The following is a 57,671-nucleotide window of genomic DNA, read 5'->3' as shown; positions in this document are numbered from 1 at the left end:
ACAATTCAATTTTTCAAAGAACTATTGGATAATAATGTGATCAGTCCCCAAAGTCTAGAATCAACATCTGCATCAGCCCAAGCCCTATTCGCCTCTGGGCAAAGCGCTTTTATCATTAACGGGAACTGGATGGGTGGCATTCTGCAAGAACAATTTCAGTTTGAAAATTGGGGTGCGGCACCACTACCGACGAAAGAAGCGGGAACTGTAGCGATGAGACCATATGGAGGAGGAGCAACAGAATCGATCATGGTCGCTAAGAACACAAAGCACTGGGAAGAAGTCAAAGCTTTTCTGACGTATTTAAGAGAACATATATATGATGAAATCGACAAATCAGGCTCCCTGGCTTCGGCAAAAATAGCTGAAGATGGAGAAGTAGGATTTCCTCAATACAAAGACATACAACAGATCATGAATGATACAAATATTCTCGTTCCAAATCCAGAGAACCGGAATCCTGCCGTGGAAGAGGTGGCATTGAAATATCAGGAGCTGGCGCCACGTACCAGTACAGGGGATATATTCCTCGGTTATTTGGCAGGGCAGGTCAAAGATTTGGAAGGTACCTTGCAAAAATTAACCGATGACGCTAATAAGGCGTTGGAACAAGCGATTGAGTCGAACGACAAAGTGACGAAGGAAGATTATAGATTCTCGAATTGGGATCCTAACCAATCATATACCGAAGAAGATTATGAGGAACTTAAGAAGAAATGATCAGGGTGATGAGTAATGGTCGAACATTTAGAGACGTTGTATGGAAACTCGATTGTACCAAAAGAATTAGCTCATTTGGGTGATTATCTTTTAGTCACAAATCATGATGCCTGGCAGTTATGCAAGGGGTATTTCCAGGATCATCCACCATATGATGTCATTATGATCAGTACACTCGACAAAGCTGAATTGGATGAAATTCATCAAAATATCTCAGACGGAGGATTGGAGTTTGTCGGATTAGGTGGAGGTACTGTTTTAGATGCAACGAAATATTTTGCCTATCTCAACAACCGGGTTCCTTTTCTAATCCCTTCCATCACATCATCCAATGCACCATTTACTGATTTTATCTCAATACAGAAAAATGGTGGACCATTCGGATTTAAAGTGGATGGATATCCGAAAAGAATCATTATTGATAACGAACTGATTGGATCAGCAGACAAACGATTGAATCGGGCTGGATTTGGAGATTTATTGTATATGCAGACCACGCTGAATGATTGGCGGATCATGCAAGAAAAGAGAGTTGGAACAAAGGTGGTTGAAGAGATTGAAGGAAAAATCCTTGAAATGATGGATTCCACCATAGAGTATGCCTCCGAAATAGGCGATCTGACAGGTAGAGGCATTAGGTTATTAATGGAAAATACCCAACTTTCCGCAGAATTATATATGGATAATGTGAGGATGCCCATCAGTGCCGGTTCAGAGCATCTATTTGCCTGGAATTTAGAACTTATAACGGGAAAACAGTTGATACACGGTGAGATCGTTTCTTTAGGTGTGGTCATTTCTTCCTTCTTACAATCTTCCTTTCTCCCTGATAGCAAATATCAGACGTTAAGGAAAGCATTAGATGACGCAAAGGTGATCTATCATCCTGATGAACTTGGCGTTTTATGGGAAGAGATAAAAACCACGTTAGTGACGATTGAAGACTATAATCGAAAAATCCGTAACTTCCATACCGTATTTGAACTGATCGAATGGGAGCCGGGTGTACTTAATAGATTGAAAGACTATATTTACAATCAAGGGTAGAAAAACCGGAGGAGTGAAATGAAACATTCTGTATATCGTAAAGGAGAATCCTTACATGAACAAATCAATCAAACAAAGGTGCCATCAGAGGCTCTTGCCATCTGGCATTTAGGTCAAGAAAGTGCAGTGATAAAAGGGACAAGTGATCGTATCCTATATTTTGATCCGTATTTCAGTAATTCGATTGAAGAATCAGGAGGGTTTTCAAGGAATTTCGAACCTCCACTCAAACCTGAAGAAGTTACGAATGCTGATTATGTGTTCATTACCCACCATCATCTCGATCATTTGGACCCTAACACGTTAGTCCCATTAAGTGAATCTTCACCGAGAGCAAAGTTTGTTATTCCAAGAGCACATTTAAAGTACGTTGAAAGGCTTGGCATCAACCGCTCACGGATCATTCCGATGAACAGTGGTGAAACAGAGGTCTTAGATGAGTTGAAAATCATTGCTTTGCCGGGAAAACATGAAGAATTTGCAATGGACTCAGAAGGGAACCATTATTATCTAGGTTATATAGTGGAGCTAGATGGTATCTGTTTTTATCATGCAGGCGATACGATCATTTATCCTGAACTGATCCAAGAAGTGAAGAAGTATAAGATTGATGCGGCGTATTTGCCGATCAACGGAAGAGACTATTTCCGTACCGAGAAAGGAATCATCGGGAACATGAATTATCGGGAGGCAATAGAATTCTCAGTAGAAATCAATGTTGATCTAATGCTTCCATGTCATTACGATTTGATGGATGAGAATTTTGAAAATCCAAGTTACTTTGTCGATTATCTCTTTAAACATTACCGCAATCAAAAATTTAAAATGATGGTTCCAGGGGAAAGGATGCTGTATCTAAAGGAGTATTAGTAGGTTAGGAAAAAACGAAATATGGAGTGATTTTCGTAATGAGGATTACAGATGAACAAATCGACACCCTGAAACAAAAAGGTTTTGTAATAATTGAAAACTTTTTGACTGAGAAAGAACGCAAGGAAACATTGAATGGATTTTATAAAGAATACGCACCACCTTATGAAGAGTATATCAAGGGTGACTATGAGGAATTGGATTTAAGTACAACCAAGCGTGTTTTTCCTTGGGATGACAGTGCCTTAAACCATGTTTGCACACATCCGGATATGATTGATGAAGCTGAGCGGATCATGGGTACACGGGAGATCCGACTTTCAGAGGCGCATTTGGGGATGAAATATTACCAGGAGAGTCCCCAACAATTGGGTACTCCCCCAGGGGCTTTTCATATGGATTATCGAAATAATACGCTGGGTCCAAAACTCCCGGAAGATGATTTTATGAATATCCTATTCTTCTATTGTTTTGATGATGTTGGTCCAGGAATGGCGCCTATTATGATGACACCGAACGGAAGACCCGATTCTGATGCGGTTCCAATGATTGTTCCAGGTGGCTCGCTCTGTATTTATACAATTTTCACACGCCATGCAGCGTCATCTTTCACAAAGTCGGGTCACAGGCCAGTTGCATGGATTGGATTTTCACGCAAGGACCGGCCCTGGGATGGAGCGCGGTATTTTTCTTACAAGACCGGCGTGTCTATGAAAGGTATGGAACGGTTCATTGTTGAAGCAAACCCTCGACAATTGGAATTGATAGGATTCCCACCGCCAGGCGATCCTAGATGGACGAAGGAAATGATAACTGGTATGGCAAAACGATATAAGGGTTTTAATCCGACTCCTTACTTACAAACTAGCATGTAGTTCAAATAATAATCACTCTTCGGTGCTATTCTTCAGTGTCAGGCACGACAATTTAACCCTTGTGCCCCAACGGTTCTCAGAAGGTGCCAGGCACCGAAAGGGAACTCTTGTGGCACAAGGGTTTTCAAAATGTACCTGGCACCATTTTCAATCCCTTGTCCCCCAACGCTTCTCAAAATGTACCAGGCACCGAATCAGAATCCGCTTGTATCAAGGCTTCTGGATCAGTGCCTAGTACATGTCTTTATGTATACATTCTAACTTTAGTATTTTGAAATAATATGGAATATTGGAAATATTTAAGATTAAAGTATCAGTTTTCCTTTGTAATGTTTACCAAAAATCCGATTAGTGATAATATGGGAGAATTGGAAATACTTTTATAACGGAGGAGATATTTTGAAAAAGGTATCTATCATTATCCCTATATATAATACTGAGGAATTTTTGGATGAATGTATTTATTCTATAATTAAGCAAAAGTACGAGAATTTTGAACTTCTTTTGATTAATGATGGTTCTGGCTTGAGTTGTACAAATAAGATTAATGAAATTGCGAAGATTGATGCTAGAATAAAAGTTTTTCATCAGGAAGAACGCAAGGGTGTCGGAGTAGCCCGGAATCTTGGGTTAGACAAAGCAACCGGTGATTACATATATTTTATGGATAGCGACGACTATCTTGGTGAGAGCACGATCCAACTCCTAATGAAGAACATCGCAGATCATAATATGGTTACTGGAAAACAAGTCAGGACAACGCTCAGTCACGAAAGTGAAGAAACGGCTGTAGCACTTGATGCTGAGGTGGATCAAGACGTTCACCTTTACCAGCAAAACATCAAAAAGGCATTTAAAAATCGATCTGCATTACATAGACTTATTTCTCGAGATTTGATCATTGAAAGGAACATCCGTTTTTCAGAGGATGTTGATTGCTATGCAGATCTTTCTTTTATACTGCCATTATTAGTAGAATCTGATGAGGTTCCTTATGTTAAAAATGCTTATTACTTTAAAAGGAAAAGAAATGATCCGATAACGAATCCAGCCCTCATGCAACTGGATGCAGAGAAAAGGATCAAGGACTTCATCACCATCTACAATCAACTGAAAGACGACTACAGAGATAATAGCGAAGCTACACAATTCTTGGACAACCATATGATTAATTTTTACAGGAAAACGATTGTGACGTTCTTGAAGGAGGAGCGGAACATCGAAGTAATCTATAATGACTTGGTTTCATTCGCAGCAAAATTAGACCAACAGTTGTTATCTAAGAAAAGCTTCATCGTCCGAAGAGAACTGAATCCTTTAGTGAGAAATGACCGGAAGAAATACGAGTCAGTCAATCGATGGCATCAGCGATTAAGAAAAGTGAAATATGCTTTAAGTGGTAGAACCAAACTCTACACGCAATTGTATCGATCCGTATATACGAAGCTTCCGTTAAAAGAGAAGACAGTCTTGTTTGAAAGCTTCTTAGGGAAAAACTATTCCGATAACCCGAAATATATCTACGAATATATGATAAAAAATCATCCGGATTATAATTTCATATGGATTTTTAAAGAGCCTGGCAAGGAAATCCCCGGGAACCCGAAGCAAATCAAGCGATTCAGCTTGAAATATTATTATTACATGGGCACCGCAAAATATTGGGTAAGCAATTCGAGGATTCCAAAGAGGTTTGACAAAAGGGAAGGGAATGTTTATCTCCAGACCTGGCATGGCACCCCGCTCAAAAAGCTAGTGTTCGATATGAAGGACATTCATTCGGCTAATCCGAATTACAAACGAGATGTGTACATCCAATCAAGACGCTGGGATTACCTGATCTCTCCGAACCAATATTCAACGGAGATTTTCGGGAGTGCTTTTAAATATGATAAAGCCATGCTTGAATATGGATACCCGAGGAACGACATCCTCTATACAGGGAATGATGAAGCGACGATCAACGAGCTTAAACGAAAGCTCAATATACCCGTTGATAAAAAGGTCGTCCTATATGCACCGACATGGCGGGATAACGATTTTTTTGAGGCAGGAAAATACAGATTTACCTTGCAATTGGACCTTCAAAAAATGAAGGAGCAGCTCGGTGATGAGTATGTTGTTCTTTTGAGAATGCACTATTTTATTGCCAACCAGCTGGATATTTTGGAATTTGAAGGATTCGCTTTTGATCTATCAAACTATGAAGATATCGCAGAGCTTTATTTGGTATCAGATATCCTGATTACGGATTACTCTTCTGTGTTCTTTGATTATGCCAACTTGCGTCGGCCGATTCTCTTTTACACGTATGATTTGGAAAGTTATCGCGATACATTACGTGGATTCTATATCGACATTGAAGAAGATGTACCAGGTCCGCTGTTAAAAACAACAGATGAGGTCATCTCAACGATTGAAAATATAGAAGAAGTCGAGAATCGATACAAAGAAAAATATGACCGTTTTTACGAGAAATTCTGTTCATGGGACGACGGCATAGCATCTGAAAAAGTCGTTAAGGAAGTCTTTAAACTTAAATGACAAAACATTAAAGACCGGTCTAACAGAGATCGGTCTTTAATTCGGCATCTTTAAGATTGCGTTGAGTGCCAGGCACAGTTCTCAATCTCTTGTGTACCAAGGATTCTTAAACGGTGCCTGACACCATTCAGGATCAAATTAGTAAATAATGTAACTTCCCTGTGTTGGAATCCGTCTAACTATAAACAGATAACTAAGGGGATGTTTGTAATGATTTATAAAAAAGTATTATCAACCATACTAATAACTGGGCTTATTCTAATAACAGGGTGTCAGTTAAATGAGCATAGGGTCCAATCGGAGGGATCTGATAAATCCAACTTGGACAATTCTACAGATAAAACAGATATAGAAATGAAAATTATAGATGGAAATAATGAACTTCCGGTTGAAGCAGTTGAATTAGAGATTACTAATCACGGGGAAAATGAATATACATATGGCTCCCAGTATACGGTTGAGAAATATGTCGACCAATCATGGTCAGAGATTCCTTTCAAAGATAACGTTGGTTTTAATATGATTTTGTATACCCTTAAACCTAACAATACAAATCAACAAACAATATATTTAAAGTTATTAGACCATCAGTTAGACAAAGGGAAATATCGAATAAAGAAAGATTTCACTAAAAATAAAACGAACACAACACTTACTGCAGAATTTGAATTAAATTAATTCTGTACTCGAGTCCATTTTCCGGAGGTTATCTTAGCAAATCCTCTTTTAACAATAGGCTTTGTTAAAGGTAAATGTTAATATTTGAAACTTTTCCGAGATAATACTCTGAAAAAGGTAAGCGTAGCATTTCGACCGCAAACCTCGAAAGCGTGGAGGCAAGTCTAAGTATTAGACATGACAACCGCTTTAAAGGTGTGGCTACAAAGTATCTCGACAACTATCTTGCGTGGTTCTTGTTTGTAGATAGTCGTAGTAACGAAAGCACAAAACACAATATAAAAGATTTTCTATTTTCATCATTTGTATTTGAAATAACCGATACTTATGATAGTTAACACTTATCTATTTTCAACACTAAATAAATGAAAGGTAAATTAAATATGCCTATATTCAAACATGATATTATTATCAATGCACCTATCAATGTTTGTTTTGACCTTGCGAGAAACGTAGACGTACACACAGAAACAACAAGTAAATCAAAGGAAAGGGCGATTGATGGTGTTACAGGTGGACTGATGGAAAATGGCGATACAGTTACTTGGGAAGCCACCCATCTTGGAGTAAAACAAAAATTAACAGCTAAGATAATGGAGATGGAAAAACCATATAAGTTTACAGATGTTATGGTAAAGGGAGCATTCCACTCATTTACACATACACACGAATTTATAGAAAGTGGAACAGGCACTATTATGAAAGATACCTTTTCTTATAAATCTCCTTTTGGCATTCTTGGAGTAATGGCTGATAGATTATTTTTAGATGAGAAATTTCATTGTAAATCGTGCAAAAGAGTTAAAAAGGATAGCTGAAAAAAAGTAATGTACCTACTTTATTATTTTTTTGAAAAAATCAACATTAAAATTTAACAGAGCCTAACAATAAGATACCCATCAATTGATCGATGACTATTATATGTGCTCAATCTTTTTACAACTTCATTTATTTTAAAACTAAACTATACCTGTCATCGTCTTATAGTAAAAGGAGGTATGCAAGCTTTCAAATAATGAATGAATCTAAAACCCGTGTACCAGGTACCATTTTCAATCCCTTCTCTGTCAAGGCTTCTCAAAAAGTGCCAGGCACCGATCGGAAACCCTTGGTACGAGCGGCTTCAAAATCGGTGCCTGGCACCGTCGTCCCTTCGCCGGCACGTCACAAAATCCTCTTTCCAAACTTGGGAAAATTGACAACATTTAATCGCAAATATCCGACTTAAATTGACTGAATTTTCCCAATGCCACTTATTTCCACTTGTGTTAAGATAAAATTAACAAAGTGTGGAGGTAATGGAATGGTCGATGTTACATTAGTATCTACAGGAATGGCAGAACAATTGAATAAATGGAACGCCTACTTACTTGCAAGAGATATCGAGAATGCAACGAAAATAAGAAATAGTCTTACTATACTCCATGAGAACAACGTCACCGCAGAAAATGAACAACTTTTCCTACATGCCAAATTAATAGAATTGAAGCACTCACTTTTCATCAAGGATACGGAAAAATCGAAAGAGTTACTTACAGTATTGGATCCTTTGAAAGTGAAAATGAGCGAGTCACTGCAATTCTATTACTATTTCTTCACTGGTTTACATGCTTACCAGGAATTGAATTACGATATAGCATTAAAAGAATTCAAGAAGGCAGAAAAGTTTGTCGATCAGATCCAAGAGAAAGTCGATCTGGCAGAATATCATTATAAAATTGCTTCAACCTATTATTTCATCCGGCAATCACTCGTTTCGCTCATACATCTTGAACAAGCGCAACAATACTATGAACAACATGGAAATACGAAAAGAGTCGCCGATTGTGATATGCTTTATGGAATAAATTACATCGATATGCGACAATATGATTTAGCAGAAGAAAAATTACATACCGCATTAATGCACGCGAAGAGTTTATCTGATCAGCCTTTACAAAATCGGGTACTTCATAATTTAGGATTCTTTTATGCAGAACAAGGAATGTCAGAAGCGGCGATAAGATATCTAAAGTCTTTAGCTGCGGATGAAAATTATGAACATTACCTGAAGGCGGTTTTCCTAATCAGCCGCGAAAATTGTCGTCTCGGCGATTTGAAAGAGTCCCAAGAATGGATCAGTAAAGGATTAAACCACTTACAGCAAAACCCTAACGAGGAGTATCTTCATAAATTCCAACTACTGAAATTATTGTACTTAGAGCCAAATAACATAAATGATGAGCTGATTTCTAAAGGAATCTCCTATTTTAAAGAGAATAAACAATGGGAGGATGTAGAAGAATATTCCAGATTGATCGCTCAAACATACAGTAAGTCGAATGAGCTAGAAAAAGCTGTATATTTCTACGAATCAGCATTAAATGCTGGTAAGACAATAAATTTTATGGAGGCTTTAAAATGAAAAATAAAATAATATTGTTGGTTGCAGTTGCTTTGATGGTTTGGACGTTCGGTATTGGTGATGCTGCAACAATTGCATCAGAACGTGGGGTAGTTTCCGATTCAGTAGAAAGCGGAAGTTGATTCACATAAATAAAAAACCGACAAAATACGATGTTGCTGAAACTTTCAGTGACATCGTTTTTATTTCGACATAAAAAAGCACCGCCCCAATAAGAAGGCAGTGCTCTTAAAGAACTTTCAACTTCGTCATATACATCTCCTGTATCATCTCCACAAATGGTTCAACCAGATCCGGATCGAACTGCGTTCCCGAACAACGTCTCAACTCTTCGATCGCTTCTTCAAATGATTTCGTAGGTTGATAAGGACGTTCTGTCGTCATCGCATCAAACGAATCCACAATACAAAGCACCCTTGCTAGCTTCGGAATCGAGTACCCCTTCAGGCCATAAGGATATCCGCCTCCATCAAACCGTTCATGATGCAGTTCGACAAGCGGAATCGTTTCTTCAAAACCTTCGATCGTTTCTACCCAATCCTTGCCCCAGGTGACATGTTTCTTCATCATTTCCCATTCTTCGAGAGCCAGCTTTCCGGTTTTCGTCAACAACTCACGGGGAACTTCTACTTTGCCGATGTCATGGATGATCGATCCCAGTACTAGTGTGTCCATCTCTTTTTCGGACAGTTCCAGCCGTTTCCCGAATTCATAAACATAATCGAATACCCGATTGGAATGCCTGTAGGTCATTAGATCTTTGGTCAAGAAAATGTTGACATGCTGCTTGGCGATCTGCATTTTATCCTCTAAAACTACACCGTTATCATAATGTTCCTCATCTTCATAGCGCCTGATCATGTTCTTGCCTTTCCGTTTAGCGATATACATCGCTTTATCTGTCTTGGATAAAAAGTCCGCGCTCGTACCCTCTTTATACTCATAAACCCCGCCAGAGAAGGAAAGACAACCGTAAGGCAACACATCTACACCCTTGTAAAATGTATCGTTCACTTTTTTCCTCAACGCATTTAACCGTTGAAATGCAAGAGATTCATTCGTATCCGGCATCAGGATGACAAATTCTTCTCCCCCATATCGTGCAACAACATCTTCATCCCGACAGTCCCGTTGAATCAATTCCCCAACATGTTTGAGCAGATTATCGCCTTCTAAGTGCCCGAACGTATCATTGAACTTTTTGAAATCATCCAAATCCAGGATCGCCATGCTGATCGGCTCGTCCAACTGAATTGCCTCATTCACCTTTTCATCTAAAAGTTCTTTAAAATATCCGTGATTATACAGTCCTGTCAAATAATCACGATTCGCTTTATTCGCCATATGCTGATACAAATTGAAATACTGTTTGAAAGCCATGGAAAGAAGAAATCCCATTGTCGTGAATAACAGGAGCCCCATAAAAACATTCACCTTGATCAAAAAGCACAAAATCAGCGACAGCACCAATGTTATCAAATAACCGGAAGCGGCCTCCCTGATGACTCCCCGCAATTCATTCATGATCCCTTTCGAAAGTGTAATGAGGAAATAACCACCGATGATCAGGACATTGATCATAAAATAGACTGACGTAGCAACAACATAAGGGACCAGGTTATTCAGCGAGACGATGCCTAATTCTCCACCTAGTTGTTTGAATATGAGAAAAGAGCCGATCAACATCAAGCTGTAATTCGAAAAATTGAAGAGATGCTTCCACCAGACGGCCCGCCGTTCAAGAATCAAAAATAAAATCGAAGCGATCAACAACACCTGTAAAGATGCCTGTAATCCATATAAAAACAAGCAGCCGATATAGACAGGAGAATCCATCGAAAGCGAATTCCCTTTCGGCGGCATCAGGATCGTATAGAAATCCAACAAGACGATCGTACCTACAAAAAGTACGAAAACGACCCAGGGAAATACAAGATCATAATTGTAAAATAAGATTGCCCCAGCAAGGGATACCCCGGTTGCTATAACAATAGAAAGATATAGATTTACAGGTTTTTTGATAGGAATTAACGCGTTCATGATCAACTCACTCTTTCGTTTCTATATAAGGATAAAGGAGAAGCAGATGCTCCTCCTTTGGTCGATTTTTAGACTAGTCTGAACCCTGAAGTCAATGCAACCACAGCAGAACCGATAATGAATAAGTTCATAAGGACAGTCTTCATTTTCACAGACATTCAATTCACCTCCTTTAACTGGAATGAACGACAGATGGCTTACGATCGACTCGATGTTTGACCATCAGCATCTGGAGGAATAAGAAGATTCCAATGTTCATGATGATGTCCCCGATACTGATTACTTGCTCTCTTGGATAAAATTCCGGCAAGGCGATGACGTCACCGAGAAACCCTAAATGCGTACCGTCAGTCAAAGCGGTATGTTTTCCGTAATAGCCTTCCTGCAAAGCTTCGCCATAGGCAGGGTCCAAGGTTTGTGCTGCTTCCAAGGACACCGGCATTCTCCCGTCATTCGCAGCCATGACAATGAAGTTCAAGAATACTCCGATGAGAATAAGCCAAACACCAAGACCGTGGTGGCGATTCACCCATAAAAGGGCAAGACCGATCACATAGATCAAAATGAATACATGGTTGCTTATATGTCCGAGAAGTTCAAACTTGTTTTGCAGCAAAAAAATAATCCACTGCACAATCAAGAGCACTGGAAAGACCCAGCCGAATTTTATGTTCAATTGGGAAAAACCTTTGAAATTCCCTTTTCGTAAAAAACCGATCAGAATGGCTGCAAGGATGCCGTCATAGACCATAAGTGTGCTCCTTACTTATAAAATAAAATGCCCAGCTATCGCTTATATCGACAGAAGAATACTAGATTTAATAGGTAATATTGACCAATCCTCCTACAACGTGACAGTGCATTAATGACCTATGATTTTATTAATAGTCGTAAAAATATTCTGGTATAGTAAAGTGGAAGGGGTGAATAGTGGGAAAAATTGTATAATTAATTGTAGCAGTCTCATAAAAAAGCCCTATTTTACAGTTATATTACAAAAAATATTAAGAAATCCCTATTAATGACAGGATTTGCTTGCTATAATACATTTATTATTGACAAATTTTTTATTTGGAAGAACACGGGGGATATCATGGAAGAAACGATAAGTCTGAAAGAAATATTTCTAACGCTCCAAAAACGGTTGAAACTGATACTGTTGATTACGTTAGTAGCTACCGCTATCAGTGGTCTTGTCAGCTATTTTCTGTTGACACCAATCTATCAATCATCATCACAAATCCTTGTCAATCAAACGAATACGGAACAGCAATCTTTTGACATCAATCAAGTACGTACAAATGTTGAAATGATCAATACATATCGCGTGATCATCAAAAGTCCAGCCATCTTAGAACAGGTTATCAATGAACTTGACCTTGACATGAGTGTTTCACAATTGACCAACAGCATAACGGTCAACAGCGAACAAAACTCACAAGTCTTTTCGATTTCAGTAGAACATCCGGATCCGTTTACGGCAGTGAATATCGTAAATACGATCGGGGACACCTTCCAGAAGGAAATTCCGCAAATCATGAACGTCGATAACGTTAGCATCCTATCAAAAGCGGAAGTGCCGGAAAATCCTTCACCAGTCAACCCCAAACCATTGTTGAACATGGCGATTGCCTTGGTTGTCGGATTGATGGCCGGAGTAGGACTAGCATTTCTACTTGAATATCTTGATAACACGATTAAAACGGAACAAGATATCGAAAGTTTACTGGACATGCCTGTGATAGGCGTCGTCCCGGAAATGAATGAAGAACAGTTCCATCAAGCAAAAGGCCGAGTTACAAAGGCAGGATAAGGAGTAAAACATATGAAGCGCAGACTAAAACAAGCAATTCGTGACTTCAAAGAGAGAAGCCTGATTACGCATTATAATTCAAAGTCCCCGATTTCCGAACAATTCCGGACGATCCGGACGAATATACAGTTTTCATCTGCAGATAGTGAATATCGCACAATTATGGTCACTTCTTCAGGACCTGGGGAAGGGAAATCGACTACGACGGCGAACCTTGCTGTCGTCCTAGCGCAGCAGGGAAAAAAAGTGCTCCTCATTGATGCAGACCTCAGAAAACCTACTGCACACTATACGTTCCGTGTCAGTAATGCGCAGGGGCTGACCAATGTATTGACGAAGCAGATTCCGCTTACAGAAGCGTGCAGGGGAACGGAAGTAGAGAATCTCTCTGTACTGCCGAGCGGACCGATTCCGCCAAACCCGGCAGAATTGCTGGGGTCAAGAATGATGAAAGAAATGATTGAACAAGCATTGAATGAATTTGATGTCGTGCTTTTCGATACTCCGCCAGTCCTTGCGGTAACAGACGCGCAGATTCTAGCCAACATATGTGACGGTGTGCTTCTTGTAGTAGGAAGCAACATCACTGAAAAAGAAGCGGCGCTCAAGTCGAAGGAACTGCTGCAAGCAGCCAAGGCGAAGTTGTTAGGGGTAGTGTTGAACCGGAAGAAAATGAAAAAAGGACAATACTATTACTATTATGGGTCATAAATCCTAAAAAAACAGGGCGATAGCCAATAGCCAATCATAGAAATTAATAAAAAATAGAATCATTTATTAGTAAAATGGGTCGAAATTCATAAAAAATTCTGGATTCTACAGCATCCGACAATATTTGCTGTTGATTCCAAATTTAGTTATGGTAAGATAACGAAAGTAGCTTTAGAATGATTTACATTAATAGAAATAAAAGGAACTAGGACCATAATAATACTTTAGTAGTATAAGAGAGAGGTGGTAGCGATGATTGATATACACTGTCATATCTTACCTGGTGTCGACGATGGGGCAGGTACTGTAGAAGATAGCATAGACATGGCAAAAAAAGCTGTCGATGAAGGAATAACCACAATCATTGCGACACCTCACCATAATGCACACTATCAAAACAGACGATTAAAGATAGAGAATGATGTTGAAGAATTAAATAAGGTTTTCCAACATAAAGGGATCAACCTTCAAGTCATACCTGGACAAGAACCACGGATAAATGCAGATCTGTTGGAACAACTTGAAAACCAGGAAATCCTGACACTCTGTAATCAGAATAAATATGTACATATTGAATTGCCTTCAAATCATATTCCGAAGTATACACAATCCTTACTCTATGAAATCCAACTCCAAGGAATTACACCAATCATCGTCCATCCTGAGCGGAATGTTGAAATCGTCGAAAATCCAGAGGTGCTTTTCGATTTTGTGAATGAAGGAATTCTCACACAAGTCACGAGTAGTAGTTTGATAGGAAATTTCGGAAAGAACATTCAGAAGTTTTCTTATCAGCTGATTGAACATAACTTGACTCACTTCATTGCCTCGGACGCCCATAATATTTCGAGCCGAGCATTTCACTTACGCGCAGCATATGAACAAGTAGAAAAGGAATTTGATATCAAAACACGGTATCAATTACAAGAAAACCCGATCTTGCTAGTCAATGGTGAAACCATCATGACAAATACACCAGCACCAATCAAGAAAAAAAGGTTTCTGGGAATCTTTTGATTTAAACGTATTATCATCGGCAATGTCTCCTAGCCGATATCGATGGAGGCACTCGATCGTGCTGTGGGTCCAGCCACCTTAGACACAGTTGTTGTCATTGGCACGGTGTGAGGTGGGGTTAGATGCCCTTTTTTACATAATTCATTCATCTGATTAAATATAATTTTCGGATGATCATTCTGTTTTATTAGGGTAACATTACATCATTTTTACTTGTTATGGATTACCTAGAATTCTTGTTTTGAATAAGAGGCTCAAGGTCCCTCTTATTCAAAACAAGAACCGCAATTGTTTTCAACTTAAAGGTATCGATTGAAATTGCTGAAAAATAATTTTCTTTACTAAAAAATAGAGGAGGGATAGCTCAATGACTTATAAAAAACGTTTATCAATATTAATACTTATCGACTCTCTAATTGTTATATCGGCAATCTTCATCAGTAGTTTTATACTTAATTATGATAATTTATTGACTTCATTGCCTCTTTTTATCAGTTCTCTCATATTACTTCTAGGGCATCATTTTTACTCTTATCTTTATAAACTTTATAAACGGTCATGGCAGTATGCAAGTATTGGTGAACTGATCGTCATTTTCAAGAGTGTAACCTACTCAGTGATGCTCGGAGCTCTTGTACAGGTCATCATGGTTCAAGACATCTATCTCAGGTTGATGCTGGTGACCTGGATGCTGCATATGTTATTGATCGGAGGTTCCCGCTTTTCCTGGAGAGTCTATCGAGATACATATATGAACGCCTCACATAAAAAGAATAGAACCTTGATCATAGGAGCCGGGGCTGCAGGGACAATGGTTGTAAGGCAGTTGAAACAAAATAATGATTCCGACATGTATCCGATTGGCTTCATAGATGATGACATAAGAAAACATCAATTGGAAATATTAGGGGTTCCAGTCGTCGGTTCAACCTTAGATATTACAAAAGTAGTTAAGAACCTTGAAGTTAATCATATCGTCATCGCAATCCCTTCTCTAAATAAAAAGGAACTGAATAAGATCTATCAGGAATGTGCCAAAACAAAGGCGAAAACTAAAATCTTGCCAATGATTGAGGATCTCATGTTAGGTGAAGTATCGATCAATCAGTTCCGTGACGTAAAAGTGGAAGATTTACTTGGCAGAGAACCTGTCGAACTTGATACAGCGAATATTGCAGAAACAATTACTGGAAACACCGTTCTTGTTACAGGTGCAGGTGGATCGATCGGTTCCGAAATCTGTCGCCAGGTCTCGAGGTTCAATCCAGAACAACTGATTTTACTCGGTCATGGTGAGAACAGCATCTACACGATTGAAATGGAATTGAAAGAGTCTTATGGAGACATGATTGAGTTCATTCCAGTCATTGCAGATGTCCAGGACCGCGAACGAATGGGTGAAGTGATGGACAAGTACCGTCCGAACGTCGTCTATCATGCAGCAGCGCATAAGCATGTTCCGTTGATGGAAGGGAACCCTCATGAAGCGATCAAGAATAATGTGATTGGGACAAAAAATGTAGCAGAAACAGCAGGTGCTGCCGGTGTCAGCACATTCGTCATGGTATCGACGGATAAAGCGGTCAACCCAACAAGTGTGATGGGTGCTTCAAAGCGTATGGCGGAAATGATCGTGCAGCAGATGGACACGATCAGCCATACCCGATTTGTAGCAGTAAGGTTCGGTAATGTACTCGGAAGCCGCGGCAGTGTTATTCCACGTTTCAAAAAGCAGATCCAAAAGGGCGGCCCTGTGACGGTAACGCATCCTGATATGGTTCGTTATTTCATGACGATTCCTGAAGCATCAAGGTTGGTCATCCAGGCTGGAGCACTTGCTAGAGGAGGCGAAATCTTTGTCCTCGATATGGGAGATCCAGTCAAAATTGTTGATCTTGCAGAAAATCTGATCAAGCTCTCAGGCTACTCTATAGATGAAATCGGAATCCAGTTCAGCGGTGTCCGCCCGGGTGAAAAATTGTTTGAAGAGCTGCTCGGTAAAAACGAAGTGCATGATGAACAAATCTACCCGAAAATCTATATCGGAAAATCAGTGAATGTGGATTTAGGCATTGTATTGAACTTGATTGAACAGTTTACAGAAATGGACAAGCAGACGGTTCGAAATATGGTATTAGATATTGCGCATAACAGAGTCGAAACAGCTACTCGATTGTCATTGGCTAAATAGGGGAGGAGAGACAAAATGAAAAAAGTACGGAAAGCGATCATTCCGGCTGCAGGATTAGGGACACGCTTTTTACCGGCTACAAAGGCTCAGCCGAAAGAAATGCTGCCTATTGTTGATAAACCGACAATTCAATATATCATTGAAGAAGCGGTCGAATCAGGAATAGAAGATATCATCATTGTAACGGGTCGAGGAAAAAGGGCAATTGAAGACCATTTTGACAAATCTTATGAATTAGAAGAGACATTATTAAAAAAAGGCAAGCTTGAACAGCTAGATGAAATCCAGGGAATATCCAAACTTGCAAACATCCATTATATCCGTCAAAAAGAACCGCTTGGACTCGGTCATGCAATCGCATGCGCAAGCAGATTCATAGGAGATGAGCCTTTTGCGGTTTTACTTGGTGATGATATCGTTCATTCACCTTGTACACCTTGCTTAAAGCAATTGATTGATGTATATGATCGCTTCAATTCTTCCGTCATAGGAGTTCAACAAGTTCCAGCTGAAGATGTTTCAAAATACGGTGTCATTTCAATCGGAAACAGCTTAGTCAATGGTATATTCCATATTGATAATCTCGTAGAAAAACCAAAAATGGAAGAAGCCCCATCCAACTACGCCATCATGGGCCGATACATCTTACGCCCAGAGATCTTTGATATCCTGGAAAACCAAGCACCAGGTGCAGGACAGGAAATCCAGTTGACAGATGCGATCAAGAAATTGAATGAAAACCAAATGGTCGTGGGATATGAATTTGACGGACAGCGTTATGACGTTGGAGATAAACTTGGTTTCATTAAAGCGACAGTCGAGTTTGCATTACAACGTGATGATCTGAAGGGTAATGTATTGGATTACTTGGAAAGTATATTAATGAAGGAAAAAGTACCTCAGTAAATAGTAAGTAAAATTTAAATTGAGTTATGTCATATCCAGAGTCGAATATGGCATAACTCATCATTTTTTTTGGAAACATAATCAGTTGCCAGATGTGGTTAGGGTTAAGGGGAAGACTAAATTCTTCAACTGGATATACTCTGATAGAGCTTGTAGTTATCATGGAGAAGAAAGTGATGATGAAGGGAGTGTTCCTTATTTGTAGGCAGGAAGAGTTGAGTTTTTGGTAAAAGGGGGCTGTCCAATAGGTGTGAGTCTCTCCATACGTAACAACATTTTGAGAAAAATCGTTTTGATACAAAATGTTGTGATGGAGGTGTCTGACACTTTTATTATGGGACTTTTTTTCTTCCGTGATTTCTTGAATAAGGAACTGAGTATCGTAGTTAGATTGAGGGCTAGAAACCTTGCGGGATAAGGGTTTGAGGCGTTTTTAGTGAAAATTATAGATTGATTGAATTGTATATATAATAGGAAGAAACTCGGTTTTGGGTGGTTATGAAGTGAATATCTAATTCGTATTTGTGTGGTAGATTGAATAGATATTACGAGGTGGCTATAGGAAGTGGATAACAATTTTAGTGGTTTAGAAGTTGATTAGAAACGAAGAAGTTCTAATTAAGTCCTAATCTACTAAAAAAACTTTTATAAAGAATTAAGTAATGGTAGCAAGAAAAATACCAAACTAAAAAGTGAGGAATACTAATATGACACAAACCCAAGTCCGAAACATACCTTTTTCTCCGCCTGATATTACAGATGCGGAGATAGAAGAAGTAATAAAAGCTATGAAATCTGGTTGGATTACAACCGGACCTAGAACGAAAGAGTTTGAACAGAAAATAGCTAAATATATTGGTGTAAACAATGCTGTGTGCCTTAATTCTGCTACAGCTGCAATGGAACTTACCCTTCGTATTCTAGGAATAGGCCCTGGGGATGAGGTTATTACTTCAGCTTATACTTATACAGCTTCTGCCTCAATCATAGATCATGTTGGTGCGAAAATTGTACTAGTGGATACTGCTCCTGATTCTTTTGAAATGGACTACTCGCAACTCGCAGATGCAATTACTGAAAAGACTAAAGCAATTATTCCTGTTGATATAGCGGGGAAAATGTGTGATTACGATTCAATCTTTGAAGTGGTAGAAAGTAAGAAACACCTATTTAATGCTAACAATGAACTTCAAGAGCTTTTTAATAGAGTAATTGTGATGACTGATGCTGCTCATGCATTTGGAGCAGAGAGAAATGGAATGAAATGCGGACAGGTTGCAGACTTTACTTGTTATTCATTCCATGCAGTTAAAAATCTAACCACAGCAGAAGGTGGAGCAGTGGTTTGGCGCAATGTAGAAGGGTCAGACAATGAGTGGTTGTATAAACAATTCATGCTATACAGCCTACATGGACAGTCAAAAGACGCATTAGCCAAGACACAAAAAGGTGCTTGGGAATATGATATTGTTTATCCGGCGTACAAATGTAATATGACAGATATAGTGGCTGGTTTCGGATTGATACAATTTAGAAGATATGAAGGCTTAATGAAAAGGCGTAAAGAGATTATAGAAATGTATGATAAAACGCTACTGCCACTAGGAATTAATAGATTGAAACATTATGGAGACAACTTTTCTTCTTCAGGTCACCTTTATTTAATAAGGATACCTGGAATAGAAGAATACGAGAGAAACGAAATAATTATTAAGCTGGCGGAGGCGGGTGTTACGTGTAATGTTCACTATAAACCATTACCTATGTTTACAGCATATAAGAATTTAGGGTTTGATATTGAGCATTATCCAAATGCTTTTAATGTGTACAAAAATGAAATAACACTTCCTCTCCACACTTTATTGAGTAATGAGGACGTTGATTATATTTGTGATACTTTAAAAGATGTGTTACAGGGTTATTTAAGTGTAGAGTTCCAAGTAGGTGAGCAGAATGTATAACGAAATTATCAAAAGGTTATTTGATTTATTGTTAGCGATAATTGCTCTGCCATTTTTACTTATTATCTTGGCAATATTGGGTCCAATTATTTATTTTCAGGATCGAGGAACAATCTTCTACAATGCACCCCGTCTCGGTAAAGATGGAAAGGTTTTTAAGATGTATAAGCTGCGTTCTATGAAAATTAACGCTTCTGATTTAAGAAATGAGGACGGTTCAACTTTTAATGCAGAAGATGATCCAAGATTAACACGAATAGGAAAGTTTATTCGTAAGACAAGTTTGGATGAGACACCGCAATTATTAAATATTATAAAAGGTGATATGAGTATTATTGGTCCTAGACCTGACTTACCAGAACATCGTGATTTATATGAGGGTAACGAGGAAAGAAAGCTTGAAATAAGACCGGGTGTTACTGGTTATAATCAAGCATACTTTAGAAACACTGTCCCCTGGAAAGAAAGAATCCAAAATGATATTTACTATATTGATCATATTTCTTGGTGGCTTGATATTAAGATTTTTTTCAAAACAGCTATATCTGTTTTGAAGCGTGAAGATGTATATTTAACCGAAAAGAGTACGAATTCAAACAAAAATACGGATGTAGGAATGTAAGGGGATTTCTTATGAAAAATATAGAAGATGCAGTGACCTTTAATGAATTAAAGTGGGATACAGATTTTTTTGGAGTCTCTAGTTCTAAAGCTATACTGCACAGACCTCTTACATTACATGAATGGGATGAACTAAAAACAAAGTTTAAAGGATATCAGTTTATATCCATCATGAATATGAACTCTGAGCCTATTAATGCACAGTTGATAGGAAAAGACACATCAGCCTTTTTAGTAGATGTAAATATACAATTTGAGAAACGTATAGTAGGTTTAGATGAAAAACCAAAGAGTGTAACAATACACCAGGCACTAGAAAAGAATAATCAAGTCATTGAAATAGCAGAATTCCAGTTCTCAAAATTTACAGAGGACCCTGAATTAGCCCAACGAGGTGGGGATCAAGTCTATCAACAATGGCTTATTAATTCTTTTGGAAAGACTGACAAGTTTTATGCATTATCAAAGGATGAAATAGGGGATATAAATGGTTTTTTATTATTTTCATATGGAGATAATGCATGTGTAATTGAGTTAATTGCTGTGTCTCAAAAAGAAACTAAAGGTGGCATTGGCACTAGCCTATTTAAGGCAGTAGAATACGGAGCACATCAACAAGGTGTTAAAGAAATTAAGGTTGGTACCCAAGTACGAAACTTGGGTGCAATTAACTTTTACCATAAAGTTGGTTGTAAACAAGTAGGGTGTCACCAGGTTTATCATTTGTGGGATTTTTAGTATAACTCTAACTAAATTATACCAGGAAATGGTGTGCGGCAGAAAATGAGGAGAGATATTTTTGAGAGTACTATACATTGCGACTTCTTTTCCAGAGCCAGATAAGGGGGCTACTATTTATACAGATTTAGCAGAGACATTAAATGAAGCTGGTCATGAGATTACAGTAGCTGTATCGGAACAGGCTAGAAATAAACAACATACTGAAATGAAGAAAGAACGAGGTTTTGATGTACTACGTATTGTGACTGGAAACTACTATGATGTAGGTTTTATAGAAAAAGGTATAACAACCTTAAAAATACCATTCCTTATGAGATATGGTATAAAAAAGTTTTTAGGAAAAAGAGAATTTGATTTCATTTTATTTGAATCGCCTCCAGTGACTAATGCGGGTTTAGTAGCATGGGTAAAAAAACAATTCAATTGTCCGGCATATCTAATGCTTAAAGATATATTCCCTCAAAATGCTGTAGATTTAGGAATTATAAAGAAAAATGGGTTATTTCATCATTTTTTTAAATCAAAGGAAAAGAAATTATTACAAACAGCTGATTACATCGGTTGTATGTCTAATGCTAATTTGCAATACGTATTAGATCATAATTCGTGGATTAATTCTTCAAAGGTCGAGATATTTCCTAACACTAAAAAAATGACAGATAGTATAAATGCTAATGAATTTTCGATGAGAGAGCAGTTTGGTATTCCTAAAGAGTCGTGTGTTTTTTTATTTGGTGGAAATATGGGAAGGCCACAGTATATTGATCTTTTATGCAAGGTTATTGAAGAGTGCAAAAATGAAAAAGACATGTACTTTCTTTTTATTGGTAGAGGAACTGATAGATATAAATTAGAGCAAACAATAAAGGAAAAGGATATTTACAATGCTCTTGTGATTGAAAATCTGCCAAGAACTGAGTATGAACAGATAACAAAAGAATGTGATGTTGGACTGATTGTATTGGATCCCCGATTCTCTATACCAAATTATCCGTCTCGCATCCTGTCGTATTTGGAATATGCCAAACCTGTACTGGCAGTTACGGATAAAGTGACTGATTTAAAAGAACTAATTGAAGAAGCTGACTGTGGTGAGTGGGTTTGGTCAGGAGATCTAAAAGCTTTTATTAATAAAGCTAAGGAATTGTCCATGTCAAAACGATTGAATTTGATGGGATCCAATGGTCGTAAGTATTTAGAAGATAATTTTAATGTAAATCGTTCGGTTGAGATACTAGAGAGTCATTTCAAAAAAGTGAGGTAGAGAGCATGTTTAAAGATAAAACATTATTAATTACTGGAGGAACAGGCTCCTTCGGTAACGCGGTCATGGAAAGGTTTTTAGACAGAGATATAAAAGAAATTCGTATATTTTCACGTGATGAAAAAAAGCAAGATGATATGCGTAAATTATATAAAAACGAAAAATTAAAGTTTTATATTGGAGATGTAAGGGATTTAGCAAGTGTGAAAAATGCAATGCATAGTGTTGATTATATTTTTCATGCCGCTGCACTAAAACAAGTACCATCTTGTGAATTCTTCCCTTTGGAAGCAGTAAAAACAAATATTGTTGGTACTGACAATGTATTAACAGCTGCAATTGATTATGGCGTGAAAAAAGTAATTTGCCTATCAACTGATAAAGCAGCATACCCGATTAATGCAATGGGAATTTCAAAAGCAATGATGGAAAAAGTATTTGTTGCAAAATCAAAAACTGTTGACCCAAATAGGACACTAATTAGTGGAACTAGATATGGGAATGTTATGGCATCACGAGGATCTGTTATACCATTATTTATTGAACAAATTAAAAATGGTCAATCTTTAACAGTAACTGATCCTAATATGACTAGATTTCTTATGAGTTTAGAAGAAGCAGTAGAGCTAGTAGTATTTGCATTTCAAAATGCTGAGGCAGGAGATATAATGGTTCAAAAATCTCCTGCGAGTACTATTGGAGACCTTGCTCAAGCTTTAATAGAATTATTTAATGCGGATAATGAAATAAAAATTATTGGAACCCGTCATGGAGAAAAGCGTTATGAAACACTACTTACGAAAGAGGAATATGTAAAAGCGCAAAATTTACCTGGTTTCTTTAGAGTTCCTGCTGATCAAAGAGATCTTAACTATGATAAGTATTTTGCAGAAGGAGATCAAAAACTAACTACTGTAGAAGAATATAATTCTGATAATACACAAATTCTTAGCATTGAAGAAATTAAAGAAAAATTGCTTGAACTAGAATATGTGCAAAGTGAGCTTCAGGAATGGAATAAAAAGATTCATGTAATGAATTAAAGGTGGGTAATTATCTATGAAAATTCTTGTTACTGGGGCAAAGGGTTTTGTAGGAAAGAATCTTATTGCTGAGCTTAATAACAAGGGATACAACGATATATTCAAGTTTACTAGAGAAAGTGATCCTTTTCTACTTGACAAGTACACAAAAGAATGTGATTTTGTCTTTCATTTGGCTGGAGTAAATAGGCCGAAAAATGAAAATGAATTTATGGAAGGGAATTTTGGTTTTACTTCTCAATTACTAGAACTATTGAAAAAACATGACAATAAAGCTCCTGTTCTTATTACTTCTTCTATTCAAGCAGAAAAGGACAACCCCTATGGTCGAAGTAAGAAATCTGGAGAGGATTTATTATTAAAGCATTATTATGAGACTGATGCAAAAGCTTATGTATATCGACTACCAAATATATTTGGTAAGTGGAGTAAACCTAACTATAATACTGTGGTGGCTACATTTTGTCATAATGTAGCTAGAGGTTTAGATATTCAAATAAACAACCCAGATACAGAGCTTAATCTTTGCTATATAGATGATGTTTTAGAAGAATTTATTAAAGCTCTAGAGGGGAGGCCAACTGTACAAGGTGATTTTTGCGTTGTACCAGTAACACATAGTATTAAACTTAAAAAATTAGCTGAACTTATAAGGAGCTTTAAAGATAGCAGAATAAATTTAAATGTTCCTGATATGGAAGAGCCTTTAACTAAGAAACTATATAGTACTTACCTCAGTTTTTTACCAGAAGATCAGTTTTCTTATAATCTTAAAATGAATTGTGACCAGAGAGGTTCTTTTACAGAATTTATGAGAACACCTGAAAGAGGTCAAGTCTCTGTAAATGTATCAAAACCGGGGATTAATAAGGGAAATCATTGGCATCATACGAAAAATGAGAAGTTTTTAGTTGTAAGCGGAGAAGGTTTAATTCGATTTAGAAAAATAGATTCTGAGGAAATTATTGAGTATAGAGTAAGTGGAGAAAAATTACAAGTTGTAGATATCCCCACGGGGTATATACATTCCATTATAAACGTAGGGGAACGTGAACTCGTAACAGTAATGTGGGCAAATGAATGTTTTGATCCCGAAAAGCCGGACACCTATTTCGTGGAGGTATAATTAATGAAAAAATTTAAAGTTATGACAGTCGTTGGTACAAGACCAGAGATAATAAGATTGTCAGCTGTTATAAATAAATTAGAAGAATCAAAAGCAATAGAACATACACTAGTTCATACGGGACAAAATTATGATTATGAATTGAACGAAGTGTTCTTTAAAGATTTTAATTTAAAAAAGCCAGATTATTTTCTTAATGCAGCTACGGGAACTGCTGTAGAAACGATTGGAAATATATTGGTTAAAATAGATCCTATCATGGAAGAAGTAAAACCAGATGCATTTTTAGTTTTAGGTGATACGAATAGCTGTTTATGTGCTATTGCAGCCAAAAGACGTCATATTCCTATATTCCATATGGAAGCAGGGAACAGATGTTTTGACCAAAGAGTACCAGAGGAAACTAATAGAAAGATAGTAGATCATACAGCAGATATTAACTTAACCTATAGTGATATTGCAAGAGAGTATCTCCTTAGAGAAGGGTTCCCTTCAGATAGAATTATTAAAACAGGTAGTCCTATGTTTGAGGTACTTAACTCTAGAAAAGAAGACATAGAGAATTCAAATGTATTAGATAAATTGGACTTAGAAGAAGAAAGATACTTTGTAGTATCAGCTCATAGAGAAGAAAATATTAATTCAGATGTTAATTTCCTGGATTTGGTTGAGAGTTTAAATGGGATTGCTCAAAAGTATAATATGCCAGTGATTGTGAGTACACATCCTAGAACTAGAAAAATGATTGAGTCCAAAAGGGTTGAATTCAATCCATTAGTGAAAACTATGAAACCTTTAGGGTTCAATGATTATGTTAAGCTTCAAACCATGGCAAAAGCAGTTCTTAGTGACAGTGGAACTATAAGTGAGGAATCTTCTATTCTAGGGTTTCGAGCGCTAAATATAAGGCAAGCACATGAAAGACCAGAGGCAATGGAAGAAGCCTCAGTTATGATGGTTGGGCTTAGAAAAGAAAGAATTTTACAAGGTCTCGAAATATTAGAATTACAGGAAAAAGGGACTTTAAGACAAGTTGGAGACTATAGTATGCATAATGTATCTGATAAAGTACTTAGAATCATATTGTCTTACACCGATTATGTAAATAGGGTTGTTTGGATGAATCCCTAATTTTGCTAGAATATATTTGAAAGTTGAACCTGGGGCTATATTTTCTAATTAAAAATGTAAATAAGAAGAAAAAGAATTAATACAGTTAGAAGGAGAAAAATTAAAATGAAAGTAGTATATTTATGCTCCGCACATGAACCCTTTGATAAGAGAGTATATTATAAAATAAGTAAATCGCTTGTGAAACATGGATTTAAAGTAATAAGTGTGCATCCTAATGTTCAAGAAAGATATGAGGATGATATTTCTATTATTAGTTATAAACGGAGTAATGGGTTTTTAGGTAGATTGTTTAGTTTAAGAAATTTATATAAAAAGGGGAAAGCTCAAAATCCAGAACTAGTAATTGCTCCAGAGCCAGATTCTTTATTTGTTGCCTATATCCTTAAATTATTCAACAAAAGATTAAAAGTTGTGTTTGATTGCCATGAATGGTATGAAATACATTTTAAAGAGAAGATAAGTAACCCTTTTATTGGGAATACCCTGAATTATATAACTAAGAAAGCACTAAAATTTATTAATAAGAGAATCGATGGAGTATTATGTGTAAATGAAACTATGAAAAATAAATACCTTCAATATAATAACAATTCCTATTGTATTCCAAATACGATGTTAGTAAATAAAAAGGATTTTAATACAACGAGTAAAAAAGAACACTTTATTTTCTCTGGGAATTTCTGTGATAAAAAACAAGAAGTTATCTTGTTAGATGCAGCTAAAAAATTAAGCAGAATAAAATCCCCAGCGAAAATAAGAATTTTAGGGGGCTTCTCAAATGATCATAATTATAAAAGGAAATTCAAAGAATTTAATATGCTTATTGAAGAGCTTAATATTGGTAAAAATATTGAAATTTTACCTTGGATGAATTATGAAGAAGCGAAAACATTTGTAAACGGACACATAGCAGGTATTACTCGTTTTGATTCCTATTTGTATGGTGACTACCATTGTTTACCGAATAAAGTATTTGATTATATGTCTGCAAATTTGGCTGTTATTACTTGTGTGTTGAATAGTGAGACATCAAATATAGTGAAAAATAACAGATGTGGGATTGCAATTTTAGAAGAAACAGGTGAAGCATTAGCTGATGCAATACACTATATGTTTGAGAATCTTGAGGAATCTTTATTGATGTCTCAAAATTCCTATAATGCAATGCTAAAGAAATATAATTGGAGTAATTTTGAAGAAGAAATACCTAAAATAATAAAAAATATATAAAAATAATAAGGAGTAATTTATGAGTAATGTATTGATTATTTTAACACATGCATATCCTTATGCCCCCCCTTCAGAACAATTCCTAAATGAAGAAATAAAAGTATTAAATGATTATTTTGATAAAATTATTCTAATACCAACATCTCGCTCTTCCTGGGTAGGAAATATGAATAAAAACAAATTAGACAATGTAACTGTAGAAAGAATAAGGAGAAAAAATAAAGAGATTGAAATATTAAAGACGTTTTTGTCATCCATTTTATTTAACAAAAATTTTTATAATGAATTATTAATAATATTTAAAAAAAAGTTATTCTTTAATTTACATGCGCTACGTGTTTTATTGATAACATGTGTAAATTCTAAAATAATTGCAAGTAAAATATTAAAAACAATAGATTCACAAGAAATAAATAAAGAATCTAATGTTTTTATTTACTCATATTGGTTATCTTACCTTTCGAATACTAGTATATTAATTAAAGACAACTTAATAAATGAAGGATTCCAAAATGTTATGGCAATTTCTAGAGCTCATGGATCCAGTGATATTTTTTTACCCAAAAGTATGAAAGATTATAAAGTAGGATTAACAGATTTACAAGAAAAATTAGATAAAATATATTCCATTAGTTATAAAGGAAAACAATACCTTGTTGATGTTGGATTTAAAAAGAATAGAATTATTGTTAATAGGCTAGGGGTCAATGATAATGGAACAAAAAAAATACTTAACAATAAAAAAGAATTTTGTATAGTTTCTTGCTCCTCAATTAATAAAGTAAAGAGAGTTGAGATTATCGCCGAAGCTTTAAGTTATTTAATAGATGCTAAAATCCATTGGGTTCATTTTGGAGATGGACCGTTAAGAAAAAAAATAGAAACAAAAGCTCAATCATGTTTGCCGAAAAACATAAAGTATACTTTTATGGGTGCTGTTAATAATCAAGAGATATTAAATTTTTACAAGGAAGGAAATCCAGATTTATTTATTAATGTATCATCCATGGAAGGTATCCCTGTATCTATAATGGAAGCAATATCTTTCGGGATACCAGTTATTGCTACTGAAGTTGGAGGAACTAATGAAGTTTGTAAACACCAATATAACGGTTTTCTAATGAAAAAAGATTTTAAGATTAAAACACTTGTGAAAAACATAAAACATTTTATGGAGATGCCATCCGAAGAGTATAACATATATTCGGATAACGCAAGACAATTATTTATTAAGCACTTTAATAGTCGTAAAAACTTCAAAAAATTTGCAAGGGATATAATTGAACTTAAAAAGGTTGTACAAAATGAAAAATAGTAAAACAGTAAAAGAAGTTTTTAATTTAAAATTACTAGATTATTTAATTGCTTTATACTTTTTTCTTACCCCCTTAGAACCAATCGTAAATGTAATTATTCCTGGTGGATCGTCAGTTAAATATGTTGGGGGTATTTTATTAGTAGTATTTTTACTGCATTCTTATAAGTACCAACTAAAACATAATATATTTATATTTCATTTCTTAATATTAATATGGTTATTAATAACAACTTTAAGTTATTTTTATACAACTTCCACTAATTATGCACTAATATACTTACCCACTTATATAAGTATAACCGTTTTTTTTATATTATTAACCACAATAAACTATCATCAGAGACAAATTAAATTATTTATAATGTCTACTCTTTATGGGAGTACAATCCTAGCTATTTTTATGTTGAGTAGTATGACTCTATATCATGGTAAAGGAATAAGATACAGCCTTTCAATCTTAAATGCTGAAATAGATCCAAATAATATTGCTGCTTTTTTAGCTTATGGAGTCCTGATTTCCTTTAATAATACTTTTATGAAAAAAAACAACAAATTAAAAAATATAGTGTTTTTAATAATTAACATAATTGCATTGTTTTACACTGGATCACGGGGAGCATTTATTACTATTGGTTTTGCATTGATAATTTTATCAATTTATAAATTTAGAAGTAATGGAAGATATTACTTCTCCATTAAAAGTATTGCTAAATCTATGTTAGTCTTAACCATAGTAGTAGTATTTTTGAATATTTTTGTTCCAGAATCATTACTAAGTAGAATCTTAGAATTTACCTCTTATGAAAGTGGAAGTGAAAGAACCAATATATGGGCTTTTGCTATAGAAAGGCTAGCTTCAAGTCCTCTAATTGGATATGGAGTAGGTTCATTTCCGGAAGTCGCTAACACCTATTATGGAATACATAAAGGTATGCATAATACTTTTTTAATGGTTTTGTTTGAAGTAGGAATAGTAGGTTTTATTTTTTTTGTGTCTTTTATAATAAATTTATTTTTAAAAGCAATTAATCAAAAACATTATTTTGCCTTAGCTATTTTATTTACTGCTCTTATTCCATCTTTATTTTTAGATTCTTTAGTAAAAAGATTTTTTTGGAATGGGCTAATACTGTGCTATATATTAGTTTCAGAAGTTAATTCTAAGGCAAAATAGTCGTTTTGGAGGATGTATAAAATGCATAAAGTTTTGATTGTAAGCCGGATATTTGCTCCAAAAAATTCCATAGGGGCTATTAGACCAACGAAATTCGGAAAATATTTAACGCGTAATGGTTACATAGTAGATGTTATTGCAGAAGATCAAAAAGGTAATTTAAATGACTCAATATTAAATGAAGATTTAGACTCTTTCAATAAAATAATTAGACTAACTAATAGCAAGTTTTATAACAAAATTAACGATAACATTTATAAGATTCATAAATTATTAAAAAAGAAAAAGATAGATGAAAGCAAAAAAATATATGTAAGGGGGAGTGTAAATAAACTTAGTAAATTAAAAAATCATTTTAAAAAGTTTTTAAAATATACAATAATTTTAGTAAATGAATATAATTATTATAGAGAATTTAAAAAATTAAATATGGATTTTAAAGATTATCAATATATGTTTTCTACCTATAGTACCCTTACTAATCATATGATAGGAAAATATATTAAAAGGAAAGCGCCTCACATAAAATGGGTTGCTGATTTTAGAGATCCTGTATACCAAAATGATGTACCTAAGTATTTAGAAAAATATTTTAAAAAATTTGCCAATAATTATTGTAAGAAAGCTGAATATATAACAAGTGTCTCAGAAGGTTGCTTAGAAAACTTGTTTATAGAAAATTATAAAGGTAAAAAGGTATTAATTTATAATGGATTTGATAATGAAGATTTAGTGAGAATAGAAGGTAGTAAACAAAAAGTAGGTAAGTTCTCTTTAGCCTATACTGGTCAATTATATTGGGGGCAAAGGGATATTACGCCATTATTCAAGGCGCTATTTGAGTTAATAGAAGAAAAACTTATTGATAAAAATGAAGTTATATTCAATTATGCTGGTAAAGATTTTATATATTTATTAGATATGGCAAGTAAATATGGTTTAACTAATATTTTAAATAATTTTAAAGAGGTAAACAGGAGTAAATCTATAGAAATTCAAATGAAAAGTCATATGTTAGTATTAGCTTCTTGGAATACTAAAACTGAAAAGGGTGTAATAACTGGGAAATTATTAGAATACATGATGATTAAAAAACCAGTTGTGGGTTTAGTTTCAGGTGAAGTGCCTAATAGTAAAATAAAAGACATCATTAATGAATGTAATATCGGAGTTACTTATGAAAATGCTAATGCTAATAAAGATTTTTACAAATTAAAAAAATATATTCTTTTTCAATATAATAATTATAAAGAAAATGCGGAAGTAGACTTTAAACCAGATCTAAGTAAAATTGAACGATTTGAATATAAACATCTAACTCAAGATTTGATAAGATTATTTAGGGGATAGGATATTGAAACAGTCGATAGCATCTGATGTTGTAAAATTAACACTTTCCAAAACAATCACAATGATTATCTCAATAATAACAGTAATGTTGTTATCACGTTTTCTTACACTAGAAGAGTATGGAACTTACTCTCAGTTATTATTGGTTGTTAATTTAATAACCACTATTTTTATGATAGGTCTTCCTAACAGCATAAATTTCTTTTTAGTTAGGATGGAAGGTGAAAAAGATAAACAAAAATTTCTTTCAGTATATTATACACTTTCAACAATCTTAAGTTTTATCACTGGATTAGTATTAATAATAAGTACTCCATTAATAATAGACTACTTTGATAATCCTTTTATCGGAAATTTTATGTACGTATTAGCAATATTTCCATGGGCAAAAATAATACTATCAAGTTTAGATAATATTCTTATAGTTTATAAAAAAACAACATTTTTATTGTTTTTTCGTATAATGAACAGTGTCTCATTATTATTAATTATTTTGTTTGTTAAGGTTTTCAACTTAAGTTTTAGTATATATATGTTTCTTTTTATAATAGTAGAAATTTTCTATTCTCTTTGGGTATATTTTATTGCACAGGGTATTTCTAATAAATTGAAAATTATAATAGATAAATCTTTACTAACTCAGATACTACGCTTCTCACTTCCTATTGGCTTAGCTTCTGTAATAGGTTTATTAAGTATAGAATTAGATAAGTTAATAATAGGAGCATTTTATAATACTGAACATTTAGCTATATATACTAATGCTGCGAGAGAAATGCCGGTTACAATAGTTGCCACATCTTTAACAGCAATTCTTATGCCCCATCTAGTTCATTTACTGAAAAAAAATAAAAATAATGACGCAATAAGAATGTGGGGGTATGCCATTTCCCTTTCTTATACTGTTATCTGCTTCTTTATAATTGTTTTAATTGTTTATTCAACTGAAGTAATAACAATTATGTATTCAGAAAAATATTTACCTGGAATTACGGTTTTTCGTATTTATACAATAATTTTAATTCTACGAATCACATATTTTGGAATGATATTAAATTCAATTGGTAAAACAAAGTTTATATTATATAGCTCAATAATGTCATTGGCGTTAAATGTAGTGTTGAGTTACACATTTTATTATATTTTTGGCTTTATTGGGCCTGCTATTGCAACCTTAATTTCTATTGCTGTTATTCAAATTATTCAATTGATAGCAACATCAAAAATAATAAATATTCCTTTTAGAAGAATTTTCCCTTGGAAAGAACTAAGTGGTATAACCATTATTAACATTATATTAGGTATAATGTTTGTAGTTATAAAAAGAATTTTTTCAATAGAGGTGATTAACAGTGAGATAATTGAATCAATGATATTTGGCTTCCTATGGGTAATACTTTATGTTCTTATAATGGGTAAATTTATAAAAGAAAAGTGGAAACTTCTAAGTGAGTACAACTAAAATTTTGTCTATTTTAATAAAATGAAAAAAGAAAATCATTTTATTATAACTAAATTTAAGTTTGGAACTCACTTAGAAGCTACCATACTACATCACAATCCTCCAATGATTAATTTTTATCCTTTCTTAACTCTCCTCATAAGACAATTTTCTTTAATGAGTTTAATTTTTAATATCTTCATATCCTGGTACGTAGCTTGTCGATTCTCTTTTTATCAAGTTTGCCAGTAAAAGCGTTTCCTCGTATGGTTCTTCGGGATTCTCCATTCTCCAGAACAATCTCTCCAGTGCTTTTTTTCCGAATAGCGGCAGGTCGATACCCATCGTCGTGATTCTTGGTGTTGAAAGACGGGACAGCTGTCCATCATCAAAGCTGACGACTGAAGCCTGTTCAGGAACCTGGATGCTTTTCAGCTTCAATCCGGAATTGACAAGGTATCCGAGTCCATCGTTGACGCAAAACCAGGCAGTCGGTTGCTCGGATAAGTGGGCGATATAATTGTTGATGATCTGATCATCCTCTTCGGCATCGCTGAAAATGAACTCTTCCTTTTGCTTAATTCCGTAGTCCCTCAAAGTAAGTTGATACCCTTCAAGGCGTTCCTGATAACTCGGAGAAAAATCGATGTTTCCGACGAAAGCGATATCTTTGTGCCCGAGTTCGATCAGATGCTGGACCGCAGTGTAAGCGCCGAAACGGTTGTTGGTCAGAATCGCATCCGCCTGGATGGTCGGGTGATGATGATCGATCAGCACCGTCGGGATACCGGTGGCGATCACTTTGTTGATGTAATCATTGCTGATGTGTGAGAGCACAAGCACCCCGTCGACCGATTTATCTTCAATAAAGGACGGTAAAATCAGGTCATCCCTCGCTTGCTGGCTGACAGATTGAATCAAGAGCGTTTTATTATGCTTGTGGACTTCACGTTCGACGGATAAGTAGATTTCTCCAAAGAAACTTGTCAAGGAAAAAGCAAGATCGGAAGCGATGAGGGCGATCTTTCCGGATTCCGCCTGGTTTTCTGATGTTGCTGGAGTTTTAGGTGTATATCGGTAACCGAGCTCATCAGCCGTTTGATAGACTAGTTTCCGGGTTTCTTCGCTTACTCCAGGTTTGCCGCTCAAGGCTTGCGAAACAGAATTCTTCGAGATTTTCAATTGATCGGCGATATCCTGCATCGTTACGCGCTTTGCCATATGTATTCAACCTTTCTATATTCAAGGTATATTTTGTCATGTTTAGTAACGTTACAAATTACTATACATAATTTATTGTGTTTCATCAATGTTTATCGTGGTTTTTAGCTGTAGGAATATGAATTTGTCATTTTATGTTGACATTACAAGTCATCCTTGTATAATTACAAACAAGCATTAATTGCATTACAGAACCTTATAGTCATTTTATCATAACCACCTTTAAAAGCGCTTTCAAAAAGTGGGAAAACAGCTATAGAATTTGGAGGAACGTACATGAATGCAGTTCGATTCGAAGAAAATCCTCTCATCACACCGGCGGATATCAAACCGTTCCATGACAACCATGAAGTCATCGGTGCTTTCAATGCAGGTGTTGCAGAATACCAGGGGGAAACGTTATTGCTTTTAAGAGTGGCGGAGCGCCCGGTCAGCGAGGATCCAACCATCGTTAAAGCTCCGGTCATCGATTTTTCGGAAGGTGAAGGGAAACTTAAAATCATTGAGTTGGATGTTCATGATGCACGTTATGATTTTTCAGATCCAAGGACAGTCCTTCATCATGACCCGAAAAACCGGACCACAGCTTATCTTACGTCACTTTCCTATATCCGGATTGCCAGAAGTAAGGATGGCGTCAACTTTACGATTGATGATGAACCGTTCATCTATCCGGAGACCGAACGTGAAGCCTGGGGAATCGAAGACCCGCGGGTTACGCAGATCGGAAATACCTATTACATTCAATATAGTGCAGTGTCCGCCGAAGGGATCGGTGTCGGGCTAGCTTCGACGAAGGACTTTGTCCGCTATGAACGTCACGGTTTGATGCTTCATCCGGAGAACAAGGATGTCGCGATTTTTCCAGAAAAGATCAATGGAAAATACTATACCCTCCATCGCCCGGTGCCAAATGGAATCGGAAGACCTGAAATCTGGATTGCGGAATCCGACAATCTCTTATACTGGGGCAATCATCAATACTTACTCGGGTTGAGTGAAGATGGCTGGGATAACGGAAGGATCGGTGGCGGAGCGGTTCCGTTCAAAACCGAGAAAGGCTGGCTCGAAATCTATCATGCCGCAGATCAAAACGATCGCTATTGCTTAGGGGCCGTTCTATTGGATTTGGATGACCCGGCGAAAGTCCTTGCCAAAACGGAAGAACCGATCCTCGTGCCAGAAGCAGATTATGAGAAAGACGGATTTTTTGGAAACGTTGTCTTTACGTGTGGCGTCATCGTACAGAGAGATAACGTAAGAGTCTATTACGGAGCGGCGGATACATCGATGGCTGCAGCGGATTTGAGTTTAAATGAAATTTTTTCAAAGCTGAATTACCGCAATGTTCTTACAAAAGTGAGGTGATCGTATGGCGTTTACGGTTCAATCTTTATTGGAAGATTATCAATCTAGTAAACCGGATATTCGGGCGGAGAAAATCACGTTCACGGGTGTCGGGGAGAAGGATGTATATAACATCACTGCACCTTTTGAGGATGAAGGAGAGCTCGTGATTGCCGGCCGTGTCGAAGGGCGTGATACCGAACATTCCGATGTCGTGTTTTTTGTGGAAGAAGACGGCGTATGGAAGCCTCGTAAAGATACGAAAACCTATGCGTTGCAGGATCCCTTTTTTACGAGGATTGATGGAGAGCTCGTTTTCGGAGGCGTTGAGATATTTCCACATCCGACCCACGAGGGTGCTTTATCCTGGCGGACGGTCTTTTACCGTGGGTCCACCATCAACGAACTCGAACGGTTTGCGACCGGACCAAATGGCATGAAAGACATCCGGCTGATTGAATTGGCGAATGGGAAAATCGGTGTCTTCACACGCCCCCAAGGTGAAAAGGGCGGCAGAGGAAAAATCGGATATACCGAGATTGCCAGCTTAGAAGAACTAACACCTGAGGTCATCGATAAAGCCCCATTGATCGACTCTCATTTTATCGATGAGGAGTGGGGAGGCGCGAATGAAGTCCATCTACTGAAAAACGGAAAGATCGGTGTCCTCGGTCATATCGCAAAGTTTGATGAAAACGGTGATCGTCATTATTATCCGATGGTGTTCACCTATGACCCGGATACGAGTGAAATCAGCGATATGGAAATCATTGCGACACGTGCTGATTTTCCCGATGGACCAGCGAAACGCGATGACCTGCAGGATGTGCTGTTCAGCGGTGGTTTAGTGTGTTTGGAGGATGGCCAGGCAGAGCTTTACGTCGGGGTCAGTGATGCGGAAGCTCACAAAGCGATTCTTCCAGATCCTTTTATCAAATACGAAAAAGAATCGATTCGAAAGGGGAAAGAACGATGAAGAACAACTCTTGGATGCGTTTATTCATAGTGATGTTGGCCGTTGCCATGCTTGCTTCTGCCTGTCAAAAGCCTGGTGAAGAGGGCAGTGCAGATGGAAAAGTAGAATTCGAATTCTGGTCTGCACCGAACCCGACCCAGCAAGCCTTCTGGTCGGATATGGCGAAAGCATACATGCAGGAAAACAAAGACGTGAAAATCAAAGTGACGCCGATGCCGGAAAGCCCTTCTTCTGAAGCGGGGATCCAGTCTGCGATTGCAGCAGGGAATGCACCGGCGATTTCTGAAAACATTTCACGTGGGTTTGCGGCACAACTATCGGCAAGCAGTGCGATCGTTCCGTTGGAAGAATTCGATGGATATGATGAGCTGATCAAAAACCGTGAAATGACAGAGACGATGTCGACATGGAAGTTCGCGGACAATCACCAATATGTGTTGCCGATCTATTCAAATGCGATGTTGTTCGGCTGGCGCATGGATATTTTAAAAGAACTCGGATTTGACGAGCCGCCTAAGACGTATAGTGAAGTGCTTGAAGTGGGAGAGAAGCTGAAAGAAAAGCACCCGGATAAATTCTTATGGGCGAGAGCGGATCTTGTGAAACCGACGTGGTGGGCAAGATGGTTCGACTTCTTCATGATGTACAATGCAGCTTCTGAAGGAAACAACTTTGTGGAGGGTGACAAGTTCATCGCCGATGACAAAGCGGGTGTCGAGACGCTTGAATTCATGAAAAACTTGAGTGAGAAGGATCTATTGTTGACGCGTGAAGCGACGGATCCATTCGAAACGGGACAAGCGATTATGATGGATATCGGTCCATGGACATTCCCGTATTGGGCGGATAAATTCCCTGAAATGAAACAAGGGGAGACCTATGAGTTGTCGATGCCGCCAGTACCAGATGGCGTTGACCCTGAGAATGCGAAAACATTCGCCGATACGAAGGGGCTATCCATTTACGCTTCAGCTTCAAAAGAACAACAGCAAGCAGCGTTCGATTTCGTCAAGTGGGTCTATTCCGATGCGGAGAATGATCTGACATGGTTCGAGAAGACGAACTTACCGCCAGCACGTGATGACCTATCGACAAACGAAACGTTCGCTCAATACTTTGAAGAAAATCCTCAGCTTGTAAAATATGCGGAAAACATCCCGAATGCCGTACCGCCGATTGATAGTGAGAATACCGTTGAAATCCAGGAAGCGATCGGGAAGGATGCGTTGAACCCGGTCATTAAAGGACAGAAAGAGCCGAAACAAGCATGGAAAGATATGAAGAAGTCCATCGACGGGATGTTGAAGTAACATGAACAAAAGCAATGCGAGGTTGGGTTGGCTGTTTGCCAGCCCTTACCTCATCTATTCGGCTATTTTCTTCCTCTTTCCTTTGATCTGGGCGACCTATCTCGCCTTTACGAATTGGAACTTGATCGCACCTGACTATGAATTCGTAGGCATACAGAACTTCATCGATGCGTTTTTCAGTGAAAGCGTCAGAGCGGCCTTTTTCGTCACTTATAAGTTCTTATTCATGTTCGTTCCGATTGTCGTGATCGGATCGTTGTTCCTGGCGATGATCATCCATGCATTGCCGCGGTTTAAAGGATTGTATTCGGTGGCATTCTTCCTACCTTATTTGGCATCTGGCGTTGCGTCAGCGATTGTTGTGAATGGGATTTTATCGTACAACAGTCCGTTCAATATATGGCTGCGGGGGACGTTCGGGCTGGATATCAACTGGCTCGGCTCACCGATTCTAGCACCGCTGATCATCGCGCTGATGATGGCATGGAAGTTCGCCGGGTATTACGCACTGTTGTTTGTGGCGGGTCTTGAAAGCATTCCGAAAGATGTGTATGAGGCAGCTGCCATTGATGGAGCAGTCGGTTTCAAACGGTTTTGGAGTGTGACGCTTCCGATGTTGTATCCATCCTTTTATACCGTTACGATTTTAGCTGTCGGCTTGATGTTCGGGATTTTCACCGAGCCGTATGTATTGACCGGCGGTGGACCTGAGTATGCGACCCATACGTGGCAGCTCGAAATCTATCAGCAAGCCTTCGCGAAAATGAATGCAGGGTACGGGACATCGATTGCAGTCATCAATTCGATCGTGACCTTCGCATCGATCTTTGTATTCCGTAAGATACTGGAGAAATGGGGTGCGAGACATGGTTGGGAGTAATACGAAGCTGAAAATCACCTTGTTATATATCCTGGCGACGACTGTGTTGCTCATCATGGTGTTTCCGTACCTCTACATGGTGCTGGGATCGCTTGCTCCGTGGGATCAGGTCGATCGGAAAATCATCCCGACCGATCTCAGCTTACGGTCGTATGAGTGGCTGTTCTCTGGTGGGGATGGGAATCTAGCGAGACCGTGGCTGCGCGCGTTTTTCAACAGTGTGTTCGTGACGTTGGCATCGACGATTCTGATGCTCGCAACCGCCATCATGGTCGGTTACGCGTTGGCGAAGCTGAAGTTCCGCGGAAGGCACGTGATCAACAACGTGATCCTGTTCCAGATGTTCTATCCAGCGATCATTTTGCTGATTCCGTTGTTTTTGATCGTCAAATATTTCGGAATGTATGACACGTATTGGGCGATGATTATACCGAAAGCAGTAAACCTGTGGGCGATCTTCATGTATACGAATTTCTTTCGCAGCCTACCGGATGAAATCATCGAGGCAGCGAAGATCGACGGGGCAAGCCAGTTGAAGATAATCTGGAAGGTCGTCCTTCCGATGTCGAAGTCTGTAACAACGATCATCTTTTTGTTCCTGTTCATGGAGCGTTGGGTCGAGTTGTTATGGGACATGCTCGTCGTGAACAGTGAGAAGATGCTGACACTGAACGTGTTGCTTGCGCAGATGTTCGGACCATACGGCGGCTACCCAGGACCGATGTACGCCGCGTCTGTTCTATTAACACTTCCGATCTTGATCCTGTTCATCATATTCAGTAAAAACTTCAAAGACGGCATGCAGTTTGTGTTGAAGTGAGTTGGGGACGGTTCTCGTGCTTCCTCTCTGTAAATACAGCTTTTACTTAAATGAGACCCTGAGTGATACTTAATCATATCAATCAGGGTCTTTGTAATTCATTTTAAATAGTAGGAAGGAGGACAATATAAATAATTTGTCGAAAGGTAAAATAATGTTCTACCACAATTAGCTCAACTAAGTTGTAGGCAGTGAAAGAGGGTGGAAAATGAAGTTTATTAGTTTACGATCGAAGCTTATTATAGCCTTTGTTGTTTTTATTCTATTTCCTATTCTGATTACAAGTTTCCTAGGATACAAAGGTATTGAACATATTCTACGCGAGCAAATTGAAGCATCAACAGCGGATCGATTACACCAGGTGAATTTGAATATTGAGAAAAAACTAAAATCAATGATGTACGCCTCCAATTCAATTGTATTAGACGAAGATATACGTTCTATTTTGCAGCATCCTTTTGAATCTGAAAGAGAAAGACTTGATATCCGAAAAAAACTGGATGAAAAATACCTCGAAATTTCAACCACTATCCTTACTGAAAATGTTAACTTAACCATTATCGATAATCATGGTAACATCTATACGAATTGGGGGAATTCACCTGATTCTTTTCAAGATATCTTAGGTTCTGAGTGGTATAGTAAGACTTTAGATCAGGATGGATTCATGGTTTGGTCATTAAATCAAGAGAACTATATTCATCCTAAACGAGACAAATTTGTGACCGTTTCAAGAGTGATAAAAAATAAAAGTCTGTCTGAAAAGATAGGCGTTATGATCATAAGTGAACCTATAGAAAACTATCAAGAGATATTGAAAGTAAGGACGAATATTTCAAATAGTATGGGATTCATAGTTGATGAGAATGGAAGGGTACTAGGTAATCAAGAACAAGATATAGAAGAGCTTTATAAATTCATCCAACCATCGTTAAAACGGGAAATCGATACTTTTAATTTGGAGGTAAATGGAGAAAAAGCCATTGTCAGTACATATTCACTTCCATTGACTGGATGGAAGGTTCTACAGGTAGTTCCACATAAAGGTGTTTTTGAAGAGCTTACTACTATTCGTGATACCGTCATGACAATTCTAATCGTCAGTATGATTATTTTCATAGCGATCATAATCCTATTTTCATCCATGCTGACGAGACCACTAAGAGATTTACGAGATAGTATGAAACAAGTAGAAGAAGGTAATTTAGAGATTTCCTGTACGGTCTATACAAGAGATGAAGTAGGACTTCTCGGTAAGAGTTTTAATAAGATGATTTCTCAAATGAAAGAGAATATAAATAGAGAAATTTCACTTGAAAAAAACAAGGAAAAGGCGAAGCTTGAGGCTCTACAGGCCCAAATCAATCCACATTTTCTATATAACACGTTAAATACCATTCGCTGGATGGCTGTTATGGCAGGAACAAAAAATATAACTAAAATGTTAATGTCTCTTGGGCGTTTACTTGATATGAGTATTCATCGAGGCCAAGAGGAAATCACCTTAGAAGAAGAACTAGTGAACGTACGTTCTTTTTTAACCATCCAGAAATACCGTTTTGGCGATTCGATACAAATTAAAGAATCCATTGATAACAATCATTTGAAATATGCTATTCCTAAACTTTCTCTACAACCATTAGTAGAAAACATCTATAATCATGGATTGTTCTTAGATGGAGGTACACTTGAGATTCGAACAACAGTGGATGGGATATCACTAGTTATTGATGTCATTGATAACGGTAAAAACATGGACCAAGAAAAAGCAAATGAGATTATGTCGAAGATTAACAAAGAAAAACATGATGGCTTATCAGGTATAGGATTGAAAAATGTTCATCAACGGATACAAATGATGTACGGTAATGAATTTGGACTGACAATCATGCGAAATGATTTGGAAGAAAAAACATACGTTTCCATGAAATTACCCGTAAAACAACTCTTGAATCAGGAAGATGTAACTGGGGGTGAAATGAACAGATGAATACAAAGGTAGTAATCATTGATGATGAAGCATTTGTTAGAAGGGGAATCATTACAAGCATTCCATGGCAAAAGCATGGTATCGAAATAGTAGGTGAACGATCAGATGGTAAAAGTGGTCTGGCATTGATCCAAGAAAAGAAACCTGAAATTGTCATAACGGATATTAGGATGCCAAACATGAATGGATTAGATATGATTAAGGTCATACGTTCGGAGTTTCCTAGTATTAAAATCCTTGTATTAAGTGTACTTGAAGACTTTAACACTCTGAGAGAGGCACTTCGGCTTGGAGTGGATGATTATATCAACAAATTAACCGAACCAGAAGAACTTTTGGAAAGAGTTTTGAGGTTGAAGAAAGAAATCGATGGTAAGCGGCGTTCTAAAAATATTGGTTCTAAAGAGGATAATCTTGTATTGAGTGACTTGGAGAAGTGGTTTAGTGGTGATGAAGTTGCACAATACCGGTCTTTTCTCCAAAAAAATGAGAGGTATATTGTTGGGAAAATAACAGATGATGATTCAAGTATTAGTAATTTTTTGCATCAACTAATAGAGGCTTTTTCAGTCGAGCTTAAGGTCGGAGAAAGTAAAATCCATGATTTAATTTTCATTATAAAAAGTCTTGATGAATTACAATTAGATAAGGCTATTCAACATATAAAACAACAAATTAGCAAATCTTCTACAATAGGAATAAGTCATGCATTCAATGACGTTTCCGAAAGGAATATTGCATTTAATCAAGCTAACCAGGCTATAGAGTATAGGTTTTATGATGAGAAAAAACACGTTTTTGTATATGATAAAAAACTTGATTTCCAATCAAAGAGGCAGAGTCTATTTGAAAACTCCCAACTTAAGGAGTATCTATCGCTTATAGAAAGTGGGGAGGCAGAAAAATCAAGACAAGCTCTTGAAAGGTTATTTCCAGAAGATCCTGTTGTGCGGGTATCACCGCGGGTTGTACGGAATGATATCAATCAATGGTTGTCAGCTAATATAGCTTTGTTGAGAGACTGGGGAGGCTACTTGGAGGGGACATTACAAAATGAATCACCTTATGAACAAATTCATCAACTTAAAACCTACTCTGAACTTCGTCAATGGTGTTTCAGGATTCATTTCGTAATATGTGAAATGCTGCATACCTTAAAAAATTCAAGAGAAAGAATCGAGATACCGAAAGCGATGGATTACATTAAGAAACATTATAGTAGATCTATTCGCGTGCAAGATGTTGCCAGAGCCGTTAATTTAAGTGAAAATTATTTCAGCTATTTATTTACAAAGGAAACAGGTATCACGTTCACTCAATTCATTCAGGAAACAAGAATTTCCAAGGCTAAGGAACTCCTCAGGAATCCACAATATCATTGGAATGAGGTCGGAGAGAGAGTCGGATTTGAAGATCCCAAATACTTTTCGAAAGTATTTAAAAAAATTACAGGAATGACCCCTTCACGTTTTCAACATGGGAGTTAGATAAGACTATCAGCCATAGCTGCTGATGGTTTTTTATTTTGGCTGCTTTCTAAAAGACTATATTATAAAGGAAACAATTCTTAGAATAATAGACCAAATTCATAGAATTTTACGAAAGCGCTTACACAATCAAAGAAATTTCCCGGTATTTAAGATGATTATAGGTTATTTATTCACATAAAAGAATTTAACATTTGGTTAACAGAATAAAAACTCATCTTCTAGAGAGGAGGGAAACAGAATTGAATCGGGCTTACAAAGAGACTCTAGCTGGCTGGCTATTTATTTTACCATGTTTAGTGGGGTTTGGTTTACTCACGTTAGTACCAATCCTTTTTTCACTAATCATCTCTTTTACAGATTGGAATTTCCTTAATGGAATACAAGGGATTCAATTTGTTGGATTTGAAAATTTCATCAAAATGTGGTCAGATAAATGGTTTACAGACAGTCTTTTCAACAACATTGTTTTTACATTGATCACTGTACCTTGCACCATGATCCTTGCATTGGTAACGGCTGTTTTGTTAAATGATAAGACTTTCCTTAAATCTCCAATACGTCTGATGATCTTCTTGCCTTATATCTCAAGTATTGTGGCAGTAGCGGTCGTTTGGGCGATTCTTTATAGTCCTTCCCAAGGGCCAATCAATGCGTTCTTAAGAAGTATTGGCATTTCTGATCCCCCTGGGTGGTTATCAGACTCTTCATGGGCTTTACCAGCCATTATTATTTTGACTGTATGGATGAATGTTGGATACAACATGATCATCTATCTTGCCGGTTTACAGGGGATACCTAAAGAGTTATATGAAGCAGCTAAAATTGATGGGGCAGGACCAATTAAAAGCTTTTTTAAGATAACCGTCCCAATGCTTTCACCGACTTCATTTTTTGTGTTGATTACCTGTATCATTCAGTCATTTCAAGTTTTTGCAGCAATATTTATCATGACAGAAGGAGGGCCCGGTACCTCTACAAGTGTTTTGACGTATTACATTTATCAGGCTGGATTTAGTTTTTATGACATGGGTTATGCTTCTGCGATGGCATGGGTCCTTTTCATAATTGTATTTGCTATAACGATCATTCAATGGAGAGGACAAAAGAAATGGGTGAATTATTAGGAAAGGAGGAGGTCTCATGGACTCTCGAGTAATGACATCGCAACGAAGCGTTACATTGAAAAGTATGAAAACCTATTGGCTGAAAAGAAATTGGAAAAAGCTTATATTGACCATAATTTTGATAGCGTTTGCAACTAGTATGGTACTGCCGTTCTTATGGATGCTATCAACTTCATTCAAAAAGCCATTAGAGGTATTTACGTATCCAATTCAGTGGACTCCAAGTAGTTTCGAATGGGAGAATTATAAGGATGTATGGTTTGGTGCCAAGCCATTTTGGGTTTATTACTGGAACTCTATCAAGGTTACGGGTATTACGGTAGCCGGCATAGTATTATTCAGTTCAGCAGCAGCCTACGGTTTTTCAAGAATTCAATTTAAAGGCCGTGATACCATCTTCCTATTGTATCTAGCTACCCTCATGATCCCGGAACAGGTAACGTTAATTCCAAGATTCATTTTGTTTAATTATATGGGAATTTATAATACCCATTTGTCGTTGATTCTGCCAGGAATGTTCACTGCTTTAGGTACGTTTTTGTTACGACAGTTCTATTTGTCGATACCAAAAGATTTTTCTGAAGCAGCTCAGATCGAAGGAGCGAATCATTTTCAGATATGGATGAAAATCATAATTCCTTTGTCAAAGCCTGCACTGGTCTCCTTGATAATCATCAGTTTTACGCTGAATTGGAATGAATTCGTCAATCCGTTAGTTTTCATTACGAGTGAAGAACTATACACGGTTCCACTTGGGCTGACAAGTTTTATTGATGAGTCTGGAACGGATTATACGTTAATGATGGCAGCGGCTGTAAGCGCAATACTACCGGTCATGATCCTCTTTTTCACTTGTCAGAAATGGTTTATTGAAGGTGTAGCAGCAAGTGGAATAAAAGGTTAAATTTAAAAAGGGGTGTAAGTATGAAAAAAAATTTTTCACTTTCTATCGTTTTAATGATTTTGCTCGGTTTATTAGGTTGTGCTAATCAAGGCACGTCTGGAAATGAGGGCGGAGATGATGTTGTCCACTTGAAATTTTGGGGAGCGGTACCTGCAGAAAGTGGCCCTCAGGAAGCAGTTGATAACTGGAACGCAGAAAATCCTGATATTCAAGTTGAATATGTACGATATGTCAACGATGAAGCCGGAAATACAAAGTTAGAAACGTCTCTACTTGCCGGTGGAGAAGTAGATGTGTTTGTAAACTATCGAATTGATAAGCTGGATAAGAGAATTCAGGCAGGTATGGCTGAACCACTTGATACATTTATAAAGGACGATGACTTTAATATCGAAGAAAACTTCGGTGAAAATTCAATTGTAAATTTTAAAGACAAAACGTTTTATATCCCAGCGATCATTTTAAATGATTTTGTAACCTTAAATAAGAATTACCTTGATGAAGCCAATCTTGAGATTCCAAAAGAATGGACATGGGATGAGTATACCGACTATGCAACTTCTTTATCCAAAGGCGAAGGGTCAAATAAGCGATGGGGTTCTTTTGTTGGAGTCCGTGAACCAAAAATTTATGAGTGGATGGATAAGGCTGTGAAAACGGAGCTTGGTTCAGATCCTTTCATTAATGAAGATGGAAAAAGTAACGTAGAACATCCGGTGTTCAAAAAATACTTAGATACAATGGTCGAAATGGAACGTGAACAGAAAGTCCAGCCTCCATTTTCAGAAGCAAAGGCTACCAAGATGCAAGGAACAGATTTGTTCTTATCAGGAAAAACAGCTATGAACTGGAATGGAACGGCAATCATTCGGAGCATTAAAAACTTGGATGATTATCCTCATGATTTTGTAACAGCATTCGCTCCACCGCCAAAAATGACAGAAGATAGCAAATTTCTTGGTGGAGGGACAGGTTATTTGGATTTTGTAGCAATCAATTCTAGGTCTAAGAATAAGGAAGCTGCTTGGAAATTCATGAAATGGTATGTCACTGAAGGGAATGAGCCTTTGATTTCCGGCGGCAGAGTACCAGCATGGAAAAAAGCTGACCAGGATAAGGTTGAAGAACTGATCTTAGGAGAAAATCCTGAAAAACTATTTGATGTAGAATCCTTTAAGCGGGTAGTCCTGAATCAAGATATTGATATTGTTGTAGATACAAAATTTGACCATCTAGCTGAAATCCAAAAAGTAGTTGAAGAAGAGGGAGAGCAAGTACTTATTGGAGAAAAATCTTCAAGTGATGCAATTAATGATATGAAGAGCAGAATGGACGCAGTCTTAAAGTAAAAGGAGTTGATTATGAATGGATTCAGCTAATCAATATGATGTAGCCGTAATCGGTGGTGGCCCTGCTGGGGTTGCCGCTGCCATCGCTGCAGGGAGAATGGGAGTTAAAACGGTATTGATTGAACCAAACCCTTATTTAGGAGGAGCAGGTACTGCCAGTATGGTAGGACCATGGATGACAAACTACCACCAGGACACGCAAGTGATTAAAGGGATTTTTCAAGATATTGTAGATGAATTAGTTAAATATGAAGGCTCGACTGGTACATTGAAATGTCCTTATGATGAACCAGGAAAAACGCAAGGAACAGGTGGCCATATCACACCTTTTGATGGGGAAATTTTGAAGTATGTACTCCACAAATTAGTGGTTAAGGCTGGTGTAAACTTATTTTTAAATACTTTCGTAGATCAAGTGAATAGTAATGAGGGGACGATTGAATCTGTAGGTATCAGAGGTAAATCATTTGCCGATACGATCAAAGCAAAAAAGTTTATCGATACAACTGGTGATGGGGATATTGCAGTGCAGGCAGGAGCTGAATACGAATTTGGTCGAAAAGAAGATGGATTAAGTCAGCCTGTAACTGCAATGTTCAGGATGAGTTATGTGGATATTGATACTTTTATTGAATATACCGATCGCCATCGTAATGATTTAGTATGGTTGACTTACCCAATACTACCTGATAATTTACCTTCTCATTTTGCCGATAAGATGGTTGCCGTTACGGGATTCAATGATTTGGTGGCAAAAGGGCAGGAAAGTGGCGAATTGAATTTAGGACGTGAACGAATCACCATTTTTTCTGATTTCAAAAAAGGCGATGTCCTATTTAATGCCACGAGATTGAATCGAATAGATGGAACGAAAAACACGGATGTAATCCGAGCGGGATTAGAATTAAAAGAACAAGTCCTTTCTTTGACTAGCTTTGCAAGAAAGCATTTACCTGGTTTTTCTAACGCGTTTTTATCTGGAGCTTCTTCTCAGGTTGGAATAAGAGAGACAAGGAGGATTGTAGGGGATTATGTTCTAGCTCAGGAGGATGTGTTGAGAGGACGCAAATTTGATGATGGTATTGCCAAAGGCTGTTTTCCTGTTGACATCCATAGCCCAACTGACAGAAAAAACGTTTGGGTTGAACTAGAGGATGCTTACGATATTCCCTATCGTTGCTTACTCCCGGTTGGCTTGGAGAATGTTCTAGTAGCAGGTCGCTGTCTATCTGCAACACATGAAGCACTTGCTTCTGCTCGAGTCCAATCTCATTCAATGGCTCAAGGGCAAGCAGCTGGGATTGCTGCCGCAATGTCGGCAGCAAATGGAGTTACGACCCGTGAAATAAATGTGAGTCAATTGCAGAAATACTTAAGAGATCAGAATGCGATTGTTGCGGGAGATCTTGAAGTAACAGGTTAAACATGAGTCTGCTTTTAAGCAGACTCTATTATGTTAAGGGGAGCTAATTAATGATACAACAGAAAGTGTTAGCGAGAATCAATGTGTTATTTGAAGGGGTCATGCTCCTATGCTACTTAAATATCTTATGGTTGGCTTTTACAATAGTTGGTTTAGGTATATTTGGATTCATGCCCTCAACTATATCAATGTTCCATATAGTAAGAAAATGGAGATTGGGAGAAAAAGAGTTTTCTATTATAAAAACATTCCTAAAAGTTTATAAGCAGGAGTTTTGGAAGTCTCAAATGCTTGGTCTGTTTTATGTAGTAATCGGGTTTTTGTTAGTCTTTAATATTCAGTTCTTTTCAGAACAAAATTTTATGATAGTTAAATATATCTTAGTAGGTTTAACGTTTATCTACCTGTTATCTTTTTTGTTTTTGTTTCCAATTTATGTTCATTATGATATGAAGCTTGTCACATATATAAAAAGTACCATTATAATGACCAGTGCTCGATTATTTTATGGAATAGTGATGCTGATTGGAATAATATTGATTATTGGAATTTCACTGAAATTCCAAGCGCTGTTTTTCTTGTTGAGCGGAAGTTTAGTAGCCATGTGGTTGACAACCGGTTCCTTAAAATGGATAGTTGATTGAGGTTGGGGACGGTTCTCGTGCTTCCCCTTGCTTTTCAATGTTCCACAATTGAAATCACAATTCACTAGAAAACGAGCTCAATTCTGAAGTGACCCCAAAAAGTTAGACGAGTTTTAATTAGGCAGCTTGCTGTGCATGAGTCCGGTACACTACCCGACTCATGCCTTTTAATTTTGCCTTAATTCGTTTGTTGTTGTAATAATCTATATACTTCTCTAGTTCTTGTATAAAGTGATTTGTACTTTCAAATTCATTTAGATAAAGAAATTCATATTTCATAATACTAAAGAAATTTTCAATAACTGCATTATCGTAACAATTTCCCTTACGTGACATACTTTGTGTAATTCCACTTTCCTTTAAAGTATGCCTGTATTGTTTCATCTGGTAATGCCATCCCTGATCAGAATGGATAATTAAGTTCTCATCGCCTGTTAATCGTTCAAATGAAGCCAAAAGAAAAGCACCTCCAAATTTTAGTCTGTGTCTAAAATTTGGGGTGCAGTTCATTTCGAGCTCGTTTTTCGATCCCTTATTTAATGTTGGTCTTAAGTTTAAAGCGTTTAAAAAATTGTTCCTCATATCAATCTAATCTCTTCTGGTCGTTTATCTAGATGTAGTCCAGTAAATATCAAATGCGTTTGACGATCTTCACTCCGCCTGTTTCATGATCGATTGAAGCTCGTGTTGGGAATGAATCCCTTTGATGAAACGGTAGATCGGAAGTTCTTCTCCTGTTTTGGAGGGGATGAAGTTGAACGTCACATAGCTGTCATCGGATTCTGGTTCAAGGGCTACTGCAGCCAGATTAGCAGATGGTTGGGCAGTCGACACGACATAGGTGCCTTTTTCAAAGTGAACTGACCTTTCAGAAAGCTCGGTTTCAACATTAGTCAGCTTATGACCTTCATACGTACCGCCATCTTCTTTTCCGATCACTGTATAGGTTTGAACTGGCAAACGTACATCCCGTGGTAACTGGAACACCTTGACACCACTATGTTCCAGTTTATCAATGATGTGTTCATGCTCTGGTGCGATCATATAAGCGGTTGGCCGTTCCCTGGTCAAAGTCGGAATGGAGTCTGTTGCGCTGAAATAGGTGACTGGGATATCCTTCGTGCCTCTTTCAGCGATATCCACCACTTTCAATGTCTCATTTGGAATCTCCACTTGACGGTCTTCCACGACAATTTGATCGTCATCATTGACTTTCCAACCTTTTTTAACTAGATCTGCCCGTTCTGAACTTACCAGCTTTTTGATAAATCTAGCATTTTCGGCTGTCGTTTCAATCAAATCTGTATGGGTCTCCACCTGGGCTGCGACACGTCGTTTGAAGTTTTCTCGGCCGATTCCAATGCCCCTGGTCTCGACCAGGAAAGAAAGTGAAGGTGTCAATCCAAGGGCGTTCCTTCCGATTCTCGGGTCGGTTCCGCCTTCCCTGATGACAACCTCTTCACCATCCCGCCCGGTGGTGTAATAGCTTCTGTTTGAAAAACCTGCTTCACTCAATTGCTCTTGTGCATTTTCCACAAACAGGTCATCTGAGATGGTTCTGATCTTTTCGGGGATATTCAGATTCTTTCCAGATAAGATCAAGAGATCATGATATTTCAGGTAGCCCTTTTCGCCTAAGTCATCGAATACGCCATTCCCGATACTATACTCGTGGGCATCAATGGCGACTTCTGGTTGGTACTGGTTATACAAATCATGGACCGCTTTGACTTCAGGAAGGTCGAATTTGATATGGTCACGGTTTCCATCGAGACCATTCGCCATCCTTCGCTCGAAGGCATAGGATCCATCAGGATTGACACGGGGGACGACAATGATGTTGACTTTGTCGAGGACCCTGTCGCCAAATTCCTCAGTAAGTTTTTTGGCCATCATGAGGACACCTTCGCCTGCAGCAGGTTCATTTCCATGGATTTGGCCTTGCAACCAGATGGTAGGTTTTTTATGGTCTTGCTGATCTCCTTTGAAATAGAACAATGCAGGTATATCACGCCCTTCAATTGTCTGGCCGATCGTCCGGACATCCAGGACTTCACTTTCTTCATCGAGATTATGGATGAAGGCAAGCATTTCTTCCTGAGTGGTGAACTGCTTCCCATCTTTTTCAAATGCCGGCGTGTCAAAATCAACATCAGGGTCAGGGTACAGTTCAAGCACTTGATCTGGCTGGGAATATTCTTTCCCGTAATAAGGCAGTTCTTCAGCTGAAGCGGGTTTGAAGGATAATAAAGATACAATGAACATCATAGCTGCTGCAAATGCGACCATCTTCCTGTTCAACATGACATTTTTCCTCTCCTTTATAAATGAATCTACCGCATTATATCACCATCGACAGAATATTTTGAATAATATGATATATTTTGCGGATAATTCATACTATTGAAGGAGTGGCTAGGAAACGTGTCATGTGAAAAAGGAACAGGTTATTTAATCCTTCTTATATTCCTGTCTCATATAGATTTTCGGCAGAACACTTCAACAAACTAGTTTACTAAAAAGGGTAGTTATATGTTCTGATTTTTAAACATCAACAAGAAGGGGCTGGAGTGATCCGGTATTAGACAGAAGGAGGGGTTACAACAAAAACTGTCATAATCCCTGCTTCCCGTATGATATGAAATGTACAAACAGCCACGACTAATCTACTTAAATAGGTCTAAAACTAGGATGGAAGATTCCCATTTTTATAACTAAGTTTCTTTGAATATACGATGTTCGAACAAATAATACTGACTTCATACAAAAGAAACAAAGGGGTAGTGACCAGCATATGTGATACGATATCGGGCGGTGTGATCATAGCCGCCAGAATCAACAGGCAGATATACGCGTATTTTCTGGATGTTTTTAATTTTAACGGTGTTATGAGCCCTAAGTGGGTGGAAAACATGATGATCAGGGGCAGTTCAAAAACCACCCCAATCGGGAGAATTAAGCGAAACATGAATGAAAAGTACTGGTTAATTCCATAGACTTCTGAAGCTCCAATTCGCTCTGAAAACGAGGTCATAAATTGAAAGACCGTCGGGAATATCAAAAAATAACTGAATAGAATCCCGGTTACGAAAAGGAAAAAAACAAACGGGATATAAAGGAGCGTGACCCTTTGTTCCATTCGGCTCAAACCTGGTGAAACGAATTTCCAGGCTTGATACATCGCATACGGTGTTGTAACGGCTAACGCGATAACAAGGGAGATTTTTAAATAGACATGGAACGCATCGCCGATGGCAAATACGTTCCAATCAATCTTCTGTGAAGTAGGAGCTGCTTTAATCTGTTGTAAGACGGGCTCTGCGCAGAGGAACCCGAATAGTAAAGATAGCACAAACACCAACAGGATCCAGATGAGTCGTTTTCTTAACTCGTTTACGTGATGAATCGGTTGATCATGCATACTTTTTTACCCTTTCCTGTGGTCCCCGTTTTTACTATTCTCCGTTTGGGATGTACCTTCGGTGTCGGAGATAAGATCTCTGGTCGACTTTTTAAACTCTTTCATGGTAAGACCAACAGAACGACCAAGCTCTGGCAATTTATTGGGTCCAAAAAGGATTAAGAAAAGCACCAGGATTAAAATCAGGCTTGGAAAACCGATATTGAAGGGATTCATAATGGAAGCCACCTCCTTAAAATGAAAATTGGACACACCGTTACGTCTTGATATCTTCTACATGGCATTGACGATTTTTTACAGACAATACGTTCCGAAATAAAAAGAGGGGAGACAGGGCGAAAAACAAATCGCCAACAAGACGGACATCGATTGGTTGCACTTGAAGAGAAGTGATGCATGCACCAATCAGGATGCCGATCAATAGAGAATGAAAGATTGTCTCCATTCTTTTTTCGGAAAAGGAATACAAAAAATCAAATGACTTCGTTAAGACAACAAATCCCCAGGTATAGGAAAAGGCAGCAGTAGGGAAATGGTCCAGTGGGTGATCAAAGAGGAAAAAGACGATCACAAACAACCATATGAACAGTCGTCTTCCCCAATTCAGAGGTATAACCATGTTCTTCTCCTCCAAGTCTTAGAATTAGGCGCAGGAGTAGCAAGTCTCTTCCCATCCCGTGCAGCATGTAGAGGCACAAACCGGACACCAGAGGAGAACACATGGAAGGCACCCGGCCCAGGTCCCACACGCTAGGGTGCAAGGTCCACAACATTGAATCAGACAACTAACATTCCAAGTTTTGCATTCACTTCCACCCCCATAAGAAAAGTTCTCGATGGTGCAATTGCCACAGGCTGACTGAATGCTGGAATCTTTTACCGGTTCACCGTTCACGATTTGATCGACCAGGGTAATCGTTTCCTTTTCTTCATCCACTTTGTATAAATAGCTCCCTCGACCAAAATGATAGATGGGAACGCTTAAGGAATAGTAAACCGAAATATAATCGCCTTTTTGCATAACGAGGGCTAGCAGGGTATTGCCATCCTCTAACATGTGGAAGACGCCTTTGACACTTAAAGCATCAATGGAAAGATCGTCTTCCTTAAAAGCGAATGCTTGTTGAACATCTGCCGTTAGATATTTCTGAATTTCTTTGTTGCTCAGTTCCTTTGATTCTTTGATTTTCACCTTGGTTCTCCAGTTTTTAGGTGTCAGTGAATCTGACTCTTCCGTTGTTGCGGCCAGTGTGTTTTTGGTGAATCGTTGAGGAAGGACTGAAGTTAATAGTGGAGATAATAACACACCACCTAGAAAAATCCCCCCTTTTTTGACAAACGAACGTCTTCCTTGGTACTCGAGCGGAGTGGGCGACTTCTGTGTGAACCAGGGTACACCCGCATCCCGTATCGTTCTGGAAATACGTAGTGATTTTCGAATACCCAATCCTTTCAGGATATACGTTTTTAATTGCATTCCTGTATAGACTATAGGTGGTTTGTTGTCGTGTACTTCAAGAATAGTCGGCTCAAATTCCCAGTCGGGTTTGGCTTGATTCAACAATTCTTTCATCTCAGGGTTATGAAGGCTTCGGATCGTCAACCATCCGTTGCTTTCCTTTTCAATTGAAGTGGCAAGATTGATGCAAACGGAACAATTGGAATCAAAGAGCAAATAACGTTTTACCATATGATCACCTCTTCTTTTTTCTTAATAAATTCTTTTCTTTTGACTTCTAAAGTTCAATTCATAATGAAAATTAGTTTATTTCATGCATATACTGGAAATCATAGTGTTGATGTAATGGGGTTGTTTTAATCCTTTCAATGCATTATGACAGGTGTACTATGCAAGCTTGTCCAATTATGCTAAAGTTTCATGTTTCAAGCTATACATACTTTTTATATTTGCAGAGTATCGACCACCCTAAGTTCAGTGATTGAGTCCGAATTATTTCTTTCTTGTAAACAATAGACAACATTATCTGCAAAAAAAATTTCTCTTGGATCTTTATTAAAAAAGTCTGCAATTTTTAACATTAAAGTACCTGAGGGCTCTCTCCCATTTTCCAATGCAACTATAGTTTGTCTAGATACATTTAAAGCTTTTGCAAGTTCATCTTGAGTTAAATTGAAGTTTTCACTTCTTCTTAGAAATCTAATTTTATTTTCCAAGAATAATCACCTCCTCACTTAATTGGTGCCTATAGTTTACGATTTGAATTGTAAACTATAGGCACCAATATGTCAACTAATTATTACAGATATTTATACTTATTTTATTTTTATAATGTCATCTTTGTTTTACAATATGTTATATAGGTACAACAAGGGAGCTATATAATCATGAAAAATCTGGGAGAACTCTTAAAAGAATTAAGAGGAAGCCGACCATTAAGGGAAGTTTCAAAAAGAACAGGGTTAAGTCATACATACATCAGTGATTTAGAAAAGGGTTATAAACATGGAACAAAGGTTCCTATTAATCCTTCACCTGATACTCTTAAAAGATTGGCAAATGCATATAACTATTCATATAGGAAATTACTTGAGAGGGCTGGATATATTGATGAAGGAGATACCGAAGTAAATAGTGGTTGTGTGAATTTTGAAAATCTCACCGAAGAAGAAAAGGATTACCTTAAACTTCAGTTAGAAATTTTCCGAAAGATGAAAGAAAAAGATGGGAAAAATCTTAACAGGAATAAATGAATACGGGCATGATCAATCTAAGAAAGATATAAATACGTGGCCTATAGAGTGTAGAGAAACCTTATGTTTTTCTGCACTTTTTTATTATGAAATCAATTAGGATTTTTAAATATGACTCGGTTTAGGAACAATCGTCTATTTTTCTTCATGAATAGTAGATTTTTGTTTGAGACGCTTTATATCTATACAAAGCAAGCCAATCCTTCTTCAGAATGTTTCCGTCCAACACACCCTCCTTTAATGACACTTTCGATCCAATTTATCGACATTTTTTTATAGTTTATAAAGACCAGAAAAACCAACATTCACTAGTATTTTCTTTCAAAATTAACAAACTTTCTTCCCCTGCTCCGATTTTTTTCGTGGGAACTCGGTATGGTTTTCCATTGTACTTCTTGTCAAACAATTGTTCTCAAAGTAGACTAATCAACAATTGAATTGTCTAAACATAGCGAAAAACGATGTTGTTATCGATCGCAATTTTTTGGTTAGATTTTTGTGAGGTGGTACTTTTACCTAGCATTTATGGTTAATCCCATTTGAATCATTTAAATCCGAATCTATACGTTCACTGTATCGAGTGTCTAAACAATCAGGAGGAAAAGGTGGAACTCTGTATGGTGCTGAAATACACTTCTTTAAAACAAAAAGACCTGGATTATTTAACATTTATTTTACGTAATGGCATTGTCACAGCGAAACAAATCTGTGTGAAGTTTGAGGAGCCTACATTGACACGGGTATATAGCCGGGTTCGGAAGTTGATGGCCAAAGGATTAGTGAAATATGAACGTATTGCACCTAAAGTCGGCGTCTATTTTGGTTCACGCGAAGCTCGTGATGTGACAAATGCCGACGTTACGGTTCCATCGAAAGCAACAATCTATACCATTCAACATGCCTTACTGATGAATGATCTCCTGCTTTTTCATGAATTTCTATTTGAGAAAGAAGGGATCGAATTCCAGTATCAAACCGAACGAGAAATACGATTCAAAGCTCTGGGACAAGGCAGTCAACCGAATAGACTACAGGAATATAACCAGATACGAGATCGTATCCCTGATGCTATCTTTGTCATTAAAAAAAGAGATGGCACACCTATACGTGTTTGGGTTGAGCTGGAATTAAACAAGAAAGATCGAAAGAGGTATGATGAAAAATTTAAACTTTTTGATGATCTATTGTTGAATGGACAGTTTGACCAAATACGATACTTCACCAATCTTGTTCAAATTAAAAATGCCGTCAATAAAGCAAAAAGGAAACTGATCAATGATTCCAAAGTAGTGGTCCGAGATATCCCGGAAGAGATCTTAAATGATCGATGGGAAGAGGTGAAGTCAAGTGGAAAAAACTGAACGGCAAAGTGAAATGGATCAACTTATTGGGGATGTTATGTTATATGCCGTTTCCGCTGTCGTAATCATGAGTTTTATGGTTCCTGCCCTTGTGGGGATGATGATTTTTGCTTTCTTATCCTATTTCAAGCGAGGTTGGCTTGTTTATTTGGCAGCTGGTTCAGGCCTGATCCTACTGGTGATTCAATTTTATAAGGGTGCATTACTTGATTATTTCGGCCTTATTTCGAAAATGAATATTCCTTATCTTTCAACAGGAGTGGAGAAGGTGTTCAATCAAGGAAACCTGATACAAGTAACCTCAGATACTTATTTCAATGTTATCGGGATATCGTTCGTTTTCACCTTGGTCTATTTCCTGTTTGCAAAGTACCACTGGAAGAAACCTATCGTATCGAAATACGTTGAGCACCAAAAACAAACAACATTGCATCCATATGTGTCTTTTCGAAAAAATCGGTTAAAATTTCTTACAAAAGAACAGAAAAAATACCGATCAAGCAATTCCAAGGAATCGTTTATTGGCTATACCGATTTTAAAGAGCGTGTTTCTCTGGATTCTCACGAATTGAATTACCACATGCTTGCCCTTGGCGGAACCGGTACCGGGAAAACGACGCTCATCGCCTCGCTGATGGAAGTCGCTTTACGTAACGGGAAACCTGTTATTTTTCTAGATGGTAAAGGTGAGGTAACTTCGATGCTTGCATTCAAGTCGCTTGCAGAAGCGTATGGGCGTAATGTTTCTCTTTTTACAGAAAGGGATTCACTAACCTACAATCCGGTGAAACATGGCACACCTACTGAAGTCCGTGATAAATTATTGAATCTTTTTGAGTGGAGTGAGCCCTTCTATAAGACCTTCAGTTCCCGATATTTGCAGTTGGTTGTGAAGCTGATTGATGAGGTTCAACTGCCCCGAGACCTGAAAACCATATATGATTTAACATCCATTGCCCTTGTTAACGATCTCTTCAAGGAGCAATATGAAGAGCAGGAAATTGAAGAAGAAATTTTGGTTACGTCCAAACGTACAGAAAAAACAAATCAGTATGAAGATTTAATCTCGGATTTTTTTGAACCGGACAAAGAGAGAGCAACATCTGCTACGGGAGGAGAGGAGGTCAAAATTCAAAAACGGACAATCCTCGCATTACGAGAAGAATTGAAGAAGATGAAAGAAACGTTCGATATGGATTTTTCAGATAAGGATTCACAACGATGTTTAACTGGTTTACGGAATCAATTAGGCGAACTCATCGAATCAGATCTTGGTCCTCTTTTTATAGAGTCGGATAAGGGGATCGATCTCAAAAAAATAACGGATCAAAACGATGTCGTCATTTTCAGTATCTCAGGAAGCCGTTACAGGGACTATATTCAAAAACTTGGCCGGATGGTGGTCCTGGATGTCAACAGTTTAGTCGGTTATCGGCAGACGGTTGGGAAAAAACCGATTTTTACCGTCTACGATGAATTCTCAGCTTATGGGAATGCGGAGATTGTTGATATTGTTAACAAGGCCCGTTCCGCGGGCTTCGAATGTATTATTTCAACCCAATCATTAGCTGACATCGATGCTGTGGATCCTACACTCACAGATCGTATTTTAACAAATTGTAACACCTTTGCGACAGGTCGTGTGAACGCGTCAAAAGACGCAGAACGGATTGCCGACCTGTTCGGAACCTATTCCGATAATGAAATCACACAACAAGTTGAAAAGCAAAATAACTCCCGTCGCATTGAAAAGGATATGGGAACGGTTCGGCAAATCGATCGATACAGAGCCCATCCAACCGAGATTAAGAACTTACAGGTAGGTGAAATCTTTATTAGCCGGAAAATGAAAGAAGAGAACATAGGAGAAACATATTTTAGAAGGGTTTATGTACGGAATTCGCTTAATCTGGAGGGATTGAATGGAAATTAAAAATAGCTTCAAGAGAAATGCTGGACAGATAAGGAAAAAAATCTTCAAAGATGAACGGCGCTTGGTTTCCTCACGATTTAACTCCAGGACTGTATTTACATTTGGATTCTGGGTCGTTTTAATTACCGTGATTTTCTGTTCTTTTCTATCATATTATCGAACTAGCTTTCTGAATGAGCGTGTTAATGCGTATCAAGATGAAACGCAATCCAAAATTGATAGTCTCAATGAAGTTGGTTTTACGAATTCCCCAGCAGGAGAAACGTACTCGAAAAACTTCGTCAAAACATACATGAATATTCCGAAAGACCCTAAGGAACGAGAAAAACGAAACAATGCTTTACAACCCTATCTAGCAGAAGGTTTAACTCTCGAGGAACTAGAGAATCTTTCAGATTTCAAAGGGGAGCGTACATTAAAGGGCATCCATCTTTACGATGTAAAAGATGTTCAGGAGGATTCCGCCAAGTATGTCTACCGTATCCGATACAACTTGATCAATGGTGTTGAGCAAAACAAAAAGGAAGAGGTAAACGGAAAAGACAGT

Annotated in this window: 50 protein-coding genes and 3 pseudogenes (2 of these 53 only partly in view); 43 read left to right on the top strand and 10 right to left on the bottom strand. The window is 37.5% G+C overall.

Annotated elements, in window-relative coordinates; genetic code table 11:
- The 10 genes and pseudogenes from ACTWQL_RS04855 to ACTWQL_RS04810 all read left to right on the top strand — a co-directional run.
- Positions 1 to 720, top strand: partial view of an ABC transporter substrate-binding protein gene (locus tag ACTWQL_RS04855; protein WP_443141274.1) — the 3' end only. 723 nt of this gene lie to the left of the window's left edge; the window shows 720 of its 1,443 coding nt (coding positions 724-1,443); its start codon lies off the left edge, out of view; its stop codon occupies positions 718 to 720.
- 15 nt (positions 721 to 735) lie between these two features.
- Complete coding sequence (locus ACTWQL_RS04850) at positions 736 to 1,767, top strand: hypothetical protein (RefSeq protein WP_443141273.1); 1,032 nt, start codon at positions 736 to 738, stop codon at positions 1,765 to 1,767.
- A gap of 18 nt (positions 1,768 to 1,785) precedes the next feature.
- Complete coding sequence (locus tag ACTWQL_RS04845; RefSeq protein WP_443141272.1) at positions 1,786 to 2,637, top strand: MBL fold metallo-hydrolase; 852 nt, start codon at positions 1,786 to 1,788, stop codon at positions 2,635 to 2,637.
- Between the two features lie 38 nt (positions 2,638 to 2,675).
- Positions 2,676 to 3,512 (top strand): hypothetical protein, encoded by an 837-nt coding sequence (locus ACTWQL_RS04840; protein WP_443141271.1) that lies wholly within the window; start codon positions 2,676 to 2,678, stop codon positions 3,510 to 3,512.
- A gap of 399 nt (positions 3,513 to 3,911) precedes the next feature.
- Positions 3,912 to 6,056: a bifunctional glycosyltransferase/CDP-glycerol:glycerophosphate glycerophosphotransferase gene (locus ACTWQL_RS04835; protein ID WP_443141270.1), complete on the top strand. Its 2,145-nt coding sequence runs from the start codon at positions 3,912 to 3,914 to the stop codon at positions 6,054 to 6,056.
- Positions 6,057 to 6,266: 210 nt separating this feature from the next.
- A complete protein-coding gene (locus ACTWQL_RS04830) occupies positions 6,267 to 6,734 on the top strand; it encodes an immunoglobulin-like domain-containing protein (RefSeq protein ID WP_443141269.1) in 468 nt (155 codons plus the stop codon).
- A 182-nt stretch (positions 6,735 to 6,916) separates the two neighbouring features.
- Positions 6,917 to 7,072: pseudogene (locus ACTWQL_RS04825) on the top strand (IS1595 family transposase); the annotation flags it as partial.
- Positions 7,073 to 7,117: 45 nt separating this feature from the next.
- Positions 7,118 to 7,562: pseudogene (locus ACTWQL_RS04820) on the top strand (SRPBCC family protein).
- Positions 7,563 to 8,037: 475 nt separating this feature from the next.
- The gene (locus ACTWQL_RS04815) at positions 8,038 to 9,138 is read left to right on the top strand and encodes a hypothetical protein (RefSeq protein ID WP_443141268.1); all 1,101 of its coding nucleotides are present in this window, start codon (positions 8,038 to 8,040) and stop codon (positions 9,136 to 9,138) included.
- Entirely contained in the window at positions 9,135 to 9,260 is a 126-nt protein-coding gene (locus ACTWQL_RS04810; protein WP_443141267.1) for a hypothetical protein, read from the top strand. The genes ACTWQL_RS04815 and ACTWQL_RS04810 overlap by 4 nt, the downstream gene beginning before the upstream one ends.
- 106 nt (positions 9,261 to 9,366) lie before the next feature.
- Here the strand turns inward: ACTWQL_RS04810 and ACTWQL_RS04805 are convergent, their stop codons facing one another.
- Positions 9,367 to 11,178, bottom strand: coding sequence for a diguanylate cyclase (locus ACTWQL_RS04805; protein WP_443141266.1), 1,812 nt, complete (start codon positions 11,176 to 11,178; stop codon positions 9,367 to 9,369).
- A 172-nt stretch (positions 11,179 to 11,350) separates the two neighbouring features.
- Positions 11,351 to 11,929: a DUF5317 domain-containing protein gene (locus ACTWQL_RS04800; RefSeq protein WP_443141265.1), complete on the bottom strand. Its 579-nt coding sequence runs from the start codon at positions 11,927 to 11,929 to the stop codon at positions 11,351 to 11,353.
- A 342-nt stretch (positions 11,930 to 12,271) separates the two neighbouring features.
- On the opposite strand from ACTWQL_RS04800, the gene ACTWQL_RS04795 reads away from it, so the two are divergent.
- From ACTWQL_RS04795 to ACTWQL_RS04715, 17 genes are all read left to right on the top strand, one after another.
- A complete protein-coding gene (locus ACTWQL_RS04795) occupies positions 12,272 to 12,991 on the top strand; it encodes a YveK family protein (protein ID WP_443141264.1) in 720 nt (239 codons plus the stop codon).
- 12 nt (positions 12,992 to 13,003) lie between these two features.
- Entirely contained in the window at positions 13,004 to 13,702 is a 699-nt protein-coding gene (locus tag ACTWQL_RS04790; protein ID WP_443141263.1) for a CpsD/CapB family tyrosine-protein kinase, read from the top strand.
- A gap of 252 nt (positions 13,703 to 13,954) precedes the next feature.
- Positions 13,955 to 14,719: a tyrosine-protein phosphatase gene (locus ACTWQL_RS04785; RefSeq protein WP_443141262.1), complete on the top strand. Its 765-nt coding sequence runs from the start codon at positions 13,955 to 13,957 to the stop codon at positions 14,717 to 14,719.
- A gap of 367 nt (positions 14,720 to 15,086) precedes the next feature.
- The gene (locus tag ACTWQL_RS04780) at positions 15,087 to 16,910 is read left to right on the top strand and encodes a polysaccharide biosynthesis protein (RefSeq protein WP_443141261.1); all 1,824 of its coding nucleotides are present in this window, start codon (positions 15,087 to 15,089) and stop codon (positions 16,908 to 16,910) included.
- A 15-nt stretch (positions 16,911 to 16,925) separates the two neighbouring features.
- Positions 16,926 to 17,816, top strand: coding sequence for a UTP--glucose-1-phosphate uridylyltransferase GalU (galU, locus tag ACTWQL_RS04775; RefSeq protein ID WP_443141260.1), 891 nt, complete (start codon positions 16,926 to 16,928; stop codon positions 17,814 to 17,816).
- Positions 17,817 to 18,523: 707 nt separating this feature from the next.
- On the top strand, positions 18,524 to 19,777 hold the full coding sequence (locus ACTWQL_RS04770) for a DegT/DnrJ/EryC1/StrS family aminotransferase (RefSeq protein WP_443141259.1): 1,254 nt from the start codon (positions 18,524 to 18,526) through the stop codon (positions 19,775 to 19,777).
- Positions 19,770 to 20,399 (top strand): sugar transferase, encoded by a 630-nt coding sequence (locus ACTWQL_RS04765; protein WP_443141258.1) that lies wholly within the window; start codon positions 19,770 to 19,772, stop codon positions 20,397 to 20,399. The genes ACTWQL_RS04770 and ACTWQL_RS04765 overlap by 8 nt, the downstream gene beginning before the upstream one ends.
- 11 nt (positions 20,400 to 20,410) lie before the next feature.
- Positions 20,411 to 21,136 carry a GNAT family N-acetyltransferase gene (locus tag ACTWQL_RS04760; RefSeq protein WP_443141257.1) on the top strand — a complete coding sequence of 242 codons (726 nt, stop codon included), beginning with the start codon at positions 20,411 to 20,413 and terminating at the stop codon, positions 21,134 to 21,136.
- Between the two features lie 61 nt (positions 21,137 to 21,197).
- The gene (locus ACTWQL_RS04755; RefSeq protein WP_443141256.1) at positions 21,198 to 22,403 is read left to right on the top strand and encodes a glycosyltransferase family 4 protein; all 1,206 of its coding nucleotides are present in this window, start codon (positions 21,198 to 21,200) and stop codon (positions 22,401 to 22,403) included.
- Positions 22,404 to 22,408: 5 nt separating this feature from the next.
- Positions 22,409 to 23,446, top strand: coding sequence for a polysaccharide biosynthesis protein (locus tag ACTWQL_RS04750; protein ID WP_443141255.1), 1,038 nt, complete (start codon positions 22,409 to 22,411; stop codon positions 23,444 to 23,446).
- Between the two features lie 16 nt (positions 23,447 to 23,462).
- Positions 23,463 to 24,572, top strand: coding sequence for a capsular polysaccharide biosynthesis protein CapF (locus ACTWQL_RS04745; RefSeq protein WP_443141254.1), 1,110 nt, complete (start codon positions 23,463 to 23,465; stop codon positions 24,570 to 24,572).
- Between the two features lie 3 nt (positions 24,573 to 24,575).
- Positions 24,576 to 25,703: a non-hydrolyzing UDP-N-acetylglucosamine 2-epimerase gene (gene wecB, locus ACTWQL_RS04740; RefSeq protein WP_443141253.1), complete on the top strand. Its 1,128-nt coding sequence runs from the start codon at positions 24,576 to 24,578 to the stop codon at positions 25,701 to 25,703.
- A 105-nt stretch (positions 25,704 to 25,808) separates the two neighbouring features.
- Positions 25,809 to 26,936 carry a glycosyltransferase gene (locus ACTWQL_RS04735; RefSeq protein WP_443141252.1) on the top strand — a complete coding sequence of 376 codons (1,128 nt, stop codon included), beginning with the start codon at positions 25,809 to 25,811 and terminating at the stop codon, positions 26,934 to 26,936.
- A gap of 19 nt (positions 26,937 to 26,955) precedes the next feature.
- Positions 26,956 to 28,251, top strand: coding sequence for a glycosyltransferase (locus ACTWQL_RS04730; RefSeq protein ID WP_443141251.1), 1,296 nt, complete (start codon positions 26,956 to 26,958; stop codon positions 28,249 to 28,251).
- Positions 28,241 to 29,428, top strand: a complete 1,188-nt coding sequence (locus tag ACTWQL_RS04725) for an O-antigen ligase family protein (protein WP_443141250.1) — start codon at positions 28,241 to 28,243, stop codon at positions 29,426 to 29,428. The genes ACTWQL_RS04730 and ACTWQL_RS04725 overlap by 11 nt, the downstream gene beginning before the upstream one ends.
- Positions 29,429 to 29,449: 21 nt before the next feature.
- Positions 29,450 to 30,778 (top strand): hypothetical protein, encoded by a 1,329-nt coding sequence (locus ACTWQL_RS04720; RefSeq protein WP_443141249.1) that lies wholly within the window; start codon positions 29,450 to 29,452, stop codon positions 30,776 to 30,778.
- 4 nt (positions 30,779 to 30,782) lie between these two features.
- Positions 30,783 to 32,240, top strand: coding sequence for an oligosaccharide flippase family protein (locus tag ACTWQL_RS04715; RefSeq protein WP_443141248.1), 1,458 nt, complete (start codon positions 30,783 to 30,785; stop codon positions 32,238 to 32,240).
- 162 nt (positions 32,241 to 32,402) lie between these two features.
- Here the strand turns inward: ACTWQL_RS04715 and ACTWQL_RS04710 are convergent, their stop codons facing one another.
- Positions 32,403 to 33,440, bottom strand: coding sequence for a substrate-binding domain-containing protein (locus ACTWQL_RS04710; protein WP_443141247.1), 1,038 nt, complete (start codon positions 33,438 to 33,440; stop codon positions 32,403 to 32,405).
- Between the two features lie 276 nt (positions 33,441 to 33,716).
- Here ACTWQL_RS04710 and ACTWQL_RS04705 point away from each other — a divergent pair, with 276 nt between their 5' ends.
- From ACTWQL_RS04705 to ACTWQL_RS04650, 12 genes are all read left to right on the top strand, one after another.
- Positions 33,717 to 34,808 carry a BtaManbiosPhlase gene (locus tag ACTWQL_RS04705; RefSeq protein WP_443141246.1) on the top strand — a complete coding sequence of 364 codons (1,092 nt, stop codon included), beginning with the start codon at positions 33,717 to 33,719 and terminating at the stop codon, positions 34,806 to 34,808.
- 4 nt (positions 34,809 to 34,812) lie between these two features.
- Positions 34,813 to 35,763, top strand: a complete 951-nt coding sequence (locus ACTWQL_RS04700) for an MTP-1 family protein (RefSeq protein ID WP_443141245.1) — start codon at positions 34,813 to 34,815, stop codon at positions 35,761 to 35,763.
- Positions 35,760 to 37,073: an extracellular solute-binding protein gene (locus ACTWQL_RS04695; RefSeq protein WP_443141244.1), complete on the top strand. Its 1,314-nt coding sequence runs from the start codon at positions 35,760 to 35,762 to the stop codon at positions 37,071 to 37,073. The genes ACTWQL_RS04700 and ACTWQL_RS04695 overlap by 4 nt, the downstream gene beginning before the upstream one ends.
- A gap of 1 nt (position 37,074) precedes the next feature.
- Positions 37,075 to 37,953, top strand: a complete 879-nt coding sequence (locus tag ACTWQL_RS04690) for a carbohydrate ABC transporter permease (RefSeq protein ID WP_443141243.1) — start codon at positions 37,075 to 37,077, stop codon at positions 37,951 to 37,953.
- Positions 37,940 to 38,773, top strand: a complete 834-nt coding sequence (locus ACTWQL_RS04685; RefSeq protein ID WP_443141242.1) for a carbohydrate ABC transporter permease — start codon at positions 37,940 to 37,942, stop codon at positions 38,771 to 38,773. Before ACTWQL_RS04690 ends, ACTWQL_RS04685 begins: the two co-directional genes overlap by 14 nt.
- 208 nt (positions 38,774 to 38,981) lie before the next feature.
- The gene (locus ACTWQL_RS04680; RefSeq protein WP_443141241.1) at positions 38,982 to 40,763 is read left to right on the top strand and encodes a sensor histidine kinase; all 1,782 of its coding nucleotides are present in this window, start codon (positions 38,982 to 38,984) and stop codon (positions 40,761 to 40,763) included.
- A complete protein-coding gene (locus ACTWQL_RS04675) occupies positions 40,760 to 42,250 on the top strand; it encodes a response regulator (protein ID WP_443141240.1) in 1,491 nt (496 codons plus the stop codon). The genes ACTWQL_RS04680 and ACTWQL_RS04675 overlap by 4 nt, the downstream gene beginning before the upstream one ends.
- A 242-nt stretch (positions 42,251 to 42,492) precedes the next feature.
- On the top strand, positions 42,493 to 43,377 hold the full coding sequence (locus ACTWQL_RS04670) for a carbohydrate ABC transporter permease (RefSeq protein ID WP_443141239.1): 885 nt from the start codon (positions 42,493 to 42,495) through the stop codon (positions 43,375 to 43,377).
- A 16-nt stretch (positions 43,378 to 43,393) separates the two neighbouring features.
- Positions 43,394 to 44,281 (top strand): carbohydrate ABC transporter permease, encoded by an 888-nt coding sequence (locus ACTWQL_RS04665; RefSeq protein ID WP_443141238.1) that lies wholly within the window; start codon positions 43,394 to 43,396, stop codon positions 44,279 to 44,281.
- A gap of 20 nt (positions 44,282 to 44,301) precedes the next feature.
- A complete protein-coding gene (locus tag ACTWQL_RS04660) occupies positions 44,302 to 45,630 on the top strand; it encodes an extracellular solute-binding protein (protein WP_443141237.1) in 1,329 nt (442 codons plus the stop codon).
- A gap of 16 nt (positions 45,631 to 45,646) precedes the next feature.
- Positions 45,647 to 47,053 carry an FAD-dependent oxidoreductase gene (locus tag ACTWQL_RS04655; RefSeq protein WP_443141236.1) on the top strand — a complete coding sequence of 469 codons (1,407 nt, stop codon included), beginning with the start codon at positions 45,647 to 45,649 and terminating at the stop codon, positions 47,051 to 47,053.
- A gap of 50 nt (positions 47,054 to 47,103) precedes the next feature.
- Entirely contained in the window at positions 47,104 to 47,697 is a 594-nt protein-coding gene (locus ACTWQL_RS04650) for a YesL family protein (protein ID WP_443141235.1), read from the top strand.
- A 117-nt stretch (positions 47,698 to 47,814) separates the two neighbouring features.
- Here ACTWQL_RS04650 and ACTWQL_RS04645 read toward each other — a convergent pair whose 3' ends face one another.
- The 7 genes and pseudogenes from ACTWQL_RS04645 to ACTWQL_RS04615 form a co-directional block, all read right to left on the bottom strand.
- Positions 47,815 to 48,279, bottom strand: a complete 465-nt coding sequence (locus ACTWQL_RS04645; RefSeq protein WP_443141234.1) for a transposase — start codon at positions 48,277 to 48,279, stop codon at positions 47,815 to 47,817.
- A 69-nt stretch (positions 48,280 to 48,348) separates the two neighbouring features.
- Entirely contained in the window at positions 48,349 to 50,001 is a 1,653-nt protein-coding gene (locus ACTWQL_RS04640; protein WP_443141233.1) for a M14 family metallopeptidase, read from the bottom strand.
- A 382-nt stretch (positions 50,002 to 50,383) separates the two neighbouring features.
- Positions 50,384 to 51,118 carry a twin-arginine translocase subunit TatC gene (gene tatC, locus ACTWQL_RS04635; protein ID WP_443141232.1) on the bottom strand — a complete coding sequence of 245 codons (735 nt, stop codon included), beginning with the start codon at positions 51,116 to 51,118 and terminating at the stop codon, positions 50,384 to 50,386.
- Positions 51,119 to 51,124: 6 nt separating this feature from the next.
- Positions 51,125 to 51,334 (bottom strand): twin-arginine translocase TatA/TatE family subunit, encoded by a 210-nt coding sequence (gene tatA, locus ACTWQL_RS04630; protein ID WP_443141231.1) that lies wholly within the window; start codon positions 51,332 to 51,334, stop codon positions 51,125 to 51,127.
- 40 nt (positions 51,335 to 51,374) lie between these two features.
- Positions 51,375 to 51,737, bottom strand: coding sequence for a hypothetical protein (locus ACTWQL_RS04625; protein WP_443141230.1), 363 nt, complete (start codon positions 51,735 to 51,737; stop codon positions 51,375 to 51,377).
- Between the two features lie 24 nt (positions 51,738 to 51,761).
- On the bottom strand, positions 51,762 to 52,808 hold the full coding sequence (locus ACTWQL_RS04620) for a hypothetical protein (protein WP_443141229.1): 1,047 nt from the start codon (positions 52,806 to 52,808) through the stop codon (positions 51,762 to 51,764).
- Positions 52,809 to 53,110: 302 nt separating this feature from the next.
- A pseudogene (locus ACTWQL_RS04615) lies at positions 53,111 to 53,293 on the bottom strand (helix-turn-helix transcriptional regulator); the annotation flags it as partial.
- A 171-nt stretch (positions 53,294 to 53,464) separates the two neighbouring features.
- Between ACTWQL_RS04615 and ACTWQL_RS04610 the strand changes: the two are divergent.
- From ACTWQL_RS04610 to ACTWQL_RS04595, 4 genes are all read left to right on the top strand, one after another.
- Positions 53,465 to 53,830 carry a helix-turn-helix domain-containing protein gene (locus ACTWQL_RS04610; RefSeq protein ID WP_443141228.1) on the top strand — a complete coding sequence of 122 codons (366 nt, stop codon included), beginning with the start codon at positions 53,465 to 53,467 and terminating at the stop codon, positions 53,828 to 53,830.
- Between the two features lie 617 nt (positions 53,831 to 54,447).
- The gene (locus tag ACTWQL_RS04605; protein ID WP_443141227.1) at positions 54,448 to 55,191 is read left to right on the top strand and encodes a hypothetical protein; all 744 of its coding nucleotides are present in this window, start codon (positions 54,448 to 54,450) and stop codon (positions 55,189 to 55,191) included.
- Entirely contained in the window at positions 55,178 to 57,124 is a 1,947-nt protein-coding gene (locus tag ACTWQL_RS04600; RefSeq protein WP_443141226.1) for a type IV secretory system conjugative DNA transfer family protein, read from the top strand. Before ACTWQL_RS04605 ends, ACTWQL_RS04600 begins: the two co-directional genes overlap by 14 nt.
- Positions 57,114 to 57,671 carry the 5' portion of a conjugal transfer protein gene (locus ACTWQL_RS04595; protein WP_443141225.1) on the top strand. It continues 501 nt past the right edge of the window, so the window shows 558 of its 1,059 coding nt (coding positions 1-558); its start codon is at positions 57,114 to 57,116; the stop codon falls past the right edge of the window. Before ACTWQL_RS04600 ends, ACTWQL_RS04595 begins: the two co-directional genes overlap by 11 nt.

The sequence above is a fragment of the Pseudalkalibacillus sp. R45 genome, from assembly GCF_052246725.1.
Taxonomy (GTDB): domain Bacteria; phylum Bacillota; class Bacilli; order Bacillales; family Fictibacillaceae; genus Pseudalkalibacillus.
This window is presented reverse-complemented; position numbering and strand designations above follow the sequence as displayed.

Excerpts from the sequence above, each read along its gene's own strand:
- ACTWQL_RS04655 (WP_443141236.1), top strand. The coding sequence starts at position 45,647 with ATGGATTCAGCTAATCAATATGATGTAGCCGTAATCGGTGGTGGCCCT.
- ACTWQL_RS04750 (WP_443141255.1), top strand. The coding sequence starts at position 22,409 with ATGTTTAAAGATAAAACATTATTAATTACTGGAGGAACAGGCTCCTTC.
- ACTWQL_RS04620 (WP_443141229.1), bottom strand. The coding sequence starts at position 52,808 with ATGGTAAAACGTTATTTGCTCTTTGATTCCAATTGTTCCGTTTGCATC.
- ACTWQL_RS04650 (WP_443141235.1), top strand. The coding sequence starts at position 47,104 with ATGATACAACAGAAAGTGTTAGCGAGAATCAATGTGTTATTTGAAGGG.
- ACTWQL_RS04850 (WP_443141273.1), top strand. The coding sequence starts at position 736 with ATGGTCGAACATTTAGAGACGTTGTATGGAAACTCGATTGTACCAAAA.
- ACTWQL_RS04660 (WP_443141237.1), top strand. The coding sequence starts at position 44,302 with ATGAAAAAAAATTTTTCACTTTCTATCGTTTTAATGATTTTGCTCGGT.
- ACTWQL_RS04665 (WP_443141238.1), top strand. The coding sequence starts at position 43,394 with ATGGACTCTCGAGTAATGACATCGCAACGAAGCGTTACATTGAAAAGT.
- ACTWQL_RS04790 (WP_443141263.1), top strand. The coding sequence starts at position 13,004 with ATGAAGCGCAGACTAAAACAAGCAATTCGTGACTTCAAAGAGAGAAGC.
- ACTWQL_RS04705 (WP_443141246.1), top strand. The coding sequence starts at position 33,717 with ATGAATGCAGTTCGATTCGAAGAAAATCCTCTCATCACACCGGCGGAT.
- ACTWQL_RS04675 (WP_443141240.1), top strand. The coding sequence starts at position 40,760 with ATGAATACAAAGGTAGTAATCATTGATGATGAAGCATTTGTTAGAAGG.
- ACTWQL_RS04770 (WP_443141259.1), top strand. The coding sequence starts at position 18,524 with ATGACACAAACCCAAGTCCGAAACATACCTTTTTCTCCGCCTGATATT.
- ACTWQL_RS04720 (WP_443141249.1), top strand. The coding sequence starts at position 29,450 with ATGCATAAAGTTTTGATTGTAAGCCGGATATTTGCTCCAAAAAATTCC.
- ACTWQL_RS04730 (WP_443141251.1), top strand. The coding sequence starts at position 26,956 with ATGAGTAATGTATTGATTATTTTAACACATGCATATCCTTATGCCCCC.
- ACTWQL_RS04760 (WP_443141257.1), top strand. The coding sequence starts at position 20,411 with ATGAAAAATATAGAAGATGCAGTGACCTTTAATGAATTAAAGTGGGAT.
- ACTWQL_RS04695 (WP_443141244.1), top strand. The coding sequence starts at position 35,760 with ATGAAGAACAACTCTTGGATGCGTTTATTCATAGTGATGTTGGCCGTT.
- galU (WP_443141260.1), top strand. The coding sequence starts at position 16,926 with ATGAAAAAAGTACGGAAAGCGATCATTCCGGCTGCAGGATTAGGGACA.
- ACTWQL_RS04735 (WP_443141252.1), top strand. The coding sequence starts at position 25,809 with ATGAAAGTAGTATATTTATGCTCCGCACATGAACCCTTTGATAAGAGA.
- wecB (WP_443141253.1), top strand. The coding sequence starts at position 24,576 with ATGAAAAAATTTAAAGTTATGACAGTCGTTGGTACAAGACCAGAGATA.
- ACTWQL_RS04765 (WP_443141258.1), top strand. The coding sequence starts at position 19,770 with ATGTATAACGAAATTATCAAAAGGTTATTTGATTTATTGTTAGCGATA.
- ACTWQL_RS04710 (WP_443141247.1), bottom strand. The coding sequence starts at position 33,440 with ATGGCAAAGCGCGTAACGATGCAGGATATCGCCGATCAATTGAAAATC.
- ACTWQL_RS04780 (WP_443141261.1), top strand. The coding sequence starts at position 15,087 with ATGACTTATAAAAAACGTTTATCAATATTAATACTTATCGACTCTCTA.
- ACTWQL_RS04680 (WP_443141241.1), top strand. The coding sequence starts at position 38,982 with ATGAAGTTTATTAGTTTACGATCGAAGCTTATTATAGCCTTTGTTGTT.
- ACTWQL_RS04830 (WP_443141269.1), top strand. The coding sequence starts at position 6,267 with ATGATTTATAAAAAAGTATTATCAACCATACTAATAACTGGGCTTATT.
- ACTWQL_RS04700 (WP_443141245.1), top strand. The coding sequence starts at position 34,813 with ATGGCGTTTACGGTTCAATCTTTATTGGAAGATTATCAATCTAGTAAA.
- ACTWQL_RS04810 (WP_443141267.1), top strand. The coding sequence starts at position 9,135 with ATGAAAAATAAAATAATATTGTTGGTTGCAGTTGCTTTGATGGTTTGG.
- ACTWQL_RS04645 (WP_443141234.1), bottom strand. The coding sequence starts at position 48,279 with ATGAGGAACAATTTTTTAAACGCTTTAAACTTAAGACCAACATTAAAT.
- ACTWQL_RS04840 (WP_443141271.1), top strand. The coding sequence starts at position 2,676 with ATGAGGATTACAGATGAACAAATCGACACCCTGAAACAAAAAGGTTTT.
- ACTWQL_RS04815 (WP_443141268.1), top strand. The coding sequence starts at position 8,038 with ATGGTCGATGTTACATTAGTATCTACAGGAATGGCAGAACAATTGAAT.
- ACTWQL_RS04845 (WP_443141272.1), top strand. The coding sequence starts at position 1,786 with ATGAAACATTCTGTATATCGTAAAGGAGAATCCTTACATGAACAAATC.
- tatC (WP_443141232.1), bottom strand. The coding sequence starts at position 51,118 with ATGCATGATCAACCGATTCATCACGTAAACGAGTTAAGAAAACGACTC.
- ACTWQL_RS04745 (WP_443141254.1), top strand. The coding sequence starts at position 23,463 with ATGAAAATTCTTGTTACTGGGGCAAAGGGTTTTGTAGGAAAGAATCTT.
- ACTWQL_RS04640 (WP_443141233.1), bottom strand. The coding sequence starts at position 50,001 with ATGTTGAACAGGAAGATGGTCGCATTTGCAGCAGCTATGATGTTCATT.
- ACTWQL_RS04605 (WP_443141227.1), top strand. The coding sequence starts at position 54,448 with ATGGTGCTGAAATACACTTCTTTAAAACAAAAAGACCTGGATTATTTA.
- ACTWQL_RS04800 (WP_443141265.1), bottom strand. The coding sequence starts at position 11,929 with ATGGTCTATGACGGCATCCTTGCAGCCATTCTGATCGGTTTTTTACGA.
- ACTWQL_RS04785 (WP_443141262.1), top strand. The coding sequence starts at position 13,955 with ATGATTGATATACACTGTCATATCTTACCTGGTGTCGACGATGGGGCA.
- ACTWQL_RS04690 (WP_443141243.1), top strand. The coding sequence starts at position 37,075 with ATGAACAAAAGCAATGCGAGGTTGGGTTGGCTGTTTGCCAGCCCTTAC.
- tatA (WP_443141231.1), bottom strand. The coding sequence starts at position 51,334 with ATGAATCCCTTCAATATCGGTTTTCCAAGCCTGATTTTAATCCTGGTG.
- ACTWQL_RS04625 (WP_443141230.1), bottom strand. The coding sequence starts at position 51,737 with ATGGTTATACCTCTGAATTGGGGAAGACGACTGTTCATATGGTTGTTT.
- ACTWQL_RS04685 (WP_443141242.1), top strand. The coding sequence starts at position 37,940 with ATGGTTGGGAGTAATACGAAGCTGAAAATCACCTTGTTATATATCCTG.
- ACTWQL_RS04795 (WP_443141264.1), top strand. The coding sequence starts at position 12,272 with ATGGAAGAAACGATAAGTCTGAAAGAAATATTTCTAACGCTCCAAAAA.
- ACTWQL_RS04610 (WP_443141228.1), top strand. The coding sequence starts at position 53,465 with ATGAAAAATCTGGGAGAACTCTTAAAAGAATTAAGAGGAAGCCGACCA.
- ACTWQL_RS04805 (WP_443141266.1), bottom strand. The coding sequence starts at position 11,178 with ATGAACGCGTTAATTCCTATCAAAAAACCTGTAAATCTATATCTTTCT.
- ACTWQL_RS04725 (WP_443141250.1), top strand. The coding sequence starts at position 28,241 with ATGAAAAATAGTAAAACAGTAAAAGAAGTTTTTAATTTAAAATTACTA.